Origin of the sequence: Streptomyces sp. ML-6 (assembly GCF_030116705.1) — a bacterium.
Taxonomy (GTDB): domain Bacteria; phylum Actinomycetota; class Actinomycetes; order Streptomycetales; family Streptomycetaceae; genus Streptomyces.
The window spans coordinates 2,075,156-2,132,049 of the sequence record NZ_JAOTIK010000001.1 but is presented as its reverse complement, the minus strand read 5'-3'; the positions used below and the strand labels follow the sequence as shown (position 1 = coordinate 2,132,049).

The 56,894-nt window shown below is 71.6% G+C and carries 52 protein-coding genes and 1 tRNA gene (1 of these 53 cut by a window edge); 24 read left to right on the top strand and 29 right to left on the bottom strand.

The genetic code is table 11. The features are described from left to right. Positions 1–23: 23 nt before the first annotated feature. Both OCT49_RS09415 and OCT49_RS09410 read right to left on the bottom strand, forming a co-directional pair. Positions 24–191, bottom strand: coding sequence for a DUF397 domain-containing protein (locus OCT49_RS09415; protein ID WP_502963349.1), 168 nt, complete (start codon positions 189–191; stop codon positions 24–26). After that, positions 178–1,026 carry a helix-turn-helix domain-containing protein gene (locus OCT49_RS09410; RefSeq protein WP_283851435.1) on the bottom strand — a complete coding sequence of 283 codons (849 nt, stop codon included), beginning with the start codon at positions 1,024–1,026 and terminating at the stop codon, positions 178–180. The genes OCT49_RS09415 and OCT49_RS09410 overlap by 14 nt, the downstream gene beginning before the upstream one ends. Positions 1,027–1,111: 85 nt before the next feature. Between OCT49_RS09410 and OCT49_RS09405 the strand changes: the two genes are divergently transcribed. After that, positions 1,112–1,576 (top strand): ATP-binding protein, encoded by a 465-nt coding sequence (locus tag OCT49_RS09405; protein ID WP_283851434.1) that lies wholly within the window; start codon positions 1,112–1,114, stop codon positions 1,574–1,576. A 15-nt stretch (positions 1,577–1,591) separates the two neighbouring features. Here OCT49_RS09405 and OCT49_RS09400 read toward each other — a convergent pair whose 3' ends face one another. Continuing rightward, positions 1,592–2,413 (bottom strand): serine hydrolase domain-containing protein, encoded by an 822-nt coding sequence (locus OCT49_RS09400; RefSeq protein WP_283851433.1) that lies wholly within the window; start codon positions 2,411–2,413, stop codon positions 1,592–1,594. A gap of 92 nt (positions 2,414–2,505) precedes the next feature. Here OCT49_RS09400 and OCT49_RS09395 point away from each other — a divergent pair, with 92 nt between their 5' ends. Continuing rightward, on the top strand, positions 2,506–2,967 hold the full coding sequence (locus tag OCT49_RS09395; protein ID WP_283851432.1) for a MerR family transcriptional regulator: 462 nt from the start codon (positions 2,506–2,508) through the stop codon (positions 2,965–2,967). Beyond that, positions 2,967–3,983, top strand: a complete 1,017-nt coding sequence (locus OCT49_RS09390; RefSeq protein ID WP_283851431.1) for an aldo/keto reductase — start codon at positions 2,967–2,969, stop codon at positions 3,981–3,983. Before OCT49_RS09395 ends, OCT49_RS09390 begins: the two co-directional genes overlap by 1 nt. Before the next feature lie 66 nt (positions 3,984–4,049). On the opposite strand, the gene OCT49_RS09385 is transcribed toward OCT49_RS09390, so the two are convergent. From OCT49_RS09385 to OCT49_RS09360, 6 genes are all read right to left on the bottom strand, one after another. Then, positions 4,050–5,093: an alpha/beta hydrolase gene (locus tag OCT49_RS09385; RefSeq protein WP_283851430.1), complete on the bottom strand. Its 1,044-nt coding sequence runs from the start codon at positions 5,091–5,093 to the stop codon at positions 4,050–4,052. Between the two features lie 249 nt (positions 5,094–5,342). Then, the gene (locus OCT49_RS09380; protein ID WP_283851429.1) at positions 5,343–6,026 is read right to left on the bottom strand and encodes a response regulator; all 684 of its coding nucleotides are present in this window, start codon (positions 6,024–6,026) and stop codon (positions 5,343–5,345) included. Beyond that, a complete protein-coding gene (locus tag OCT49_RS09375; RefSeq protein ID WP_283851428.1) occupies positions 6,023–7,369 on the bottom strand; it encodes a sensor histidine kinase in 1,347 nt (448 codons plus the stop codon). The genes OCT49_RS09380 and OCT49_RS09375 overlap by 4 nt, the downstream gene beginning before the upstream one ends. A 236-nt stretch (positions 7,370–7,605) precedes the next feature. Next, positions 7,606–8,592 (bottom strand): DUF4429 domain-containing protein, encoded by a 987-nt coding sequence (locus OCT49_RS09370; RefSeq protein ID WP_283851427.1) that lies wholly within the window; start codon positions 8,590–8,592, stop codon positions 7,606–7,608. Positions 8,593–8,678: 86 nt separating this feature from the next. Further along, positions 8,679–9,890, bottom strand: coding sequence for an alpha/beta hydrolase (locus OCT49_RS09365; RefSeq protein ID WP_283851426.1), 1,212 nt, complete (start codon positions 9,888–9,890; stop codon positions 8,679–8,681). Positions 9,891–10,302: 412 nt separating this feature from the next. Beyond that, positions 10,303–11,052: a TetR family transcriptional regulator gene (locus OCT49_RS09360; RefSeq protein WP_283851425.1), complete on the bottom strand. Its 750-nt coding sequence runs from the start codon at positions 11,050–11,052 to the stop codon at positions 10,303–10,305. 117 nt (positions 11,053–11,169) lie between these two features. Between OCT49_RS09360 and OCT49_RS09355 the strand changes: the two genes are divergently transcribed. Beyond that, on the top strand, positions 11,170–12,780 hold the full coding sequence (locus tag OCT49_RS09355) for an MFS transporter (protein WP_283851424.1): 1,611 nt from the start codon (positions 11,170–11,172) through the stop codon (positions 12,778–12,780). Between the two features lie 214 nt (positions 12,781–12,994). Beyond that, positions 12,995–13,411: a peptidase inhibitor family I36 protein gene (locus OCT49_RS09350; protein ID WP_283851423.1), complete on the top strand. Its 417-nt coding sequence runs from the start codon at positions 12,995–12,997 to the stop codon at positions 13,409–13,411. A 126-nt stretch (positions 13,412–13,537) separates the two neighbouring features. Here the strand turns inward: OCT49_RS09350 and aceE are convergent, their stop codons facing one another. Continuing rightward, entirely contained in the window at positions 13,538–16,279 is a 2,742-nt protein-coding gene (gene aceE / locus OCT49_RS09345) for a pyruvate dehydrogenase (acetyl-transferring), homodimeric type (protein WP_283851422.1), read from the bottom strand. A gap of 472 nt (positions 16,280–16,751) precedes the next feature. On the opposite strand from aceE, the gene OCT49_RS09340 reads away from it, so the two are divergent. From OCT49_RS09340 to OCT49_RS09315, 6 genes are all read left to right on the top strand, one after another. After that, complete coding sequence (locus tag OCT49_RS09340) at positions 16,752–17,189, top strand: DUF3052 domain-containing protein (RefSeq protein ID WP_148834892.1); 438 nt, start codon at positions 16,752–16,754, stop codon at positions 17,187–17,189. A 241-nt stretch (positions 17,190–17,430) separates the two neighbouring features. Then, the gene (locus tag OCT49_RS09335; protein ID WP_189541777.1) at positions 17,431–17,889 is read left to right on the top strand and encodes a peroxiredoxin; all 459 of its coding nucleotides are present in this window, start codon (positions 17,431–17,433) and stop codon (positions 17,887–17,889) included. A 277-nt stretch (positions 17,890–18,166) separates the two neighbouring features. Continuing rightward, positions 18,167–18,742, top strand: a complete 576-nt coding sequence (locus OCT49_RS09330; RefSeq protein ID WP_283855731.1) for a TerD family protein — start codon at positions 18,167–18,169, stop codon at positions 18,740–18,742. A 132-nt stretch (positions 18,743–18,874) separates the two neighbouring features. Continuing rightward, entirely contained in the window at positions 18,875–19,450 is a 576-nt protein-coding gene (locus tag OCT49_RS09325) for a TerD family protein (RefSeq protein ID WP_148834890.1), read from the top strand. Positions 19,451–19,520: 70 nt separating this feature from the next. Beyond that, positions 19,521–20,657 carry a DUF475 domain-containing protein gene (locus tag OCT49_RS09320; RefSeq protein ID WP_283851421.1) on the top strand — a complete coding sequence of 379 codons (1,137 nt, stop codon included), beginning with the start codon at positions 19,521–19,523 and terminating at the stop codon, positions 20,655–20,657. 175 nt (positions 20,658–20,832) lie between these two features. Beyond that, positions 20,833–21,570: a TerD family protein gene (locus OCT49_RS09315; RefSeq protein WP_283851420.1), complete on the top strand. Its 738-nt coding sequence runs from the start codon at positions 20,833–20,835 to the stop codon at positions 21,568–21,570. Between the two features lie 162 nt (positions 21,571–21,732). Here OCT49_RS09315 and OCT49_RS09310 read toward each other — a convergent pair whose 3' ends face one another. Further along, positions 21,733–22,656 (bottom strand): TerD family protein, encoded by a 924-nt coding sequence (locus OCT49_RS09310; protein ID WP_283851419.1) that lies wholly within the window; start codon positions 22,654–22,656, stop codon positions 21,733–21,735. Between the two features lie 208 nt (positions 22,657–22,864). On the opposite strand from OCT49_RS09310, the gene OCT49_RS09305 reads away from it, so the two are divergent. The 4 genes from OCT49_RS09305 to OCT49_RS09290 all read left to right on the top strand — a co-directional run bounded on the left by OCT49_RS09305 (position 22,865) and on the right by OCT49_RS09290 (position 28,544). Further along, positions 22,865–24,028, top strand: coding sequence for an HpcH/HpaI aldolase/citrate lyase family protein (locus tag OCT49_RS09305; protein ID WP_283851418.1), 1,164 nt, complete (start codon positions 22,865–22,867; stop codon positions 24,026–24,028). Positions 24,029–24,167: 139 nt separating this feature from the next. Then, positions 24,168–26,828, top strand: a complete 2,661-nt coding sequence (locus OCT49_RS09300) for a phosphoribosyltransferase (protein ID WP_283851417.1) — start codon at positions 24,168–24,170, stop codon at positions 26,826–26,828. A gap of 29 nt (positions 26,829–26,857) precedes the next feature. Then, on the top strand, positions 26,858–27,763 hold the full coding sequence (locus OCT49_RS09295; RefSeq protein ID WP_283851416.1) for an HAD family hydrolase: 906 nt from the start codon (positions 26,858–26,860) through the stop codon (positions 27,761–27,763). Between the two features lie 121 nt (positions 27,764–27,884). Further along, complete coding sequence (locus OCT49_RS09290) at positions 27,885–28,544, top strand: O-methyltransferase (protein ID WP_283851415.1); 660 nt, start codon at positions 27,885–27,887, stop codon at positions 28,542–28,544. A 69-nt stretch (positions 28,545–28,613) separates the two neighbouring features. Here the strand turns inward: OCT49_RS09290 and OCT49_RS09285 are convergent, their stop codons facing one another. From OCT49_RS09285 to OCT49_RS09270, 4 genes are all read right to left on the bottom strand, one after another. Continuing rightward, a complete protein-coding gene (locus tag OCT49_RS09285) occupies positions 28,614–28,841 on the bottom strand; it encodes an FmdB family zinc ribbon protein (protein WP_283851414.1) in 228 nt (75 codons plus the stop codon). Positions 28,842–28,850: 9 nt separating this feature from the next. Beyond that, complete coding sequence (locus OCT49_RS09280; protein ID WP_283851413.1) at positions 28,851–29,435, bottom strand: DUF4383 domain-containing protein; 585 nt, start codon at positions 29,433–29,435, stop codon at positions 28,851–28,853. Positions 29,436–29,615: 180 nt separating this feature from the next. Beyond that, positions 29,616–30,995 carry a hypothetical protein gene (locus OCT49_RS09275; protein WP_283851412.1) on the bottom strand — a complete coding sequence of 460 codons (1,380 nt, stop codon included), beginning with the start codon at positions 30,993–30,995 and terminating at the stop codon, positions 29,616–29,618. Between the two features lie 71 nt (positions 30,996–31,066). Then, entirely contained in the window at positions 31,067–31,783 is a 717-nt protein-coding gene (locus OCT49_RS09270) for a DUF4097 family beta strand repeat-containing protein (protein ID WP_283855730.1), read from the bottom strand. 283 nt (positions 31,784–32,066) lie between these two features. Between OCT49_RS09270 and OCT49_RS09265 the strand changes: the two genes are divergently transcribed. Further along, a tRNA-Val gene (locus OCT49_RS09265) sits at positions 32,067–32,138 on the top strand. Positions 32,139–32,240: 102 nt separating this feature from the next. On the opposite strand, the gene OCT49_RS09260 is transcribed toward OCT49_RS09265, so the two are convergent. Both OCT49_RS09260 and OCT49_RS40055 read right to left on the bottom strand, forming a co-directional pair. Beyond that, entirely contained in the window at positions 32,241–33,188 is a 948-nt protein-coding gene (locus tag OCT49_RS09260) for an N-acetylmuramoyl-L-alanine amidase (protein ID WP_283851411.1), read from the bottom strand. Between the two features lie 1,142 nt (positions 33,189–34,330). Further along, entirely contained in the window at positions 34,331–34,405 is a 75-nt protein-coding gene (locus OCT49_RS40055; protein WP_015034725.1) for a 50S ribosomal protein bL37, read from the bottom strand. A 278-nt stretch (positions 34,406–34,683) separates the two neighbouring features. On the opposite strand from OCT49_RS40055, the gene OCT49_RS09255 reads away from it, so the two are divergent. From OCT49_RS09255 to OCT49_RS09245, 3 genes are all read left to right on the top strand, one after another. Beyond that, positions 34,684–35,346 (top strand): hypothetical protein, encoded by a 663-nt coding sequence (locus OCT49_RS09255; protein WP_283851410.1) that lies wholly within the window; start codon positions 34,684–34,686, stop codon positions 35,344–35,346. Positions 35,347–35,560: 214 nt separating this feature from the next. Further along, the gene (locus tag OCT49_RS09250) at positions 35,561–35,995 is read left to right on the top strand and encodes a DUF7144 family membrane protein (RefSeq protein WP_283851409.1); all 435 of its coding nucleotides are present in this window, start codon (positions 35,561–35,563) and stop codon (positions 35,993–35,995) included. 110 nt (positions 35,996–36,105) lie between these two features. Further along, the gene (locus tag OCT49_RS09245) at positions 36,106–36,330 is read left to right on the top strand and encodes a DUF2277 domain-containing protein (protein ID WP_283851408.1); all 225 of its coding nucleotides are present in this window, start codon (positions 36,106–36,108) and stop codon (positions 36,328–36,330) included. Here OCT49_RS09245 and OCT49_RS09240 read toward each other — a convergent pair. The 3 genes from OCT49_RS09240 to OCT49_RS09230 form a co-directional block, all read right to left on the bottom strand. Further along, on the bottom strand, positions 36,317–36,988 hold the full coding sequence (locus OCT49_RS09240) for a DedA family protein (RefSeq protein ID WP_283851407.1): 672 nt from the start codon (positions 36,986–36,988) through the stop codon (positions 36,317–36,319). The two genes, OCT49_RS09245 and OCT49_RS09240, sit on opposite strands and share 14 nt — an antisense overlap. Before the next feature lie 508 nt (positions 36,989–37,496). Further along, a complete protein-coding gene (locus tag OCT49_RS09235) occupies positions 37,497–37,943 on the bottom strand; it encodes a DoxX family protein (RefSeq protein ID WP_283851406.1) in 447 nt (148 codons plus the stop codon). A gap of 934 nt (positions 37,944–38,877) precedes the next feature. Then, entirely contained in the window at positions 38,878–39,522 is a 645-nt protein-coding gene (locus tag OCT49_RS09230; protein WP_283851405.1) for an HNH endonuclease family protein, read from the bottom strand. A gap of 279 nt (positions 39,523–39,801) precedes the next feature. On the opposite strand from OCT49_RS09230, the gene OCT49_RS09225 reads away from it, so the two are divergent. Then, positions 39,802–40,539 carry an ABC transporter permease gene (locus OCT49_RS09225; RefSeq protein WP_283851404.1) on the top strand — a complete coding sequence of 246 codons (738 nt, stop codon included), beginning with the start codon at positions 39,802–39,804 and terminating at the stop codon, positions 40,537–40,539. Positions 40,540–40,655: 116 nt separating this feature from the next. On the opposite strand, the gene OCT49_RS09220 is transcribed toward OCT49_RS09225, so the two are convergent. Continuing rightward, complete coding sequence (locus OCT49_RS09220) at positions 40,656–41,318, bottom strand: HAD-IA family hydrolase (protein ID WP_283851403.1); 663 nt, start codon at positions 41,316–41,318, stop codon at positions 40,656–40,658. 234 nt (positions 41,319–41,552) lie between these two features. Next, entirely contained in the window at positions 41,553–42,794 is a 1,242-nt protein-coding gene (locus OCT49_RS09215) for a peptidoglycan-binding protein (protein WP_283851402.1), read from the bottom strand. A gap of 197 nt (positions 42,795–42,991) precedes the next feature. Here OCT49_RS09215 and OCT49_RS09210 point away from each other — a divergent pair, with 197 nt between their 5' ends. After that, complete coding sequence (locus OCT49_RS09210) at positions 42,992–45,079, top strand: MFS transporter (RefSeq protein ID WP_283851401.1); 2,088 nt, start codon at positions 42,992–42,994, stop codon at positions 45,077–45,079. Positions 45,080–45,159: 80 nt separating this feature from the next. Here OCT49_RS09210 and OCT49_RS09205 read toward each other — a convergent pair whose 3' ends face one another. Further along, positions 45,160–45,708: a GNAT family N-acetyltransferase gene (locus tag OCT49_RS09205; protein ID WP_283851400.1), complete on the bottom strand. Its 549-nt coding sequence runs from the start codon at positions 45,706–45,708 to the stop codon at positions 45,160–45,162. A 68-nt stretch (positions 45,709–45,776) separates the two neighbouring features. Further along, positions 45,777–46,841, bottom strand: coding sequence for a DUF2330 domain-containing protein (locus OCT49_RS09200; protein ID WP_283855729.1), 1,065 nt, complete (start codon positions 46,839–46,841; stop codon positions 45,777–45,779). A 465-nt stretch (positions 46,842–47,306) separates the two neighbouring features. On the opposite strand from OCT49_RS09200, the gene OCT49_RS09195 reads away from it, so the two are divergent. Next, a complete protein-coding gene (locus OCT49_RS09195; protein ID WP_283855728.1) occupies positions 47,307–49,325 on the top strand; it encodes a bifunctional glycosyltransferase 87/phosphatase PAP2 family protein in 2,019 nt (672 codons plus the stop codon). A gap of 120 nt (positions 49,326–49,445) precedes the next feature. Here OCT49_RS09195 and OCT49_RS09190 read toward each other — a convergent pair whose 3' ends face one another. Beyond that, positions 49,446–50,537 (bottom strand): AEC family transporter, encoded by a 1,092-nt coding sequence (locus OCT49_RS09190; protein WP_283851399.1) that lies wholly within the window; start codon positions 50,535–50,537, stop codon positions 49,446–49,448. 150 nt (positions 50,538–50,687) lie between these two features. Further along, a complete protein-coding gene (locus OCT49_RS09185) occupies positions 50,688–52,007 on the bottom strand; it encodes a cytochrome P450 (protein ID WP_283851398.1) in 1,320 nt (439 codons plus the stop codon). Positions 52,008–52,289: 282 nt separating this feature from the next. Between OCT49_RS09185 and OCT49_RS09180 the strand changes: the two genes are divergently transcribed. Together OCT49_RS09180 and OCT49_RS09175 are read left to right on the top strand one after the other, a co-directional pair. Next, positions 52,290–53,468, top strand: a complete 1,179-nt coding sequence (locus OCT49_RS09180) for a steroid 3-ketoacyl-CoA thiolase (protein ID WP_283851397.1) — start codon at positions 52,290–52,292, stop codon at positions 53,466–53,468. A 146-nt stretch (positions 53,469–53,614) separates the two neighbouring features. Further along, positions 53,615–54,904 (top strand): alpha/beta hydrolase, encoded by a 1,290-nt coding sequence (locus OCT49_RS09175; protein ID WP_283851396.1) that lies wholly within the window; start codon positions 53,615–53,617, stop codon positions 54,902–54,904. Positions 54,905–55,113: 209 nt separating this feature from the next. Here the strand turns inward: OCT49_RS09175 and OCT49_RS09170 are convergent, their stop codons facing one another. From OCT49_RS09170 to OCT49_RS09160, 3 genes are all read right to left on the bottom strand, one after another. Next, positions 55,114–55,530 carry an aggregation-promoting factor C-terminal-like domain-containing protein gene (locus OCT49_RS09170; RefSeq protein ID WP_283851395.1) on the bottom strand — a complete coding sequence of 139 codons (417 nt, stop codon included), beginning with the start codon at positions 55,528–55,530 and terminating at the stop codon, positions 55,114–55,116. A gap of 319 nt (positions 55,531–55,849) precedes the next feature. Further along, entirely contained in the window at positions 55,850–56,740 is an 891-nt protein-coding gene (locus OCT49_RS09165) for an ECF transporter S component (RefSeq protein ID WP_283851394.1), read from the bottom strand. 71 nt (positions 56,741–56,811) lie between these two features. Further along, positions 56,812–56,894, bottom strand: the end of a protein-coding gene (locus OCT49_RS09160; RefSeq protein ID WP_283851393.1) for an ABC transporter ATP-binding protein. It continues 1,636 nt past the right edge of the window; the window shows 83 of its 1,719 coding nt (coding positions 1,637–1,719); the start codon falls outside the window, past its right edge; it ends in the stop codon at positions 56,812–56,814.

Below are 56,894 nucleotides of genomic sequence, written 5' to 3'. Positions count from 1 at the left end.
TACGGAGGTGCGTGCGGGCGGCCTCAGCGCAGCCCGTCCACGAAGGACTGCCAGGCATCGGCCCCGACGATCAGGACGGGCCCGTCCGGATTCTTGCTGTCGCGCACGGGCACGGCACAGGGGAGGCCGTCGACCACCTCGACGCAGTCGCCGCCAGTGTTTCCGCTGTAACTGGACTTACGCCACCGCACGTTCCTCAGATCGTGACCGGTCTCCATAACGCTCCTCCATCACGCGGGTGATCAGTGCCGCGGACTCCTCGACGGAGAGGGCTGCGGCCTGCAGATGAGCGTAACGGAGCGAGGCTTCCCTGACAGTGTCAGGGCTGGCGGTCATATGACCGGAGATGACGTCCTCCGTGTAGACGATGTCGGGGTCCTTCTCGAAGCGTAGGAAGTTGAACGACCCGGCGAGGCTGGAGTGTTCACCGGCAGCGAAGGGCAGTACCTGAATCCGCGTCCAGCGCTGGTCGGAGAACTCCAACAACTGAAGGAGTTGCCTCCGCATGACCTCGTGGCTGCCGATCGGTCGGTGCAGTGTGGCCTCGTCGAGGACGACCCAGGTGAGTGGGGGACACTCCTTCTTCAGGACGCGCTGGCGCTCGATCCGGGCCGCAACCTGGTTCTCCAGGTCGTCCGGCATGCCGGTGGCCAGCAGCGCCCGCGCGTAGTCCTCCGTCTGCAACAGCCCGTATACCACCTGCGCCTGGTACGTGGAGATGTACGTCGCCTTGGCCTCCATGTCCGCGTACGGCTGGAACCAGGCGGGCAGTTGACTGTGCAGAACCAGGCCGATCAGCCGCGAGAACACCCCGCCCGTGCCGAGTGCCGCGTCCACCCGCTCGGAGAAGTCGCGGGTGGGGAGCTTCCTCGATGTCTCGACCTGGCCGATCAGGGAGCCGGTGCAGAAGATGATGTCGCCGAGCTGCGACTGCTTGAGGTTGTGGGCCTCTCGCTGGCGGCGTAACTCCCAGCCGTAGTAGCTCAACGGGGAAGCGTTGGGGTCGAGGGTCTGGATGTTGGCCACGGCGGGGTACCTCCGGCGTTCAACACCTTGCGGCGTTCATTTCGGTGCGTAGCCGAGCGTAACCGTGTCGCTGCACTCTGGTGACATGAATCACGTAACTGATCCATGGGCCGGAGGCGTGGTGGAGCCGACCTACCACGCCGACTTCGCGCTGGGGGAGCACTCGGCCCGGCACCTGCGCCGCATCCTGCGTCTGTACCTCACCGGTTGGGGTCTGCTCGAGGTGGCCGGGGCGGCCGAACTCGCGCTCACCGAGCTGATCGCCAACGTCGTGCGGCACGTTCCGGGGCGGCGCGCCCAGACGCTGATCTTCCTGCTCCCGACCGGGGGAGTGCGGGTCGAGGTCACGGACGGCTGTCCGGAGCTGCCGCGCCTGGCCGAGGGCGCGAGCGCCCTCGACGAGGGTGGGCGGGGACTGCTCCTGGTCGACGCGATCACCGACAAGTGGGGCGTGGAGCCGCGTCGCGACGGCACCGGCAAGGCGGTGTGGTTCGAATGCCTGGCCGCCGGGAAACCGGCCGACGACGACGTGGTTTCCCGCCCCCGCTGACGGCATCCGCCGACGTCAGCGGCCGGAGTTCAGCTCCGCGAGCACCGCGTCCGTGAACGGGGGCCACACCTCCACCGCCCACGGGCCGAAGGCCCGGTCGGTCAGTGCGACGCAGGCCGCGCCCGCGACCGGGTCGATCCACAGGAAGGTGCCGGACTGGCCGAAGTGGCCGAAGGTCGCGGGGGACGACGAACTGCCGGTCCAGTGCGGTGACTTGGAGCCCCGGATCTCGAAGCCGAGGCCCCAGTCGTTGGGGTTCTGGTGGCCGTAGCCGGGCAGTACGCCCTTCAGGCCGGGGTGTACGACGCTCTGCGCGGCCAGTACCGTGCGCGGGTCGAGCAGTTGCGGGGTCTGCACCTCCGCCGCGAACCGCACGAGGTCGTCGACGGTCGAGACGCCGTCCCTGGCGGGCGAGCCGTCCACCGTGGTCGCCGTCATCCCGAGCGGTTCCAGCACGGCCTGGCGCACGTACTCCGGGAACGGGATGTCGGTGGCCTTGGCGATGTGGTCGCCGAGCACCTCGAAGCCCGCGTTGGAGTAGAGCCGCCGGGTGCCCGGCGCGGCCGTCGTCCGGTGCTCGTCGAAGGCGAGCCCGCTGGTGTGCGCGAGCAGATGCCGCACGGTGGACCCCTCGGGCCCGGCCGGCTCGTCCAGCTCGACCGCCCCCTCCTCGTACGCCACCAGCGCCGCGTAGGCCGCGATCGGCTTGGTGACGGAGGCGAGCGGGAAACGGTGCGCGGTCGGGCCGTGCGTACCGACGACGGTGCCGTCCGCTCGTACGACGGCAGCCGCCGCGGTGGGGACGGGCCAGTTGTCGATCATCGCCAGGCTCTGCATGCGTACGAGCGTAACGGGCGGGGACGGGCACGGAGCCCGGCCCCGGTTTCGCGCTTGCTTCGAGTGCACTCCAAGGTTCTAGCGTGGAGGGCATGACGGTGATGGAGAGCACTTCCACGAGGACGGACGCATGCGCATCGGCCCCCCGGGCGCATCCGCGGCCCGACGGCCAGGACCGCTACACCATCAGTGAGGTCGCCGCCTTCACCGGGCTCACCGCGCACACCCTGCGCTGGTACGAGCGGATCGGGCTGATGCCGCACGTCGACCGGTCCCACACCGGCCAGCGCCGCTTCACCAACCGCGATCTGGACTGGCTGACCTTCGTCGGCAAGCTGCGGCTGACCGGGATGCCGGTCGCCGACATGGTCCGGTACGCGGAACTGCTGCGCGAGGGGGAGCACACCTTCGAGCAACGGCAGGAGCTGCTGGAGGCGACCCGCCGCGACGTGAGGACGCGGATCGCGGAGCTCCAGGACACCCTCGCCGTGCTCGACTACAAGATCGACTTCTATGCGAGCGCCCGGCGGGCGTCGGAAAGGCCCTGCGTCTGATGACTGACGACAAGATCACCACCGTGGAGCTCGGCAACGGCGGCCCGCAGGTCGGCGTGCAGGGGCTCGGCTGCATGGGCATGAGCGAGTTCTACGGCGCCACGGACGAGCGGGCCGCCCGCGAGACGCTGGAGACGGCGCTGGCGGCGGGTGTCACCCTCTTCGACACCGCCGACACCTACGGCAACGGCGCCAACGAGACCTTCCTCGCCCCGTTCGTCGGGGCGCACCGGGACGAGATCACCCTCGCCACGAAGTTCGCCATCGAGCGGAAGCCCGAGGACCCGCACTACCGGGGCGTGCGCAACGACCCCGCGTACATCCGCCGGGCCGTGGAGGACAGCCTGCGCCGACTGGACACCGACGTCATCGACCTCTACTACATGCACCGCCGCGACCCGGCCGTCCCGCTGGCCGAGTCCGTCGGAGCGATGGCCGAGCTGGTGCGGCAGGGCAAGGTCAAGCAGCTCGGGCTGAGCGAGGTCACCGGGGCGGAGCTGCGCGAGGCGTACGCCGTGCACCCGATCGCTGCGGTCCAGTCCGAATGGTCGCTCTTCAGCCGGGACGTCGAGATCAGCGTCGTGTCCGCCGCGGCCGAGCTCGGGGTGACCTTCGTGCCGTACTCGCCGCTCGGCCGGGGCTTCCTCACCGGGGCGTTCACGGACGCGGCCGAGGAGCTGTCGGCCGGGGACTTCCGTACGTACCAGCCGCGCTTCACCGGCGACAACGCGAGGAGGAACGCCGCCCTGCTGGAGCCCGTCCACGAGATCGCGGCGGCGCGCGGCACGTCGGCCGCGCAGGTGGCACTCGCCTGGGTGCAGCAGCGGGACCGGGTGCACGGCCTGACCGTGGTGCCGATCCCGGGCACCCGCAGGAGCAGCCGGCTGCTGGAGAACGTGGCGGCCACCCGGCTCACGCTGACGGACGAGGAGCTGACGCTGCTGGAGCCGATCGCGGGCCGGGTGGCGGGGGCCCGCTACCCGGACATGAGCTCGACGGCCGCCGCGCGCGAGTAGCCGAGAGGTCGGGCCGGGAGCGGTGCCGGGCGCTCCGGCCCTGTCGTCCGTGCCGCCGCCCCGGGCTCACCGCGCCTTCTCCTCGGTGATCGCGGCGAAGGCGCGGAGCGAGTCCGTGCCCGGGGCGAAGTAGCCGGTGTGCCCGCGGGCGTCGTCGGCCGGGACGTGCCGCGCGCCGAACTCCGGGGCGGCCGGGTCGGGCCCGTGGCCGACCCCCGCCACCTCGACGTTCGGCACGTCGTCGATCCAGTCCGTGGCGTCCTTCGCGGCCCAGACCCGGGCGTCGGTGTGCAGGGCGGCGACATCGTCCGCGCGCATCCCGGGCGAGCCGAGCACGACCAGGTCCCTGGCCCGCAGCCGGGAGGCGGCGAGCCCGCACACGACGGAGCCGTAGCTGTGGCAGAACACGGCGGGCTCGGACACCCCCTCGGCCGCGAGGCCGTCCGTGAATCGGGTCAGCCGGTCGGCCCCCGCCTCGGCGAGCGAGCCCGTCGCGGCGTCGATGCCGAGCCCCACCGGGGTGGTGTACCCGGCCCAGGCGACGACGGCGCTGCCGGGCCCGGTCCGGGCGTGCAGCGACTTCGCCATGCCGGCCGGGGTGCCGTACACGTCGTTCGTACGGTCGAAGGTCCCGGCGTCGATGTCCGAGCCCGGCACCACGACCGCGACATGGCGCGCGGTGCCCAGGTCCCCGAACACCTCGGCGACCTGGCCGCGGCCGCGCGGGTCGAAGGCCAGGATCTGCCGGCCCGGCGCGGCGAGTCGCGCGTACCGGGGATCGTGATCGGCGCGCAGGGAAAGGGCGTTGGCCCGGTAGCGCAGCCGTACCGGAACCCCGTCCAGATTGCCCACGACGAGCGGATGCCGCGTCACCAGGGTCTGCTGCTGATCCGCAGTCAACCGCCGGAAGAAATCGCTCACTTCGGCCGGTGTGGCCCGTTCCGGGTCGGGCAGCAGGAGGCCCGGCAGCCGGTCCGCACGCCAGGCGGCGGTGCCGGGCGGCGGCCCGGTCACGGCCTGCTGCACGTTCCCGGACGCCCAGCCGGCCGTACCTGTCACGATGGTGATCGCCAGCGCGATCGTGATCAGGGTCCTCGCGTAACGGCGCATCCCGTTCTCCCCCTCCGGCCCACCCGGACTCCCGCACGCCGCACTGGCGTGACGGAGAGAAAACTAGGAGGCCGGCGGGGTCGGAGGCGTCACACCGGGGAGCCAAGTGCGAAGTGCTACCTGGGTGTTACAAGGCCGACCCGGAGGGCACGGGAGCACAGGACCGGGACGGACCAGGAGGCGTCCGGGCGTCCGGGGTCCGCGCCCCGCCCGGAACGACCCGTACCGGTATGTCCCGGGCGAAAGGCCCTACGCCTCGCCCGGCACCACCACTCCCGACTCGTACGCGAAGATCACCGCCTGCGCCCGGTCCCGCAGGTCCAGCTTGGCCAGCACCCGTCCGATGTGGGTCTTCACGGTCTGCTCGGCCAGCACCAGCTTCCCCGCTATCTCCTGGTTGGACAGGCCCCGCGCGATCAGCTCCAGCACCTCCGACTCGCGCGGGGTCAGCCCGTTCAGCCGCAGCGCGTGCCCGCTCCGGGTGACGCCGGTGGGCCCCTGCCGGGCGAAGTCCGCGATCAGACGACGGGTCACGGACGGGGCGAGCAGCGCCTCGCCCGCCGCGACCACCCGCACCGCCGAGATCAGGTCCGCGGGCGGCGCGTCCTTCAGCAGGAAGCCGGACGCCCCGGCGCGCAGCGCCTCGTACACGTAGTCGTCCACGTCGAACGTGGTCAGCATCAGGACCTTCGGCCGGTGCGTCACCCCCGCCGGCGGGTTCAGCAGCTCGCGGGCCGCCGCCAGACCGTCCATCTCGGGCATCCGGACGTCCATCAGGACCACGTCCGGCAGGGCGGTCCGGCTGACGTCGATGCCCCGGCGGCCGTCCGGGGCCTCACCGACCACGTCGATGTCGCTCTGTGCCGAGAGCAGCGCCGCGAACCCCGCCCGCACCATGGCCTGGTCGTCGACGATGATCACGCGAATGGTCAAGAGTCCTCCGGGGCCTGGGACGTCACAGGGGTCAGGGGCAGCCTTGCCGCCACCCGGAAGCCGCCGTCGGGCAGCGGTCCGGTGTCCAGCGTGCCGCCCGTCAACCGTACGCGTTCCCGCATGCCGACCAGACCGTGCCCCGTCCCGGTCGTCTCCAGCGGCGAAACCGGGCCCACCGCCCGGTCGTTGACCACCAGGACGGTCAGATGCGCGCCGTCGGACGCGACCGACACCCGGGTCAGCGCGCCGGGCGCGTGCCGGACCACGTTGGCCAGCGCCTCCTGCACGATCCGGTACGCCGACACGTCCACCGTCTGCGGTACGTCCGGCAGCCGGGCGGGCAGCGACAGTTCGGCCGGCAGCCCGGCCCGTACCGTCGCCTCCACCAACTGCTGGAGCCGGTCGAGCCCCGGCTGCGGCGCCCGCTCGCCCTCCGTGCCGTCGTTGCGCAGCACCGTCAGCAGCCGCCGCATCTCCGTGAGCGACTCCCGCGCGCTCGCCGCGATCGCCTCGAACTCCTCGCGCGCCTTCTCGGGCAGCCCGTCGATCCGGTAGGGCGCGGAGTCGGCCTGGACCGTGATCACGGACATGTGGTGCGCGACCACGTCGTGCAGCTCACGGGCGATCCTGGCGCGTTCCTCCAGCAGCGTGCGCTGCGCCCGCTCGGCCTCGCTGATGGTCTCCTGCTCGGCGAGCCGGCGCTGGGCGTCGCCCCGCTCCCGGATCACCGCGCCGATCACCATGAGCAGTGCGCCGATCGCCGGGAGCAGCGCCGAGGTGCCGTTGCTGCGGGTCGTGGCGGCCAGGTGCAGGACCAGGCTCGTCGTGGCGGTCAGCGCCCAGACGGAGACCGCGGTCCGCCGGGTCTCGCGCAGGGCCACCGCCAGCATCACGAAGCAGTAGGAGATCAGCGTGGGCGGGGGCCACGGCCAGATGCCCTGCGGCGGGTCCGGGTACTCGAGCAGCACCAGGGCCCCCAGGACGTCGGCGGGGAAGACGATCCACCACGCCTGCAACGGGCGGTGCGCCAGCATCAGCAGCGGCGCCGCCTGGGCGACGGCCAGCAGGCCCGCCAGCGTGTCGTTCATCCCGTACTCGTTGGTCAGCACGTTGAGCGTGACCGGCAGGAAGAGCGCCGTGAGGGCGATGACGACCACGTACGGCAGCAGCCTCCGCCACCGTTTGGCCGCGTTCGCGAGCGGCGGGACCGGGGGGTGGGACGGGTGGCACAGGCCGTGGGCGATCTCGCGCAGATTGCGGCGGGCGGCGCTCACCAGGCCGTCGGCGGCGGGCTGCGGGCGCGGCGACGCCTCGGCCGGGGCGGGGGAGGGGGAAGTGGTCATGGCCGCAGCAGCCTAGGCAGCGGACCGGCCCGGTGGCGTCATACCAGGGTTCCGGTTCGCCGCGGCTTCTCGTACGGGGGTACTACCGGCCGACCGGCCGGGCCGGGACCTTCCGGTGCTGGGGGCATGACCTCCCGTCGGGGACCGGTGACCTCCTGGGGCCGGGGGCGTGACCTCCCGTCGGGCACCCGTGACCTCCCGGCACCGGAAGCCCTCGGTGCGGGAAGCCCTCGGTCCTACAGCTCGGCGAGCAGCTGGGCCTTCTTGGCGCTGAACTCGTCGTCCGTCACCAGACCCGCCCGGTGCAGCTCCCCGAGGTGCCGGATGCGGTCCGCGATGTCCGAGGGGTCGCGCCGTACCGCACCTGCCAGGACGGTGGCCGGGGCGGCGGCCGAATGGTTTCTGCGCACGGCTTCCAGCACGGCCGCGGCGAACGGCAGCGACTCGTGCACCGGGCCGTAGCCGAGGCCGAAGACCACCGCGGCCGGGTCCTGGTCCGGCCGCGTGGGGCGGGGCGACATCGACTGCGGGCCCCGCAGCCCCGGACCCGCGCCGTCCGGTCCCGGCGCCGCGCCCAGGCCGGCCGTGTCCGGTTCCAGGCCCATGCCGGTACTGGCGCGGCCCTCCGGCGGCAGGCACTCCGAGCCCCTCGGGATCAGACGCAGATAGCCCTCGAGCCCCTCGGGCGAGCGCCACTCGACCCCGCTCAGCTCCGTCACGCCGAACGTCTGGTCGCCGGCCTTCCACTTCGCCGTGGAAGCACCCGTCCAGAACCAGCGGAAGGAGACCCGCTGCCCGTCGAAGCCGGCCCGTCCGTCGTACGCCTTGAACTGCATCGGTGCCTCGGGGGCCGCGACCAGGAACCGTTCGGCGGGCTCCGCCGCGTCCGCGCCCAGTACGGAGCGCAACGCGTCCGCGTAGTACTCCGCCGGCGTCTCGCGCTCGGCGGGAAGCACCAGCCGGTACGGATCGCAGCTGTCCTTGAGCTGCCCGGCGGCGGCCTCCATCAGCGGATCGGCACCGGGCCTCGGCACGGCGCGCAGGATCACCGTGCCCCGCTTGCCGGGGGTCAGCGTCACCGATGACAGCGCCGCGTGCGGAACACGACGTTCACGCAGGCTCTGGAAGAGCTTCGGCGTGCGGATCCCCCGTTCGAAGCGGATGAGCACGGAGTCGGCGTCGAACTCCCAGGTGGCCTGAATTCCGGCCAGCACATCACCCATGTGCCTCATCGTAGGCGGCACTTGTTCACTCGTCCCCTTTCGGAGCAGACCATGATGTGCAGGACGGTTGCGGTACACCGCGACCGTCAGATGTCCTGGGATCCGGCGATTCGTTCCCGGCAGTTGTCGTCGGACTCCGCGCAGCTCACCGATTCGTAGGCCCCCACACCGATCGCGGCGAAGTTGTCGAGACTCTCGGTTCCCGGCTCGAAATAGCCGCTGTGCCCGATCGCGTCGCCCGCCGAGACGACGCGCGCGCCGAAGCCCGGGTCGACCGGGTCGGCGCCGTGCCCCAGGATGCCGAGCCGCAGGTTCGGCACGTCCTCGATCCAGTCGCCGCGGTCCCGCATCGCCCACACCCGGGCGTCGGTGCGCAGCTCACGGGCGTTCTCCACCCGCATGCCGGGGCTGCCCGCCACCGCTATGTCGCCGACCCTGGAGGGCAGTTCGCGCGCGGCGACCCCGCACACCACCGAGCCGTAGCTGTGGCAGAACAGCGAGACCGGGGCGTTGCCGGGCAGGGCGTCCATCAGCGCGTTCAACCGCACCGCCCCGCGCGCGGCGAGGTTGCCCAGGGCCGCGTCCACCCCGATGCCGGCGGGGGTGGTGTAGTCGGCCCAGGCGATCACGGCGGTACGGACGCCGGGGCGCTCGGCGCGCTCGGCCGCGTACAGCGACTTCGCCATGCCGACCGGCGCGGCGTGCGTCCTCGGCGCGGACCGTTCCAGCGTGAGCAGGCCGGTGTCGACGCCGGGGACGATCACGGAGACCCGCTCGGCCCGGTCGAGATCGCCGAACACCTCGGCGGCACGGCCCCTTCCGGACGGGTCGAAGGCGAGGAAGTGCCGGCCCCGGGAGAGCATCGAGGCGAAGCGGTGCGCCCGGCGGAGTGCCTCCGCGCGTCCCTCGGGGGAGAGTCGGACGTCGTGCGTGCGCCGCTGTTCGACCTTCCGCGCCTGCATCAGCGCCAGCCGGTTGGCCCGGTAGCGCAGCGTGACCGGGGCACCGTTCAGGTTTCCCACGACCAAGGGGTATCTGTCGGCCAGTCCGGTGCGTTGCGCGGCCGTGAGCGAGGCGAAGAAGCGGGCCAGCCGGTGCGGCGGGGCATCGACGCCCGGCAGCGCGCGACCCGCCACCTTGCCCCGCGCCCAGGAGGCGAGCGCGATCTCGCGCGGCTCGTCGGAGCGTTGATGACGTACGGCGGTCCAGCCGGTGGTCGCCAGCATCACGAATACGACCGCGACGGCGAGCAGCGCGCGCCAGGCGGTGAGCGTGGGGGAGGAGTCGAAGGAAGTCACTCAGGCCCACATTAGGAGACGCGCGTCAGCAGTCGTGGGCAGGGTGACGCACATCACTCGGGTGCGGGGAATTCGGGGGCGATGATCTCACGCTGGGTGGTCGTCACGGGCACGCTGGGGCGCGCGGAGGGCGTCCCGGGCGCCGCATGTGGCCGCCGGGGAGCGGCTGTTGTGAGCTCGGTCATGGCGCGGCGGTGAGGCGTACGGCACATCAGGCGTACGGCGCATCGGGGCGCATGGCCCCTCGGGCGGGCGGCGCGGGGTGGCGGGCCGGGGGCTGTCGCCCGCCCCCGGCTCTGCCCCGATGGCTGAGCCACCGGCCACTGATTGCCGACGGCTGGGCGCGCACGGCTGATCACCGAAGGCTGATCACTGGCCGCCGGACGCCCGCCGGGCGCCCGTCCGTCGTCCGCTACCGGTCGTGGGCCGCCGGACGGTCGGCGACCGCGCACTGCCCGGTCGCCGTCGGCTGCCCGCCGTCCCGGGCCCCCGGAACGGCGCCGGCCCCGGCCCCGGTCCGCCAGTCCCCCGCCAGGGCCGGGCCGAGCTGGTCCAGGTGCGTCTCGGTCAGCGCGCGCAGCGAGTCCAGGCCGGCGTCCCCGCCCTGCCCCCAGAGCTGCCCGGCCACCCGCAGCACCCCGCAGAACGCGGCCACGGCGACCCGCGGGCGGGGGTCCTCGTCCACGTCGAGGCCCTCGCGCCGGGCGATCAGCCTCGCCACCTGGTTCTCCATGTGGCAGCTCCGCCGCAGATGGGCGGCGAGCAGCGAGGGCGTCGACTCGATCATCCGGTGCGTGCGCATGTGGAGTTCGACCGGGACGATCGCCTCGATCGCCTCACCGATACTGCTCCAGGTGCACAGGACGGCGCCGCGCAACGCCTCGAACGGGGTCTCCTCGGCGGGGCGCCGGTGCAGCTCCTCGAGGAAGCGCGACTCGACCATCTCCTGGATGGCGAGGGCGGCCTCCTCCTTGCTGGCGAAGTAGCGGAAGAAGGTGCGCTGGGAGACCTCCACCGCGTCGACGATCTCGTCGACGGTGGTCTCCTCGTATCCCTGGGTGGTGAAAAGATCGAGGGCGGTGTGCAGCAGGGCGTCCCGGGTGCGGCGCTTCTTCCGTTCGCGCAGCCCGGTCGAGCGTGCGGCCTGCTGCCCAGCGATCACTTGAAGGGTCCTCTTTCTCCTGCTCTGTCCTGCTCAGCGTATCTGTGAGCCACGTGACAGTTACTTGCTTGTGAATTGGTTTGTCAACTGTCAGCGACTGACACTAATGTCCCTGGCATGACTAGTCAGACCACCGTCGAAAAGGCGTCGCGGGAGCCGAACGGCTCCGTCGATCCCGCACCTGCCAAGGGGCTGCGCGGCCACCCCTGGCTGACGCTCTTCTCCGTGGCCATCGGCGTGATGATGGTCGCGCTCGACGGCACGATCGTCGCGATCGCCAATCCCGCCATCCAACAGGACCTGAAGGCCTCGCTCGCCGACGTCCAGTGGATCACCAACGGGTACATGCTCGCCCTCGCGGTCTCCCTGATCACCGCGGGCAAGCTCGGTGACCGGTTCGGCCACCGCCAGACCTTCCTCATAGGCGTCGTGGGCTTCGCCGTGGCGTCGGGGGCCATCGGCCTCTCCGACAGCGTTGCCTTCGTGATCGTCTTCCGGGTGCTCCAGGGCCTCTTCGGCGCCCTGCTGATGCCCGCCGCGCTGGGCCTGCTGCGCGCCACCTTCCCGGCCGAGAAGCTGAACATGGCGATCGGCATCTGGGGCATGGTGATCGGCGCCTCCACCGCGGGCGGCCCGATCCTCGGCGGTGTGCTCGTCGAGCACGTCAACTGGCAGTCCGTCTTCTTCATCAACGTGCCGGTCGGCGTGATCGCACTCGCGCTGGGCCTGGTGATCCTCCGCGACCACCGCGCCGAGAACGCGCCGCGCTCCTTCGACATCGGCGGCATCGTGCTGCTGTCCCAGGCGATGTTCTGCCTGATCTGGGCGCTCATCAAGGGCGCCGAGTGGGGCTGGGGCGACTACAAGACGATCGGCTTCCTGGGCGGCGCGCTGGTCCTGTTCGTGGTCTTCGCGCTCTCTCAGAAGAACGTCAGGGAGCCGCTGATCCCGCTCGCGATGTTCCGTTCCGTGCCGCTGTCCGCGGGCACGGTCCTGATGGTGCTGATGGCCTTCGCCTTCATGGGCGGGCTGTTCTTCGTCACCTTCTACCTCCAGAACGTGCACGGGCTGAGCCCCGTCGACAGCGGCCTGCACCTGCTGCCGCTGACCGGCATGATGATCGTCGCCTCGCCGCTCGCGGGCGCCATGATCACCAAGTTCGGCCCGCGGGTCCCGCTGGTCGGCGGCATGGTGTGCACGGCGGTCGCCATGTTCGGGATGTCCCAGCTGGAGATCGGCACCGGCACCGTGACCATGTCGATCTGGTTCGGTCTGCTCGGCCTCGGCCTCGCCCCGGTGATGGTCGGCGCCACCGAGGTCATCGTCGGCAACGCCCCGATGGAGCTCTCCGGTGTCGCGGGCGGTCTCCAGCAGGCCGCCATGCAGGTCGGCGGCAGCCTCGGTACGGCGGTGCTGGGTGCGGTCATGGCCTCCCAGGTCGACTCGAAGCTGGAGGGCAACTGGAAGGACGCGGAGCTCCCGCCGCTGAGCCCGGAGCAGCTGGACCAGGCGTCCTCGGCCGTCGAGGTCGGCATCCCGCCGGTGGGCGGCGAGGTCCCGCCGGAGATCGCGCAGAAGATCGCGGGCGTCGCCCATGACACCTTCGTGTCGGGCATGAGCACCGCGTTCACGGTCGCCGGCATCGTCGCGGTGGGTGCCGCGGTGGTCGCCACCCTCACCAAGCGCGGCGAGAACGCCGCCGCGGGAGCGGGCGCCGGCCACATCTGACCGGTCCTGCCGCGCCCCGGGACTCGGAGTCCGTACCCCGACGCCGGGTTCCCGTACGTCAACACAGCGTGCACGACAGCCCCGCCGGAATGTTCCGGCGGGGCTGTCGCCTATCAGGGTGGTGTGGTCCGCGACCCCTTTTCCGGGCGCCGCGTCGCAGGTCAGGGTGCATACGACCGATCCACTGATCCACAAGCCACGGGGGCTGATGATCATGCGTACGACCTTCCTCGCCGCGGCCCTGGCCGCCACCGCCCTGATCCCGCCGGCCGCCGGCCACCTCGCGGGCCCGCAGGCCGCCCCGCGCCCCGCGAGCGCCCGCACCGCGCCCGGCGCGGCGGCCGTCGGGCTCGGGAGCTGCGGGAGCGGCCAGCTCTGCCTCTGGGCGAAGCCGGACTTCACCGGGGCCCGGCAGACCCACGAACTGTCCACCGTCGACATCGAGAGCTGCGTCCCGCTGCCGAAGGGCGGCAACGCCCAGTCGCTCGCCAACCGCACCGGGCGCCCCGTCACCACCTACCAGTCGGCGGAGTGCGCCGAGACCGGCGAGTTCGAGACCTATCCCGGCGGCGGCACCTGGACGCCCCGGTCCCCGTACCAGGTCAGGGCCTTCAAGATCTGGGAGAACTGACCGGAAGCGGGACCGGGGAGGAGTCCGGGGCCGGGGCACCGGGAAGTCGGCGAACCGGAGCACCGGCCCCGGACACCGAAGGGCGGCGGGACCAGGAGGTCCCGCCGCCCTTCACGCGTCGGATGCCTACGCGTCGCCGCCGGCCGCGCCCGGCTCGGCCGCCGTGACGTCCAGCAGCTCGTACCGGTCGATGGCCTGCTTCAGCAGCGAACGGTCGATCCGGTTCTCCTTCGCGAGCTCGGTGAGCACCGCCAGGACGATCGACTGCGCGTCGATGTGGAAGAACCGGCGGGCCGCGCCCCTGGTGTCCGCGAAGCCGAAGCCGTCCGCGCCCAGCGACTGGTACGCACCGGGCACCCAGCGCGCGATCTGGTCCGGCACCGAACGCATCCAGTCCGAGACCGCCACGAACGGGCCCTCGGAGCCGGAGAGCTTCCGCGTGACGTACGGCACGCGCTGCTCCTCCTCCGGGTGCAGCAGGTTGTACCGCTCCACCTCGACGGCCTCGCGGCGCAGCTCGTTCCAGGAGGTCGCCGACCAGACGTCCGCGCGGACGTTCCACTCGTCGGCGAGGATGCGCTGCGCCTCGACCGCCCACGGGACCGCCACGCCGGACGCCATGATCTGGGCCGGGATCTCGCCCCGCTCGGCGGCCTTGAAGCGGTACACGCCCTTGAGGATGCCCTCGACGTCCACGTTCTCGGGCTCGGCCGGGTGCTGGATCGGCTCGTTGTAGACCGTGAGGTAGTAGAAGACGTCCTCGTTCTCCTCGGGGGTCCCGCCGTACATCCGGCGCAGACCGTCCTTGACGATGTGCGCGATCTCGTAGCCGAACGCCGGGTCGTAGGCGACACAGCCCGGGTTGGTCGAGGCGAGCAGCTGCGAGTGGCCGTCCGCGTGCTGGAGGCCCTCACCGGTCAGCGTCGTACGACCGGCGGTCGCACCCAGCACGAAGCCGCGCGCGAGCTGGTCGGACATCTGCCAGAACTGGTCACCGGTGCGCTGGAACCCGAACATCGAGTAGAAGACGTACACCGGGATCAGCGGCTCGCCGTGCGTGGCGTACGCCGAACCGGCGGCGATCAGCGACGCCGTGCAGCCGGCCTCCGAGATGCCGTCGTGCAGCATCTGACCGGTCGGCGACTCCTTGTACGCCAGCAGCAGATCGCGGTCCACCGCCTCGTACTGCTGACCCAGCGGGTTGTAGATCTTCGCGCTCGGGAAGAAGGCGTCCATGCCGAAGGTGCGGTACTCGTCCGGCGCGATCAGCACGAAGCGCTTGCCGATCTCCTTGTCCCGCATGAGGTCCTTCAGGATGCGGACGAACGCCATGGTGGTGGCGATCGACTGCTGGCCCGAGCCCTTCTTCGCGGCCGCGTACGTCTTGTCCCCGGGCAGGGCCAGCGGCTTCGCGCGCACCACACGGGTCGGGACGTAACCGCCCAGGCCCTTGCGGCGGTCGTGCATGTACTGGATCTCCTCCGAGTCACGGCCCGGGTGGTAGTACGGCGGCAGGCCGCCCTCCAGCTCCTTGTCCGTGATCGGGATGTGCAGCCGGTCGCGGAACCGCTTGAGGTCCTCGACCGTGAGCTTCTTCATCTGGTGGGTCGCGTTGCGGCCCTCGAAGTTCGGCCCCAGGGTCCAGCCCTTGACCGTCTGCGCCAGGATCACCGTCGGCTGGCCCTTGTGGGCCTTGGCCGCCGCGTAGGCCGCGTAGACCTTCCGGTGGTCGTGACCGCCGCGGCCCAGGTGCAGGATCTGGTCGTCGGTCATGTCCTTGACCATGTCGCGCAGCCGCGGGTCGTCCCCGAAGAAGTGCTCGCGGATGTACGCGCCCGACTCGGTGGCGTACGTCTGGAACTGGCCGTCCGGCGTGGTGTTCAGCTTGTTCACCAGAATGCCCGTGCGGTCCTGCGCGAGCAGCGGGTCCCAGGAACGGTCCCAGACCAGCTTGATGACGTTCCATCCGGCACCGCGGAACTGCGACTCCAGCTCCTGGATGATCTTGCCGTTGCCGCGCACCGGGCCGTCGAGCCGCTGCAGGTTGCAGTTGACCACGAAGGTGAGGTTGTCCAGGCCCTCGCGGGCGGCGATGGAGAGCTGGCCGAGCGACTCGGGCTCGTCCATCTCGCCGTCGCCCAGGTACGCCCAGACGTGCGAGTCGGAGGTGTCGGCGATGCCGCGCGCCTCCATGTAGCGGTTCATCCGGGCCTGGTAGATCGCGGCGAGCGGGCCGAGACCCATCGAGACGGTCGGGAACTCCCAGAAGTCCGGCATCAGCCGCGGGTGCGGGTAGCTGGACAGGCCGTCGGGCGCCTTCGACTTCTCCTGGCGGAAGGCGTCGAGCTGCGCCTCGCTCAGCCGGTCGAGCAGGAAGGCGCGGGCGTAGATGCCCGGGGAGGCGTGCCCCTGGAAGAAGATCTGGTCCCCGCCGCGGCCGTCGTCCTTGCCCCGGAAGAAGTGGTTGAAGCCCACGTCGTACAGCGAGGCGGAGGAGGCGAAGGTGGCGATGTGGCCGCCGACGCCGATGCCCGGACGCTGGGCGCGCGACACCATCACGGCCGCGTTCCAGCGGGTCGCGTTGAGGACCTTGCGCTCGATCTCCTCGTCGCCGGGGAAGAACGGCTCGTCCTTCGTGGCGATCGTGTTCACATAGTCCGTGCTGCGCATCTCCGGCACGGCGACGCGCTTCTCTCGCGCGCGCTCGATGAGCCGGAGCATCAGGTAACGGGCCCGCTCGCGGCCGCGCTCGTCGACCGCGGCGTCGAGCGAGTCGAGCCATTCCTGGGTCTCTTCGGGATCGAAGTCCGGGACCTGGCTCGGCAGGCCGCCAATGATGATCGGGTTGCGATCGGATCCGGAAGCCACGCTGTTCCTTCGCTGTTCGGTGGTGCTCTACGGGGCCTGATTGAGGGAGAACACGCCCCCGGGATGTATGCATGTACGCCATCACCATCGTGTACCGCAGGGGCGTAAACGTCATCTCTACCGCGGGGTAACCGCCGTGTTGCGAGACATCGCGACCGCCGTACGGGGATGGCCTGGTCCAAACCGCAACCATACGCCCAAGGCGTCCAAGCGTTCCCAAAGGATGTTCGACTCCGAATGGGGGACCGAAACGGCATAAGCTGTGGAAGGACGTAAATGGGGGTGGACGGCAGCGCCGGACCCCGCGGAGGGATCCGCCGACAGTGCGGCGACGTGGCAGGGAACGTCACCGTTTAGGCGGTCTCGCACGCTGGGTACTTGCGCGATCCGCCACTCCCGTGTGGACTACGGCCAATGCCCCGCGCACGCGCGTGGCTGAAGCATTTTCCGAAACATGATCAGGAGGCAACCCGTGAGCGCGACCGCGGACCACGCGGAGGAGCGGACCAACCCGGCGGCACGCCTGGGGTTCGAGCCCGGACAGGTGGTCCAGGAGATCGGCTACGACGACGACGTCGAGCAGGAGCTCCGTGAGGGCATTGAGGCCACGATCGGCCAGGATCTCGTGGACGAGGACTACGACGACGTCGCCGACGTCGTGCTGCTGTGGTTCCGGGACGAGGACGGCGACCTTACGGACGCGCTGGTGGATGCCATTGGTCTGATCGAGGACGGTGGCACGGTCTGGCTGATGACGCCGAAGACCGGCCGTGACGGATACGTCGAACCGAGCGACATCAACGAGGCCGCGCAGACGGCCGGTCTCTCCCAGACCAAGAGCATCAGTGCGGGCAAGGACTGGACGGGCAGCCGTCTGGTCACGCCGAAGGCGGCCAAGTCCAAGCGCTGAGCCACGCTCGCCGGGCGTTTCGCCCCGAAGGCCCCCGACGGCACCGAGCCGGCCGGGGGCCTTCGTACGGGCTCTCCGGGGCTTCGTGCGGGCTTTCGCCTTCGTACGGACTCCAGGGCCTTTGTACGGGCTCTGCGGGGCCGGTCGGCCGTGGGCTCCGTGTGGCTCGGCACGGGCTCTGCGTAGGGTGGGGACCACCCGGACAGCCCAGCCCGGTCAACGTAGCGAAGGGACGCTTTTCATGGCGATCGAGGTCGGTACCAAGGCCCCGGATTTCGAGCTGAAGGACAACCACGGCCGGACCGTGAAGCTCTCCGACTTCCGTGGCGAGAAGAACGTCGTGCTGCTGTTCTACCCGTTCGCCTTCACCGGCGTCTGCACGGGTGAGCTCTGCGCGCTCCGTGACGAGCTGCCGAAGTTCGAGAACGACGACACCCAGCTGCTCGCCGTCTCCAACGACTCCATCCACACCCTGCGGGTCTTCGCCGAGCAGGAGGGCCTCGAGTACCCGCTGGTCTCGGACTTCTGGCCGCACGGCGAGACCTCGCGGGCCTACGGCGTCTTCGACGAGGAGAAGGGCTGCGCGGTGCGCGGCACCTTCATCATCGACAAGGAGGGCGTGGTGCGCTGGACCGTCGTCAACGGTCTGCCCGACGCACGCGACCTCAACGACTACATCAAGGCGCTCGACGCGCTCTGATCGGCGGTCTCCGGCCGGGCGCCCCGGCCGGGAACCACCGACCCCCCGATCCGCGACTTCCGAACCGGGATTTTCGAACCGGGACTTCCGGCCGGGGCCGGGCTCGCGGTCCGCGCCCGCGATCCGGCGGTCCGGGACCGGCGGATCTGCGGCCGACCCGGCCAAAAGCCTGCTTTGGCCGGGAACCGGTCACTAGGATCCAGTCGTTGATCGGATGCCAACGCAACGTGGAGGCGCCGGCGTCCGCCGGCCCCCAAGGAAACCAATGGGAGGACTCGTGGGAGTCAGCCTCAGCAAGGGCGGCAACGTCTCGCTGACCAAGGCCGCACCCAACCTGACCGCGGTCATCGTCGGTCTGGGCTGGGACGCCCGTACCACCACCGGTGGTGACTTCGACCTCGACGCCAGCGCCCTGCTGACGAACGCCGAGGGCAAGGTCGGCAGCGATGGCAACTTCGTCTTCTTCAACAACCTCAAGAGCCCCGACGGCTCCGTGGAGCACACCGGTGACAACCTCACCGGTGAGGGCGAGGGCGACGACGAGGTCATCAAGGTGAACCTCGCCGGTGTCCCGGCCGATGTCGAGAAGATCGTCTTCCCGGTCTCGATCTACGAGGCCGAGACCCGCCAGCAGAGCTTCGGCCAGGTGCGCAACGCGTACATCCGCGTGGTCAACCAGGCCGACAACAGCGAGCTGGCCCGCTACGACCTCAGCGAGGACGCCTCGACGGAGACCGCCATGGTCTTCGGCGAGCTGTACCGCAACGCGGGTGAGTGGAAGTTCCGCGCCATCGGCCAGGGGTACGCCTCGGGCCTGCGCGGCATCGCGCAGGACTTCGGCGTCAACGTCTGAGAAGACAGCGACGGGGCCCGCCGTCCGGGCGCGGCCCGGTCCACGCCAGCAGACACTCCGTCCGGCGCCGCACTTCCGTGCGGCGCCGGATGCGGCTCAACAGACGGTTCAACAAATCGGGGAGGACACACCATGGGCGTCACGCTCGCCAAGGGAGGCAATGTCTCCCTCTCCAAGGCCGCACCCAACCTCACCCAGGTGCTGATCGGGCTCGGCTGGGACGCCCGGTCCACTACGGGCGCCGATTTCGACCTCGACGCCAGCGCCCTGCTGTGCCAGTCGGGCCGGGTGCTCGGCGACGAATGGTTCGTGTTCTACAACAATCTGACGAGCCCCGACGGCTCCGTGGAGCACACCGGGGACAACCTCACGGGTGAGGGCGACGGCGACGACGAGTCGGTCATCGTGAACCTCACGCAGGTGCCGGCCCATTGCGACAAGATCGTCTTTCCGGTCTCGATCCATGACGCGGACAACCGCGGGCAGACCTTCGGCCAGGTCAGCAATGCGTTCATCCGCGTGGTGAACCAGGCGGACGGTCAGGAACTCGCGCGTTACGACCTCAGCGAGGACGCCTCGACGGAAACGGCGATGATCTTCGGCGAGCTCTACCGGTACAACGGCGAGTGGAAGTTCCGGGCGGTGGGACAGGGGTACGCGTCCGGGCTTCGGGGCATCGCTCTAGACTTCGGGGTCAACGTTTCGTAAAACCGCGCACGGCGCGGGGGAGCCCCGTACACACCGGGGGAGACCCGTTACTTACACGATGGGGTAGCCAGTGCTTCTGAAAACCTTCGGCTGGTCGTTCGCGGTCACCGCGCTAGGCCTTGCCGCAGCCGCGTTCTACGGGGGGTGGGAGGCCTTCGGGGTGGTTGCGATCCTCTCCGTCCTGGAGATCTCGCTGTCCTTCGACAACGCGGTGGTCAACGCCGGGATCCTGAAGAAGATGAATGCCTTCTGGCAGAAGATCTTCTTGACGATCGGTGTGCTCATCGCGGTCTTCGGTATGCGACTGGTGTTCCCCGTCGTAATCGTGGCAGTCACCGCCAAGATCGGTCCGATCGAAGCGGTCGACCTCTCGTTCAACGAGCCCGAGCGCTACCAGGAACTCGTCACCGACGCCCACCCGGCGATCGCCGCATTCGGTGGCATGTTCCTGCTGATGATCTTCCTCGACTTCATTTTCGAGGACCGGGACATCCAGTGGCTGCACTGGATCGAGCGTCCGCTCGCCAAGCTCGGCAAGGTCGACATGCTGTCGGTCTGCATCGCGCTCATCGTGCTGCTGGTCACGGCCATGACCTTCGCCACCAACGCGCACCAGCACGGCGGCGGCCACGCCGACAAGGCGGAAACCGTTCTGCTCTCCGGCGTCGCGGGTCTGATCACCTACCTCATCGTCGGCGGCCTCTCCGGCTTCTTCGAGAACAAGCTGGAGGAGGAGGAAGAGCGCGAGCACGAGGCCGAGGAAGAGGCCAAGCGGAGCGGCAAGAAGGTCTCGGCCGTCGCCCTCGCCGGCAAGGCCGCGTTCTTCATGTTCCTCTACCTGGAAGTGCTCGACGCGTCCTTCTCGTTCGACGGTGTCATCGGCGCCTTCGCCATCACCAACGAGATCGTGCTGATGGCCCTCGGCCTCGGCATCGGCGCCATGTACGTCCGTTCACTCACGGTCTACCTGGTCCGCCAGGGCACGCTCGACGACTACGTCTACCTGGAGCACGGCGCCCACTACGCCATCGGCGCGCTCGCGGTGCTCCTGCTCATCACCATCCAGTACCAGGTCAACGAGCTGATCACCGGCCTCATCGGTGTCGCGCTGATCGGCCTGTCCTTCTGGTCCTCGGTCCGGCGCAACAAGGCGCTGGAGGCCGAGGGCGGCGAAGGTTCCAAGGAGGAAGTCCCGTCCGGGGTGTGACCCGGTAGGGATTGAGGAACGCTCTCAGCGGGGCGGTCCGTACGGCGACGGTTCTCCGGAGACATCCGGACCCGGCCCGGCGGCCGCCCCGCTGTGATGTGGGCGTCCCGCTGTGATGTGCGGGGCGGTCGTGGGACCGGGGCACTTTTCTACCGATTACGTGTGGGGGCTGGGGATGGGGTTCTGGGACAACCTGTGGCCGGGGCGGGAGTCACCGTTCGATTCGGGCGGTGCGATCACCGACTCCATCGTGCTCTCCCGACGGCACGCCACGGTCTCGCTGAACAAACAGGGCACGGTGGCCGGCACGCTGCGGGTCAACCTCTCCTGGCGGATGCGCACGTCCGACATCGAGGGGAGATCGCGGCAGAGCGGCCGGCTGCTGCGCCCCCTGAAGCTCTTCCAGCCGGACGTGGTCCAGGCGCACACCCAGGGCATGGTCAACGTCGACCTCGACCTGGGCTGCATGTACGAGCTGAAGGACGGCACCAAGGGTGTCGTCCAGCCGCTGGGCAACCTCATCGGCGACCTGAACGGACCGCCGTACATCCGGCTCAGCGGCGACGACCGCTTCGGGGCCCCCTCGGGCGAGACCGTCTACGTCAACCTCGACCACCACGAGGAGATCAAGCGGCTGCTGTTCTTCGTCTACATCTACGACCAGACGCCGGCGTTCGACCGCACGCACGCCACGGTGACGCTCTACCCGACGGGCAGCGGACCGCGGATCGAGATCGAACTGGACGAGCGCGCCCCGCAGGCCCGCTCCTGCGCCGTGTTCACGGTGGAGAACGTCAAGGGCGAGCTGATCGTGCGGCGCGAGGTGAAGTTCGTGTACGGCTTCCAGTCGGAGCTGGACCGGATGTACGGCTTCGGCATGCAGTGGGGACGCGGCTACAAGTCCCGGGCCTGAGGCCGGACGCCGCGCCCGCCGCTCCGGGGTGCTCGCACGGGAGAGCCCGGACGCCCGGGGGCTCCGGGCCCTCGCGCGGGCGGGCCCGGGGGCTCGACGGCTTCGGGTCCTCGACGGCTTCGGGCCCTCGTGCGGGCGGGCCCGGGGTCCGGCTCGGACGGCTCAGGACCTCACGAACTGCGGCCCCTGCGGCGGCAGCACGAAATTCGGGTCCGGAGCGGGCGCCGCGCCGGCGGCGGGCTGCGGGTAGCCGTAGGCGGGGGGCTGGGCCGGGGGCTGCTGGGCGGCGGCCGGCTGCGGATACCCGTACCCCGGCTGGTGGGCGGGAGGAGCGACCGGATGGGGCGAATGCGTCGCCGCGGCGGGCTGTGGGTACCCGTAGGCGGGCTGCGGATACCCGTACGCGGGCTGCTGGTGCTGCACCGTGGCCTGCGAGTCGGGGTCGGGCGCCGGGGCCGGCGGGAAGTCGGGCGCGGGCGGCGGGAAGCCGGGGGCGGGGGCCGGTGCGGACGAGGGGGCCGACGGAGGCTCCGCCGTGGCCTCTCCCTCGTCGACCGAGATGCCGAACGCGGTCGCCAGGCCGATCAGACCGGTCGGATAGCCCTGCCCCACGGCCCGGAATTTCCAGCCATCGCCGCGCCGGTAGAGCTCGCCGCAGATGATCGCGGTCTCCTCGCCGGTCTCCGGCCGCACGTCGAAGACCGCGAGCGGCTCCCCGTCGGCCGCCGCCGCGTCGTACAGCAGGATGCGCAGATCGTGCACCTGGGCGAACGCGGCCCCGTCGGAGGAGGCGGCGACGACCACCTGTTCGACCGAGGGGTCGAGCCCATTCAGATCGGCCTCGATGGTGTCCGTGAGCCCTTCCGGGACACTGCGCTTCGGGAGCCGTCGCACCAGGCCGGAGGGGTGGCGGGGCTGGTTGTAGAAGACGAAGTCCTCGTCCGAGCGCACGCGGCCGCTGCTTCCCAGCAGCAGCGCCGAGGCGTCCACGTCCGGGACGCCGGTCCCCGGGGTCCAGCGCAGCACGGCCCGTACGGCCATGGCGTCCAGAGGGACGTTCGAGCCTTTCACCATCGCGTGCGTCATGCCCGTCATCCTGCCTGCTGGCTGCCCGCGTGGACAACGCGGGGTCGTACCAGATCTTCCGGAGGCATGCCTTCCGGCGCGCTCCGACACGTCGGGAAATGGACGAGTTACCCGGAATTCATGCACGTGGGGAACTGCCGACACCCGTCCGTACGTACTATTACCGGCCATACGTTGTCCGGCCGGTCAGGCAGTTCGGGGGAGTTACATGCGTCATTTCGGGCATATCGCGCCCGCGGTGAGGGAGGCGTTGTTCTTCCGGGAACCGTGCGAATTCGGTGCGGGTTCGCCGCCCCGGATGCTTTCGGCTGCCCTGGGCGCCACTCTGTACAGCCCCGCCACCAGACCGCGGCTCGCCGACGACATCATCAAGCAGGCCGGGCGCGGTGTTGTCTCCATGGTGCTGTGCCTGGAGGATTCCATCGACGACTCCGAGGTCGTCGATGCCGAGGAGAACCTGGTCAGGCAGTTCGCCGAACTGGACGCACGCGGCGTCGAGGGGCCCCTGCTCTTCATCCGGGTCCGGGAGCCGGACCAGATCGTGGACCTGGTGCACCGGCTCGGCCGCACCGTCCGAATGTTGTCCGGTTTTGTACTTCCGAAGTTCACGGAAGAGCGTGGCGTTCCCTTCCTGGAGGCGCTCGTCAAGGCCGAGAAGGCATGCGATCAGCGACTGTTCGCGATGCCCGTCCTCGAGTCGCCCGAGCTGCTGTACCTGGAGACCCGGAGCGAGACCCTCCGGGGGATAGCCCGCACCGTCGACGAGTACCGCGAGCAGGTCCTCGCACTGCGGCTGGGCGTCACCGACTTCTGCTCGGCGTACGGGCTGCGCAGGGCGCCCGACATGACGGCGTACGACGTGCAGATCGTCGGTTCGGTGATCGCCGACGTGGTCAACGTGCTGGGCCGGGCGGACGGCACGGGCTTCACGATCACCGGCCCGGTGTGGGAGTACTTCCGGCTCCAGGAACGCATGTTCAAACCGCAGCTGCGCCGCAGCCCCTTCCTGGAGGGCCGGGCCGAGGAGCTGCGCACGACGCTGATCGAGCACGACCTGGACGGGCTGCTGCGCGAGATCGAGCTGGACCGGGCGAACGGCCTGCTCGGCAAGACCTGCATCCACCCGTCGCACGTGGCGCCCGTGCACGCGCTGTCCGTGGTCAGCCACGAGGAGTACAGCGACGCCCAGGACATCCTGCGGCCGGAGCGGGACGGCGGCGGAGTGATGCGCTCCGCCTACACGAACAAGATGAACGAGGTGAAGCCGCACCGCGCCTGGGCTGAGCGGACGCTGCGACGGGCCGAGGTGTTCGGCGTGGCGAAGGCGGACGTCGGTTTCGTGGAGCTGCTGGCCGCGGGCCTCGCGGAATGAGTGCGGGCCGCGCGGCGGGGACACGACGGGGGCCGGAGAGACGGCTGGGGACGGGCGTACGGCGAACAGCGGCAGGTACACGGCCGGGTGCGGTGGTGCGCCGCGGGACGGACCTCCGGCGGCGAACGGGCGTGTCTCGATGAGCGAGCGCGCGGCGAGGAAAGAGACGGCGAACGTGGTGTGGTCGGGCAGCTGGGTGACGGAGCGACTGGGCGTGGAGCTCGTCGGCGACGGAAGGCCCGACGGCGACGGCGAGCTGAGAGAGCTGCTGGGCCTCGCCCTGCGCCGCAACCCCAAGCGGGCCCACCTCCTGGTGTCGAACGTGCTCGGCAAGCACGTGCCGCAGAAGCCCTCCGTCGTGTACGGCGCCGGATTCGAGCTCGGCCGACGGGTGCGCGAACTCCTCGGTGACGCCGAGGCGGGCCGGGCGGTCGTGCTCGGTTACGCGGAGACGGCCACCGGCCTCGGCCACGCGGTCGCCGACGGCCTGGGCGTGGCGCCGTACCTCCACTCCACGCGCCGCCCCGTCGAGGGCGTGGCGCAGGCGGGCGGCTTCGAGGAGTCCCACTCGCACGCCACCTCGCACCTGCTGCTCCCGGAGGACCCGGAGCTGCTGGCGGGCCCGTCGGCCGCCGGAGCCCCCGACGGACCGCTGGTGCTGGTGGACGACGAGTTCTCCACCGGCAACACCGTGCTCAACACCATCCGCGCACTGCACGAGCGCTACCCGCGGAGCCGCTACGTCATCGTCGCGCTCGTGGACATGAGGTCGCCGGCCGACCGGGAAAGGCTGACCGGGTTCGCCGAGGAGACGGGCGCGCGCATCGACCTGGTGGCACGGAGCGCGGGCACGGTCCTCCTCCCGGAGGGCGTCCTGGAGAAGGGCCGGGCCCTGGTCGCCGCCCACGAATCGGAGCAGGAGCAGGAGCCGGGAACGCGAGCGGAGCGGAGGCCGGAGCAGGAACCGGGAACGGGGCCGGAACCGGAATCGGAATCGGCGGACGGCGCCGGGCGCGCGCGGGGCGCCGGACCTGCCGCTGCCGCGCCCGCCGTCCGGCCCTGCACCCGGGTGGACCTCCAGTGGCCCGCGGGCGTCCCCGACGGCGGACGGCACGGCTTCACCCCCGCCCACCGGACGGTGCTGGAACCGGCGCTGCCCGCCATGGCCGACCGCGTCGCCGAGGCACTGGGCGACGCCCGCCGCGTACTGGTCCTCGGCTTCGAAGAGCTGATGTACGCCCCCCTGCGCCTGGGCACGGCGCTGGAGGACCGCCTCGACGCCGAGGTGCGCTACTCCACCACGACGCGTTCCCCCGTCCTCGCCGTGGACGACCCCGGCTACGCGATACGCAGCCGGCTGGTCTTCCCGGCGCACGACAACCCGGCCGACGGACCCGGCGACCGGTACGCGTACAACGTCGCGGGCGCCGGGTTCGACGCCGTCGTACTGACCGTCGACTCCGCCGCCGACACCCCCGAACTGCACGCTTCCGACGGCCTGCTGGCGCAGCTTGCCGCGCACACCGACCACGTCCTGCTGGCAGTCGTCCCCTCGTACGTGCCCCCGCACGCGGCGTCGGCCCTCCGGAAGGACCCCACCACCGCCCCCGTCACCTCCTCTTCCTCCTCCGACGGATCCGAACGGCAGGAAACCACCGTGCTGCCCGAGCCCCTTCGCGGCCCCGCCTTCTCCTCCTACGCGCCGGACGAGGTCGGCTGGCTGCTCCAGGACCTCTCGGACGCCGAACTGGAGGCGCCCACCGAAGAACGCGAGGAGGCGATACAGAGCGGCGGCGCGCACTACGCCGAGTCGCTGCCGGTCGAGTACCAGCCCTCCGAGCGCTACCAGGAGCTGTTCAGGGCGGCGCTGGACCTGTCGGCCGCCCGGGTCGCCCGCGCGGTCGGCACCGTCACCGAGACGGTGCTCGCCGAGCGCGGCCCCCGCCCCGTCCTGGTCTCGCTGGCCAGGGCCGGCACGCCCGTCGGCGTACTCATGCGGCGCTGGGCCCGCCACCGGCACGGCATCGAGCTGCCGCACTACGCCGTCTCCATCGTCCGGGGCCGGGGCATCGACGCCAACGCCCTGCGCTGGCTGGCCGCCCACCACGACCCGGCGGACGTCGTCTTCGTCGACGGCTGGACCGGGAAGGGCGCGATCACCCGCGAACTGTCCGAGGCGCTCGCCGGGTTCGAGGGCTTCGACCCCGAGATCGCGGTACTTGCCGATCCGGGCGGCTGCGTCCGCACCTACGGCACGCGCGAGGACTTCCTCATCCCGTCCGCCTGCCTGAACTCCACCGTCTCCGGGCTGATCTCGCGGACCGTGCTCCGCGCCGACCTGGTCGGGCCCGAGGACTTCCACGGTGCGAAGTTCTACCGGGAGCTGGCGGACGCCGATGTGTCCGGCCACTTCCTCGACACCGTCGCCGCCCACTTCGACGAGGTCGTCGACGCCGTGGACACCGGGGTCAAGGAACTGCTCACGGCGGACCGGGCCCCCACCTGGGAGGGCTGGGCCGCCGTGGAACGCATCAGCGAGGAGTACGGCATCCACGACGTGAACCTGGTCAAGCCGGGCGTCGGCGAGACGACCCGGGTACTGCTGCGCCGCGTCCCGTGGAAGATCCTCGCCAAGCGAGGTGCGGGCGCGGACCTCGACCACATCCGGCTGCTGGCCGAGCAGCGGGGCGTACCGGTGGAGGAGGTCGACGAACTGCCGTACTCCTGCGTCGGGTTGATCCACCCGAAGTACACCAGGGGCGCGACGGGCGCGGACGGCCGGGCGGTGGAGTCCAAGTGACCGCCGCCCCGAACGCACGGGGAGCCGCCGTGTCCCCGGCTTCCACCCCGGCCCCCGCCTCCGCTCCCGTGGTGCTCGTCGCCAGCGACCTCGACCGTACGCTGATCTACTCCGCGGGGGCGCTCCAGCTCACCATGCCGGACGCCGAGGCCCCCCGGCTGCTCTGTGTGGAGGTGTACGACCACAAGCCGCTCTCCCACCTCACCGAGACGGCGGCGGCGCTGCTCGACGAGCTGGCCCGCACCACGGTCTTCGTCCCGACGACCACGCGCACCCGCGAACAGTACGGACGCGTCCATCTGCCCGGCCCCGCACCGCGGTTCGCGATCTGCGCCAACGGCGGGCACCTCCTCGTCGACGGCGAGTCCGACCCCGACTGGCAGCGGCGGGTGACCCGCAGGCTCGCCGACGAATGCGCCCCGCTCGCCGAGGTGCGCGCCCATCTCCTGGCCGCGGCCGACCCCGCCTGGCTGCTCAAGGAACGGGTCGCCGAGGACCTTTTCGCCTACCTCGTCGTGGAACGTGCACTGCTGCCCGAGGGCTGGGTCGAGGAGCTGGGGGAGTGGGCGCGGACCCGCGGCTGGACGGTCTCCCTCCAGGGCCGCAAGATCTACGCCGTACCGGGCCCGCTCACCAAGAGCGCCGCGATGGACGAGGTGGCCCGCCGCACCGGCGCCGCGCTCACCCTCGCCGCGGGCGACAGCCTCCTCGACGCCGACCTGCTCCTGGCCGCGCACCGCGCCTGGCGCCCCGCCCACGGCGAACTGGCCGACACCGGCTGGAGCGCCCCGCACGTGGAGGTGACGGCCGGCCGCGGTGTGGCCGCGGGCGAGGAGATCCTGCGGCGCTTCCTCCGGACTTCGGAGGAGTTCCGGGTGGCGGGAGGACTCCGGGCGCCGGAAGAGCTCCAGGAATCGGGAGCGCTCCAGGCATAAACGGCGCTCCGGGCCTCGAAGGGCTCTCCGGGCATAAGCGGCGCTTCGGGCCTCGGGGAGGGAAGATCATCCTGACGCCGGGTATCGGTACACCGGCCGATCGAGGCACGAGGAGCACAGGATGGCCAAGGGCAACGAAACCAAGATCACGGACGAGCTGTACGCCTACATGCTGGCGCACAACCCGCCGCTCGACGCGGTGCAGCGCGAACTGATCGGGACCACGTACGCCCGCCTGCCCGAGCAGGCCGGCATGCAGTCCGCGCAGGAGCAGGGTCCGCTGCTCGCCTTCCTCGTCCGGCTGACCGGGGCCCGGCACATCGTGGAGGTCGGGACGTTCACCGGGTTCTCCGCCCTGTCGATGGCGCAGGCACTGCCCGCCGACGGCCGGCTGATCGCCTGCGACATCTCGGAGGAGTGGACCGCGTACGGCAGGGAGGCATGGGAGAAGGCGGGCGTCGCGGACCGGATCGATCTGCGCCTCGCCCCCGCGCTCGACACGCTGCGGGCGATGCCGGCCGAGCCGCACATCGACCTCGCCTACCTGGACGCGGACAAGGGCAACTACATCCCGTATTGGGAGGAGCTGGTGCCCCGGATGAGGCAGGGCGGTCTGCTCGTCACGGACAACGTGCTCTTCCAGGGCAAGGTGACCGACCCGCAGGCCACCGGCGCAGCGGCGGCGATCAAGGAGTTCAACGAGCACGTGGCCGCGGATCCGCGGATGGACAGTGTGATGCTGACCGTCTCCGACGGCCTGACGCTCTCGCGCAAGAAGTGAGGGGGTGCGCGGCGCACAATGAGGCCCCGGGGCCATCGCATTGCGGAGCGACCCCGGGGTCACCCGTGCTCAGCCGCAGCAACCGCCGCCGCAGCAACCGCCCCCACCACCGCCACCGGCCGACGGAGCGGCGGGCGCGGACTTGGCGGACGACCCGCCCACGGCGACCGTGGACAGCAGCTTCACCGTGTCGTCGTGCCCGGCGGGGCAGGGGGCGGGGTCCGAGGACTGCGCCATCGGGCGGCTGAGTTCGAACGTGTCTCCGCAGGAGCGGCAGCGGTATTCGTAACGAGGCATGGTCCCAGGCTAACGGCGACGGACCACCGGCATCGAGGCCGCCGTCCTCCCTTCCAGCCGCATCTCCCGCTCGGCCTCCTCGGGGTGACGGGCCCGCCAGTACGGGTTGTCGTGCGGAAGGCCGCCGCTGACCCGCCCGTACATGCCAAAGACCATCAGCATCAGCCCGACCACGAAGCTGAACAGCACGTTCTGGATGCGGAAGGCGAGGAAGTTGTAGTCGGTCTCCAGCAGGGCGAGGTTGACGAAGCCGCTCAGGATGAAGGCGATGCCCAGCACCATGTTGAGCGTCGAGGCGAAGTTGCCGCCGATCACCATCCCGATGAACAGGAGCAGGCCGACGCAGATGGACAGGACACTGAGGGCGCCGTTGGTGTTGAGGCCCGCGACGGTGGCCCCACCGGTGCTGAAGAAGCCGATCCTGTCGATCAGCCCCAGGACCCCGAAGACGAACAGCACCAGCCCCATCAGCCCCGCTCCGACCCGGTAGACCCGGCTGAGCCGGTGGTCGACCGGCAGATGTTTGTCGAGCGCGGTGACCTTGCGACGACGAGGCGCCCGCCGCCCAGGGACGCGCAGTACATGGGTGGCCATGTCGGCCTCCTTCGGGCGTACTACCACCAGGATCCGCCCGCGCCCCGGCCGCCGCACATCAGAAACCCGGGCCCGCGCCCAACACACCGCCCCCGAAACACCGAACCCCAAAGCCCCGGCCTCCGAAACACCGTCCCCCGAAACACCGGCCCCAGAAATCCGGGGAATCCGGCCCCGGTATCAGCCCCCGGTCCCGGCCCCGGCCCCGCGCTCCTCACGGATCTCGGAGACCACCCGCGCGGCGGTCCGCCGTACCGCCTCCGTCTCGGTCAGGAAGTGCCAGTAGTCGGGGTGCCGCCCCTCCAGCCCGGTGACGGCACGGTCCAGCCGGGCCACCGCGTCGTCCAGGGGGCGGGCATGGCGCGGATCGGGTGTGCTGCGCCCCTCCATGGCGAGGCGCTGGGCGTCGCGGACCGCGAACCGGGTCCGCTGGATCTCCTGCTGCGGGTCCTTGGCCACCCCGTCCAGCCGCTGCAGCCGGTCCCCGGCCGCCGACACCGCCTCGTCCGTGGCGTTCAGCAGGGCGCGGACCGTGCTCAGCCGGGAGGTCGCGTCGGCCCACCGCTGCTCGTCCCTGGCCCGAGCGGCCTCCTCCAGCTTCTCCTCGGCCCGCCGCACATTGACGACCGCCTGCTCGGGAACGGGCTGGAGGTCCTGCCAGCAGGCCGCGGAGAACCGCCGTCGCAGCTCGCTCAGCACCGGCTCCACCGAGTCCGCCCGGTTCGTCAGCGCCTGGGCGCGGGTGCGCAGCGAGACTAGCCGGTGATCGATCTCGGCTGCCCGCGCGGGCAGCTCGTCCGCCTCGGCCCGTACGGCCTCGGCATCGCGCAGGACGCGGTCGGCGCGCTGCAGGGTCTCCTGGACGCCGTGCCGGCCCGCGCCCTCGTTGAGCCTGGTCAGCTCGGGGGCGAGGGCCGCCAGCCGGGCGGCGAGATGGTCCGCCCGCAGCCCGGAGGCCCGCACCGCGTCGAGTGCGTTGCTCGCACCGAGCAGTGCCTGCCGGGCCCGCTCCACGGCGGGCGCGAGCCGGGCGAGCTGCGTCTCCGCACTGCCCAGCAGCGGACCGAGCCCCTGGGCGAACCGGTCCAGCTCGCCCTTGACCCGTATCAGCTCGTCCCTGGCCGTGGTCAGCTCGGTCCTGGCGCGGGCCGCGACCGAGGGTTCGAGATCGTCCCGGTCGAGGTCGTACGCGTCGACCGCGGTGATGTACAGGTGGCTGACCGCGTCGATCCGCTGCCCGAGAGCGGCGAAGTCGTCCACGGCCTTGCGGGCACGGGGAGAGCTGTCGACCGCGGTGATCGTCTCGATGGAGATCCGCAGGTCGCGCTGGGCCGTGTCCAGCTCGTAGAAGGCCGAGGCGGCGGCGTCCTTCGCGGCCTGCGCGTCGGCGCGCTGGCCCTCCCCGCGCCCGCCGAACCACCGTCTCGTACCGCCACCGGCGAAGGCGGCGGGCAGCGCGGCCACGAGCAGCGGCACCGGCAACAGCATCAGCCCGAGGACATCCCTGACGGCGGAATTCCCACCCGCTCTCGCCCGCGGCTGCGCGTGTGTCGCCGTCACATCCCTCTCCCGTGCCGTCTCGCCCTGCCCGGTACATTCTCCCACCAGGTAAGGACGAACACACAGGCCGGTTAGTTCGCGCCGCGGACGTCGATTTTGCCGTTGCTGCTCCGGGCCCTCACCACATGACGGCTGCTCCCGTCGCGGGGCACGTCCACCGAAACGCGCCCGTTGTCGGCGGAGGCGTCCACGGCGTACTTCGTGGCACCGCCCGGCAGAACGACGTCGATCCCCCCGTTGTCGCTCACGGTGTCCACCCGGTCCGGCACGGAGGCGAACTCCAGCCGGACCCTGCCGTTGTCGGACTGCGCCGAAACGGACGGGGCCGAGACCCGCTCGGCGACGATGCTCCCGTTGTCGCTCTTCAGCTCCAGCGGACCACTGGAGTCCCGGACCGTCACCCTGCCGTTGTCGGAGGTCAGCGAGAGCGGGGTGTCGAAGCCGGACGCGGTGATCCCCCCGTTGTCCCCCTCGACGACCACCCGCACCCCGCGCGGCACCTTCACCCGGTGCTCCGAGGCACAGTCGCTGATCAGGGCGTCGCACTTCACCGCGAGGGTGAGCGTGTCGTCCTCCATGCCCCACCGGGCTTCGGGCCCGTTCCCGAGCATCACCCACCCGTCGACGCGCCGGGTGACCTCGACCTTCCGCACATCGGCCGGGACGAGTTCCACCGACGAGTCGTCGGCACGGATGGTCAACGTCTTCCCGCTCAGTGCGAAGGACTTGTGCTCGGCGGGCGCGTCAGCGACATCCGTACTGCCGCAGCCGGTGAGCACGAGAGCCATGAGCACGGCCCCACCGGACGCGATGAGAGTGCGGGTACGGACTGCCACGATGATCTTCCCCCCAGGGTCGGACGGCCAGGTGCCGCGTGCGCTCCGCCGCGGCAGTTCCACCGTACGAAGCCGCCCGCCCCGGACAGAATGCGGACGGCTACCGTACGAGGGGTGGGGATAACCCCCGCACGGCCCGCCCGCCCGTGCCGCGCCCGGTGCCGCACCCCCCGCCGCCGACGGAAACCGTTTGTGACCGGGGGCCTCGGGCCATGTACGCTGTTCCTTCATCCACGGGTGCGTAGCTCAGGGGTAGAGCGCTGCTCTTACAAAGCAGATGTCGGCGGTTCGAAACCGTCCGCGCCCACCGATGCGAAGGTCCCCGGCCGATCATGGCCGGGGACCTTCCGTGCATGTGCGAGGGGCGTACCGCCTGCACGGGCCGGAACCCGGAGGAATCCCGGTGCCGTCAGGCCCCCTTGGTGTCGGCCGCGGCGTTGTCGTCGACCACGGCCTGCTCGATCGCGGTCCGGACCGCGGTGACGATGGTCGCGGTGTCGGCGCCCTTGCCGAGCTGGCCGGCGAGGGCGGTGATCGCGGCGGTCTGGGCGGCCATCCGCTTGTCCATGGAGCGGATGCGGGCCTGCATGTCCTTCAGGATGGACTGCGGCTGCCACGTGGGGTTGGTCTTGTGGTCCGCCGCGTCCGTCGGGCCGCCGATCGCGTCGGTCTTCCAGACGGCGTCGAAGATGTCGCGCTTGGTGATGCCTGCCATGGGGTCCTCCTCGTTCGGGTTCCAGCTCGCGGGGTGCTTGAGGCGCTCGGCCACGTCGGAACGCAGCTTCGGCATGGTGAAGCCACGGGGGTCGACCTTGTCGTTCGACCACTCCAGGTGGCCGATCACCGACTTCGCCGACCAGCCGTGCGCCCGGCACAACGCGGCCTGCACCCGGACGATCGCGTCGTACTGCGCCTTGGGCCAGGGGTCCTTGCCGTCGCCGAGGTTCTCGCACTCCCAGCCGTAGAACCGGGCGTTGCCGTCGACCCCGTTGGCGTTGCCCTTCGTCGGCGAGGTCGGGCGCGTGCCGTAGGACTCGGCGATGACCTGGTCCAGGACCCGCGGGTCGCCGCCGCCGGCGTGGTTGGCGCGGCCCCAGCCGACCATGTGCACCCGGCCGTCCTTCGCGATCATCCCGTGGCACAGCGGTCCGGGCAGGGACGCGTACCCGTCCCGGACCATGGCCACGGTCGCCGCCGTCCCCTTGGTGACCGTGTGGTGCACGATGCTGCCGTTGACCGGGCCCCAGGGGCCCTTCGAATTCCGGTTGTGCGTGCGCCAGTTGCCGACCTCCACCACGCGGACACCCTCAGCGCGCAGTGCGGACAGCACCCGCGCGGCAGTCATGGGCTGTGCCATGTGTTCCTCCCCTTCAGCCCGAGGTGTACGTGACGTTGCGAACCCCGTCCGCGGGGCGCGTTCGCCGTGCTGTCGATCCGCTCCATCTTCTCCACCCGTGAGTACGGGGCCGCGCCGGTGGTGATCCGCCGCCGTGACCGCGTACTTCATGCCGTTCGTCGGTGTCCGCGCGAACGCGGGCTGCTCCGCGATGACGACCGACCCGTACGGGTTCCATACCCCGGTGAAGGCGGTCGGACTCGGCCGCGGGGTCGAAAACGTGTACAAACCGTCAGCTGCACGAGCACCGGGCCGGGTTCGGCCGTCCCCCGGTCCGGTCCGCGGTCCGGGTTCCCGTCCGGCGGCCGTCCGGTCGGGGTGCGCCGGTCCGCGTACGGCCGTTCATCGGCTTCCGCATAGCCGGGTTGGCTGTTGCCGCAGCCCCAGCACTGCCACCAGCCGCCGGCGGTCTGGCTCATCTGGGCGCCGCATTTGCTGCATCGCATGGTGCCGTCCTCCTCTCCGATGGATGGGTGGTGCTCCGGCCCGGCCGTCGTCCCGTCGGGGGAGGAACGGCCGGGGAGGGGGTCATCAGGGGGTGTCAGGGTGGTGCGGCTCGGGCCGGACCCCGGCGCTGCCCCCGGTGGTGACCCCGGGGCCGATGTCGGGTGCGGTCACGGCTGTTCGGCCCGGTACCGGCGGTGGTGTGCACGGTCCGGGCGTGCGGCGGACGGGTCCACGGGCCGGAAGGACGGCCCCGGTCCCCGGCCGTGGGGCGCGTACGAGGTCCTGCCGGTCGACCTCGTACGCCTTGGTTGTCATCGTCACGGGTAACCCCCCGTTGCGGTCGTCGAGCAATACCGCTGACAGTAGGAACCCTGTGAGCACGCGGCCCACCGATGTACGGAAGTGATCCCACACCGCACTCGCGCGGGTGGACGCGAGGTTCGCACCCTTGACCCCCCGGTCCGATTACAGGACGGCGACGGGGTGTTGTACGTAGGGAAAAGTAGGGGTTTGATCGGGCCGGACCGGGACATCCGTACCGGTGCGCGCGGAAGCCGCGCCCCTCCCGCACGGTGCGGGAGGGGCGCAGAGCGATTCGGGGGCTCGGGGGTTCGAGGGCTCGGTGGTTCGGGAGTTCGGGGGCTCAGGGGTTCGGCTCAGGCGTTGGGACGCTTGCCGTGGTTGGCGTTCTTCTTCTTGCGGGCGCGTCGCTTGTTTCCGCGCTTGGCCATGACGTGTCTCCCTTGTCCGGGATCTTCGTGTTCACGCCAGTTTAGGTTCGGCCTGTGTCCACCGCATCAGCGGTGACGGCAACGGTGACGGCGACGACGGTGACGGTGAGGGTGAGGGCGATGTGACTGCGGGGCGGGTGCGGGGCGGGTGCGGGTGTCGGCTCCCTCTCTCTTTACCCCGCACTCTCTTGTTTCTCCCCCTGCTCGAAGGGCGGGCCGGGCCTGGCCGTAACGTATCTCCGTTCGAACAGGCCCTGTCCCAGGGGGGGGGATCATCCATGTCGTACGGCTACCCGCCGCCACAGCCGGGGCAGCAGCCGCCCTCGCCGCCGTTCCCGTCCGCCCCGGACCCTTCGCAGGGGGCGCCGTATCAGCACTGGCCGCAGCCCGGCCCCGGCGGGTACGGCTACCCGCAGCCGCCGAAGAAGTCCCGGACCGGGCTGATCGTCACGCTCTCCGTGGTGGGCGGTACGGCCGCCCTGCTGGCGCTCGGTGTGCTGATCGCGGTCCTGGGCAGCGACGACTCGCCGTCGGGCGACTCGAAGCGGCCGGTGGCCGAGGCGTCGGACGGCAGGACGCCGGCGAAGGAGGGGGAGGGCACGCCCGCGCCGGACGACGCGTCCGACGCCTCCGCGGAGCCGCCCGCCCGGGAAGGTACGGACGGCACGGGCGACGTGCGGATCACCAGGTGCGCGATCGACTCGTTGACCGAGTGGCCCGACGCGGACGTGGAGATCGTGAACCGCTCCGAGGACCAGGCGTCCTACATCGTGTCCGTGGAGTTCGTGGACGGGGAGGGCACCCGCCGGGCCTCGGGGCTGGCGGCCGCGACCGATCTGGCGGCCGGGCAGAAGGCGGTGGAGAAGGCCCAGGGGCTGGGGAAGGTCCCGGGCAGGATGACCTGCCGGGTCTCGAAGGTGACGCGACTGCCGTCGTCGTAGGGCACGTTCCGGGAGGGGCGGTCGCGCTGGGAGGGCTGAGCTCCGGGGCGGGCGCGCGGCGGCGTCGGCGGGGGCGGTGTTCGAGGGCGGGCGCGGGAGGGCGGTGCCGGGCGTTCGGGGGCTCACCCGCATGGGGGTGCCCGGGTGGTCGCGGGGGAGGGAGCCGCGCAGGGTCGGTTCTGTTCGCCGTCCCGTCACGGCCAAGGAGGTTCCCATGGCTCACTCGGCGCCCACGCCCGGTCAGGTCGGTCCCGCAGCCCCGGAGGACAGCAACCCCTGGGCGGCCGGAGGCACCATGTTCGCCGGTGTCCTGCTCCTCGTGGACGGTGCCTTCGGGGTGATCAAGGGCATCGCCGGTATCGCCTCCGACGAGGTCTACACGCGCATCGGGAGTTACACGTTCGAATTCAGCGTGGCCGCCTGGGGATGGATCCATCTCGTGGTCGGCATCGTGCTCGGATTCGTCGGCTGGGGCATTCTCAGGGGTGCCCTCTGGGCCCGCGCCACGGGTGTGGTGATCGCCGCCATCAACCTGATCGTCAACTTCGTCTGGCTGCCGTACCACCCGGTCTGGGCGGTCATCTCGATCGCCATCGACACGTTCGTGATCTGGGCCCTGTGCACGGACCGTTCGAAGGTGATCGTCTGAGGACGGAGGCTGATCGGGCGGCTGGATCGGGCGGGTGGATCGGTGGGCGGGCCGGGGGTGGATCGGTGGGACGGCGGGGCGTTGTCAGTGGTCCGGTTCACACTGGGGGCATGTGCCGAAGCATCAAGACCCTTCGCCCGCCCGCCCTCCCCGAGGAAGCCACCGAGGAGGAGATCCGCGCCGCCGCCCTGCAGTTCGTGCGCAAGGTGTCCGGCTTCCGCGCCCCGGCCGCGCACAACCAGGAGGTCTTCGACCGGGCCGTCGACGAGATCGCCAGGGCGACCGCCGGACTCCTGGACGGATTGGAGATACGGGGCGGCGTCAGGGCGTCGTAGTGGTCGCCGGGGCGGCCGCGGCGGCTTCCGTGACCGGTCGGCGCATGAGGTACGCGGCCAGGGCGCCCGCCATGAACAGGGCGAGGACGGATATGCCCGTGGCCACCCAGGTCGCGCCGAGCCACTGGCCGCCGAAGTAGCCGAGGCCCACGCTGTAACCAGCCCAGGCCACCCCGGCCAGGGCCGACCAGGGCAGGAATTCCTTGACGTCGCGATGCGCGGCGCCCGCGCCCAGGGAGACCACCGAGCGTCCGGCCGGGGCGAAGCGGGCGATGATGACGAGGATGCCGCCGCGGGAGAGGGCCGTGCCGAGGCGTTCCTGCGCGGACGTGAGACGGCGGGAGCGGGCGATGGCCCGGTCCAGGCGCGCCCCGCCGCGCCAGGCCAGCCGGTACGCGACGAGGTCGCCGAGCACCGAGGCACTGGCCGCGCAGAGGATCAGGGCGAGGAGCGAGGGCACCTGGGGCACCTGCTCGGCCGCGCCCGCCGCGGAGGCGGCGCCCGCGACCGTCGTCGAACCGGCGGCGGCGGCCGTGGCGGCGGTGATCACCAGCACGCCGCTGGGCAGTACGGGCAGAAAGACGTCCAGGAGCACCGAGAGGGCCACCACGACGTAGATCCATGGGCTGCCGGTCAGCGCACCCACACTCTCAAGCACCTACTACTCCCCGATTCGGAACAACGCCGCGACGTCGCGGGGGAGCGGCAGGAGCGGCAGGGTCGGCTGCACAGCGTACGCCTGCCGTTTATCCGGTGATCGATAAAATACGGATGATGTTGGGAACCTCACGTACACCCGTAAATGGGAAGCCTCGGTTCCGGGCGCATATCCGGATGTACGTGAGGAACGGGTCCTTCTGCCGAGTCTTCGGCCAGTCCTTCTGCCGGGCCTTCGGTCAATCCTTCCGCCGGGCCCTCGGCGGGTTCTGAGGCGACCCCGGGGCGGGTCCTGCGGCGGTCCCGGTGACGGGGTCCGACGGGGGTGGCGGTCGCAGGGAAGGGGAGCGGCCTGCGACGGGCCGGTCAGCCGCGGGTGGAGCCGGTTCACGAGGGGCGGCGACTGGCTTGCCCGTCGGTCCCGGGGCGGGCCCCGGTCCCTGTGGGCGGGGGCCCGGTCCCTGTGGGCGGGGGCCCGGTCCCTGTGGGCGGGAGGGGCCCCGGGCGGATCAGACCGTGACGGCCGAGGTCTTTTCGCGGGCCTCGGCGTTGCCGCTCTCCGCACCGCGCCGGCTGAACAGCTGGTCCAGGGCCAGGGCGCCGGGGCCGGTGAAGATCAGCAGGAAGAACGCCCAGCAGAAGATGGCGGCGGGCTCGCCGTTGTTCTCGATCGGGAGCAGCGCCTCGGGCTGGTGGACCTTGAAATAGGCGTACGCCATGGAGCCGGAGGCGATCAGGGCCGCGACGCGGGTGCCGAGGCCGAGCATCACCAGGATGCCGCCGACGAGCTGGATGACCGCCGCGTACCAGCCGGGCCAGGTGCCGACGGACACCGAGTGGGTGCCGCCGAAGAGGCCGAAGAGCGACGAGGCGCCGTGGCAGGCGAAGAGCAGGCCGATGACTATTCGGAACAGGCAGAGGACATAGGGCTGAGCCTGGTTCAGGCGTGCGTTCATGGGGGGCGTGCTCCTTCGGTCTGGTGGGGACGTGAACCGATTGAGTGGCACAGATTAGGGAAACCTCACCAATGCTTGCAACTTCAACATCCTGCAAGTGGCCGAAAATCGTCATGTGCTCGTCGGCCAGCCCGTGAGGTGCTACCGCCTTCATCTGCGGTCCTTGGTGTGACGGCTTGGCCTGAACCAATGGCGGCGTAACTTTCCGGCCACCGGTGAGGAATGTCATGGTCCGGCGGCCGGGGCGCGGGGCGGGTGCGGCCGGGGTGCGATCGGGGTGCGGCGGACCGGCTTCGGGGCGTCGGATCGCCGATGTGCCGGGGCGGGGCGAAGCGGAATCCGGTCCGGGGTGCGCCGGGGGCGGTTCGCGGGCGGGCGGGGGCAGGTCAGCCGCGCGATGGGGGACGCGGAGCGCGGCCGGGCGTCGCGAAAGGGGGCCGTCGGCGCCGGGACGGCCGCGGGGGAGCACATCGCCCGCCGGTGCACATACCGCCGCCGGGGTGCGTGGGGGCCGGGGCGCTCCGGTGCGGGGGTGCCGGCGGGGCCGGGCGTCACCGACCGGTCGGGCTCGGGGTGCGGCGGGGCCCGCGCGTGGTTCCGGGCCGTGTTTCCGGCGTCGGGCGCCGACCGCGGCCGGGCGACGGGGTGCCGGCGCCTCGCGTGTCCACCACGCGTCGCCGTACTCGGCCGAAAACACTCCGTGTTCTCGGGGGTCGTATCCGGCGCCGCCGGGCGTCATGGGAGCGCTCCGCGTCCCGCGCGCATGCATGCGTGTACGGAGTCACAGAGGCGCGTACGGGGTTCTGCGCGCACGCGCGTACGGAGCCGCGCGGGGTGCGCGGCTCCGTACGGGTGGGGCCGGGGCGGCGGCCTCCCGCCGGTGCGGCGAGGGCGGTGAGGACGACGGCGTGTGTCCTCGTCTCCGTCGCCCGGGTCAGCAGTTGTTGAGGATGCCCTGCAGGGCGCTCTTCTCCGCCGAGTCGACCTTCAGGTCGTAGTAGTGCTTCACGTGCACCCAGGCCCGCGCGTACGTGCACAGGTACGAGGTGCGCGGGGGCAGCCAGTCGGCCGGGTCCTTGTCGCCCTTGGACTGGTTGACGTTGTCCGTGACCGCGATGAGCTGCGGACGCGTCAGGTCGTTGGCGAACGCCTGCCGTCGGGCGGTGGTCCAGCTGCTGGCGCCCGACCGCCAGGCCTCGGCGAGCGGGACCATGTGGTCGATGTCCAGGTCGGACGCGGCGGTCCAGGTGGCACCGTCGTACTCCGAGTACCAGTTGCCGCTGACGGCCGCGCAGCTGGAACTCTGCTCCACGTTCGTGCCGTCGCGTTCGAGCACGACCTCACGGGTGTTGCAGGTGCCCGACTGGGTGATCCAGTGGGGGAACTTGTCGCGGCTGTAGCCGGAGGACGAACCCTCGGGGGAGACGGTCAGGTCGCCGAGGTACGAGCGGGCGGTCGAGGCGGAGACCGGAGTGGGCATGGCCGCCTGGGCGGTGGGGGCGGTGAGCAGTGCGGAGGTTGCGGCGAAGGCGGCGGATGCGGCGACGACGGCGAGACGACGCGCGTAGACACCTGACATGCGAACTCCCTTGATGTGGGGGGAACTTGGACGGGTGACCGGTGGGGCCCGGTCATCGTGACGGCGCCAGGTTTCCGTGGGGTGGGCACCAGGTAACAGGGTGGCGACATGGGCACGTCACATCAAGGGTTCTGGCCAACCTGGTTGGAGCAGAGGGGCGTACGTCCACATCTGCGCGGGCGCACGTACCGTCCGGCGGGCTGACGCGACGCCAGGCGGACGGTTGTGAAGGCCGGTTCGCGACGGCGGTCCGGCGCGGGCCGGCCGTAGGGTTGTGGGGTGCTGCTACCGGTCGATGTCACGCTCGGGGTGGTTCTCGCCCTGCTGCTCGCGGCGGCTGCCGGGGTCGCGGCCCTGGCCTCGCTCGGCCGGTCGCGCGAGATCCTGCTGGCCGGGCTGCGGGCGGCGGTCCAACTCGCCGCGGTCTCCCTGCTGATCGGCTGGGTGGTCCACGCGCTGCCGCCGCTGCTCGCGTTCGTGGCACTGATGTACGCCGTGGCGGTACGGACCGCGGGGCGCCGGATCACCCGCAACCGCACCTGGTGGTGGGCGGCCCTGCCGATCGCGGTGGGGGTCGTGCCCGTGGTCGCCCTGCTGCTGCTCACCGGACTGCTCCCGGTCCGGGGCATCGCCCTGATCCCGGTGACCGGCATCCTGATCGGCGGCGCGCTGACCGCGACCGTGCTCGGTGGGAGGCGGGCGCTGGACGAGCTGACGGGCCGGCGCGGCGAGGTGGAGGCGGGCATGGCGCTCGGGCTGCTCGACCGGGACGCGCGGCTGGAGATCGCCCGGCCCGCGGCGTCGGACGCGCTGCTGCCGGGGCTCGATCAGACCCGGACGGTGGGGCTCGTCACCCTGCCAGGAGCCTTCGTGGGCATGCTGCTCGGCGGCGCCTCACCGGTGCAGGCGGGGGCGGTGCAGCTGTTCGTACTGGTGGCGTTGATGGCCGTGCAGGCGGCGGCCGTCGCGACGGTGCTCGAACTGGTGGCGCGGGGGCGGCTGCACCGGGAGGAGTGAGCCCGCCGGGGCGGGGTGGAGCGGGGCGCGGTGGAGGGTCGGGCACCGGGGCGGAAGTCGGCGCGGCCGACGGGCCCGGCCCGCGGTGGTGGTGCGCGGGCGCGGTCCGGGGCGGGTTATCGCGCGTCGATGTGCAGGCGGATCGATCCGTCGGCCGCCGCCTCCACCCGTATCTGCGTCAGGTCCTCGACATGGACGTCGGGGGAGAGGGTCGCGGCGCGCGGGCCGACGCCGAGGACGCGCATGCCCGCCGCACGGCCGGCCGCGATGCCCGCCTCCGAGTCCTCGAGGACGACGCAGTCCGCCGGGGCGAAGCCCAGTTCGGCCGCTCCCTTGAGGAAGCCCTCGGGGTCCGGCTTGCTGGCGCCCACGTTCTCGGCGGTGACGCGGACGGCCGGGATGCGCAGGCCGGCCGCGTTCATCCGGGTCCGGGCCAGGGCCGCGTCGGCCGAGGTGACCAGGGCGTGCGGGAGCGCGGCGATCGCGTCCATGAAGGCGGGCGCACCGCCGACCGGGACGACGCCGTCGGTGTCGGCGGTCTCCTCGGCGAGCATGGCGCGGTTGTCCGCGTGGTTCTGCTCCATCGGGCGGTCCGGGAGGAGCACCGCCATCGTGGCGTAGCCCTGCCGCCCGTGGACCACCTTCAGTACCGCCTCCGGGTCCAGCCCCTCGCGCAGCGCCCAGCGCCGCCAGCAGCGCTCCACCACGGCGTCGGAGTTCACCAGGGTGCCGTCCATGTCGAGGAGGAGGGCGCGGGCGGTGAGGACGGTGGCCGGCATGGGCGGGCTCCAGGGTGCGGGGATGCGCGAACGCGGAAACGAGGTGCGGAAACGCGGAGAAGCTGGGAGGGAAGAAGGGGCAAGCAGCCTCGCCCGCCGGTCAGGGGTGGCGGGCGGAGGCTACTTTGTTCCATCACGATACAAAAACCTGTCGGGGAAAGCCAATCCCTCCCGGACCGGGATGCCGGGACCGGGGCCGGGGCCGGGACCAGGGCCGGAGTCAGGGTCGAGGCGTCAGGAGTTCCCCCGGCCCGTCGTGTCCGCCTCCAGGGCGCGGCGCGTGTGGGGGCCGTACACCCCCGGAGGGTCGCCCTTGACCGGCTTGTGCCGCTGGTAGATGTTCACGGCGTACTCGACCCGGTCCGTGTAGGTGCCGTCGGCCGCATCGGCGTAGAGCCGGAGCTCGGCCAGGCGGTGTTGCAGCTCGGTCACCGCGGGCCCCTGGTCGCCGCGGCGCAGCGTGGCTCCGGTCAGTGAGGGGGGCGGGGTGTCCGTGGCCGTGGGGTTCGCGGACTTCGAGGGCGTGGTGGACGGGGCGGTGGGCGGCCGGGAGGCGGTGGTGGACGCGGAAGGGGACGGCGAGGCGCTCGACGGGGCCGGGGCGGACGGCGTCGCGGGGGCCGGTGCGGAGGAGGGCGGGGCCGGCGCGGGGGCCGGTGCCGACTCCTCCGGCGGGAGGGTCGCCTCGGGAAGGCTCGCCACCGTGCTCGGCAGGGCCTGTTCGCGGTCGGTGTCCCCGCTGCCGCCGCCGAGGAGCCCGCTCGCGAAGGTCGCCGTGCCCACCACGGCGATCGCGACCGCGCCCATCGCGGCCACCGCGAAGGGGCTGCGCCGCCGGCCGGCCTCCTCGGAGTGCGCGCCGGTGGTGACCGGGGCGGTGGGGGCGGACGCGGAAAGCGCGGAAGGGGGTACGAAGGGCGAGTCGAGGGCCGTGGTGTCGGACATCCCGGACGAACCGGCGGCGGCCGATGACGGACCTGCCATGGGGCCCGTCGCCGGACCCGCCCCCGGACCTGTCACCGGACCCGTCGTCGCACCCGCCCCTGGACCTGTCACCGGCCCCGCCACCGGGCCCAGCCGGAGCGGCATCGTCGCGTCCGCTTCCTCGCAGGGTCCGGGTCCATGCGGCTCGCGCGGGCCCCGGGGCTCCTCGGGGGCGGCCGGCGACGGGTCGTTCCCCAGTGTCACGTACGGCCGTATGCGCAGCGGGTCGAAGTCCTCCGCCGCCGCCCTCTCCGCCTCCTCGGCCGCCGACCGCTCGGCCCGCTGCCGCTCGGCGGCCCGGTACTGCGCCTCGTACCGCTCGGACGTCGTCCCGGGGGTTGCTCCAGAGGTTGCTCCGGGCGTCGGCCCGTACCGCTCGGGCGTCCGCCGTCCGCAGATGCAGCCGGTGCCCGGGGCGGCCCCCCGGCCGGCCTCGGGGCTTCCGCCCGGTCCGTCGTCCGTACCGCACTCCGGGCATATGTGTCCGGTCATCGTGGTGGGCCCCTCCCCGTCGAATGCCCTGCGATTATGCAATCCGCAGCCGGGATGCCCAATGCCGTACCGAAATGCGACACCTGGCACCAGGGCGAAACACGACACCGTCCGGAGAGCGGTCGTCACCGCTTCGGCAGGCCATAACGGGGCGGAACGTCCAGGATGGGGATGTAGCGGACCCGAGGAGACGTTCCATGGCCCAGCAATCGAGCCCCCCGACCCCGGCCCCCGCCCCGATACCCGGTGAGGGCCGCTCCACGCGGTCGGTCCTCGTGGCCATCGGCGCGCTGCTCCTCGGCATGCTGCTGGCCGCACTCGACCAGACCATCGTCTCGACCGCGCTGCCGACCATCGTCAGCGATCTCGGCGGACTGGAGCACCTCTCCTGGGTGGTCACCGCCTACCTGCTGGCCTCGACCGCCGCGACCCCGCTCTGGGGCAAGCTCGGCGACCAGTACGGGCGCAAGAAGCTCTTCCAGACCGCGATCGTCATCTTCCTCATCGGCTCGGCGCTCTGCGGCGTCGCCCAGAACATGCCGCAGCTCATCGGCTTCCGGGCCCTTCAGGGCCTCGGCGGCGGCGGACTCATGGTGCTCTCGATGGCGATCGTCGGCGACCTCGTCGCCCCCCGCGAGCGGGGCAAGTACCAGGGGCTGTTCGGTGCGGTCTTCGGCACCACGAGCGTCCTGGGACCGCTCCTCGGCGGGTTCTTCACCGAGCACCTCAGCTGGCGGTGGGTCTTCTACATCAACCTGCCGATCGGTGTCGTGGCGCTCCTGGTGATCGCCGCCGCGCTGCACATCCCGGTCCACCGCACGAAGCACACCATCGACTACCTCGGCACCTTCCTCATCGCCTCCGTCGCCACCTGCCTCGTCCTCGTCGCCTCGCTCGGCGGCACCACCTGGGCCTGGGGCTCTGCGCAGATCATCGGCCTCACCGTCCTGAGCGTGCTGCTGCTGGTCGCCTTCGTGGGCGTGGAGCGCCGCGCGGCCGAACCGGTCCTCCCGCCGAAGCTCTTCCGGATCAGGACCTTCTCGCTCGTCGCCGTCATCAGCTTCGTCGTCGGGTTCGCGATGTTCGGCGCGATGACCTACCTGCCGACCTTCCTCCAGGTGGTGCACGGGATCACGCCGACGATGTCCGGCGTGCACATGCTCCCGATGGTGTTCGGTCTGCTCCTCACCTCCACCGCCTCCGGGCAGGTCGTCAGCCGCACCGGCCGCTGGAAGGTCTTCCCGATCGCGGGCACCGGCATCACCGTGATCGGGCTCCTGCTCCTGCACCGGCTCACCGAGACCAGCGGCACCTGGCAGATGAGCGCCTACTTCTTCGTCTTCGGTGCCGGGCTCGGCCTGGTGATGCAGGTCCTGGTGCTGGTCGCGCAGAACGCCGTCACGTACCAGGACCTCGGCGTCGCCACCTCCGGGGCCACCTTCTTCCGTTCCATCGGCGCCTCGTTCGGCGTCGCCGTCTTCGGCACGGTCTTCACCAACCGGCTCACCGACGAACTGACCGCCGCGCTCGCCGGCCGGCCGCTGCCACCCGGGGCCGACGCGGAAGGGCTGGCCGCCGACCCGCGCGCCATCGGACAGCTGCCGCCCGCCCTGCGGCCGGAGGTGCTCCACGCGTACTCGACCTCGATCACGGACGTGTTCCTGTACGCGGCCCCCGTCGTGCTGATCGCCTTCGTCTTCGCCTGGTTCCTCAAGGAGGACAAGCTGCGCGGCTCGGTGACCGCCCCCGACTCCACCGAGACCCTGGCGTCGAACCCGGTCGAGCGGTCCTCCTACGACGAATGCGCCCGCGCCCTGTCGGTGCTCGCCACCCGCGAGGGCCGCCGCGAGATCTACGTGAAGATCACCGAGCGGGCGGGTTACGACCTGCTGCCCGCGGCGAGCTGGATGCTGCTGCGCGTCAAACGGCACGGCACGGTCGAACCCGCCGTGCTCGCCGACACCACCCCCGTGCCGCTACGGGCGATCAACGAGGCCGTGCGCCAGCTGGAGGAACGCGGACTGGTCCGGCGCGAGGGCGTGCAACTGGTGCTCACCGAGGCCGGCGAGGAGGTGGTGGTGAGGCTCGCGGAGGCCCGGGAGGCGTCGATGGCCGAGCTGCTGGGCGACTGGTGGGGGCCGGACTGCCCGTCCGACCTGGTCGATCTCGTGGCGGAACTGACCTCCGAGATGAGCGGGTCGAGCAGGGAACGGCCGCACGGCCCCGAACCGCAACGGGACCACGCGGCTCGAACGGGACCGGGCCGTACATCGGACCGCACATAGGACCGTCCGCCGGCCCGCGCACTGGATCACCCGGGGGACCGCGCGTCGAAGCCGTACGTCGGACCGTACGGCCGGGGCTCCTACAGCTCCGGCAGGTCCTTCGAGAACCAGTGCTCCGCGTACTGCCGCCGGTGGAACGCCGGGACCTCCCGGTAGCCGTGCTTGGCGTAGAGCCCCCGGGCCTCGACCAGGTCGCTGCGGGTGTCGAGCCTGAGCGTGCGTACGCCGAGGGCGCGCGCCGCGTCCTCGACCGCCGCCATGAGCAGCGCGCCGCCGCCCGTGCCGCGGTACTCGGGGCGCACGAACACCCGGGTCAGTTCCGCGACGCCGGCGTCCACCACCAGCAGACCGGCGCAGGCGGCGGGCCTGCCCCCGAACCGGCCGACGACGAACTCGCCGGTGGGCGGTACGAGCAGTTCGGCACCGTCGTCGGTGAGCCCCTCGTCGATCTCCTCGGCGGTCGCGGGCCGCCCCCAGTAGCGGCTGGCGACCTCGTCGTAGTAGTCGCGCCGCAGCAGCGCGGAGTCCGGCGAGTCGAACGCCTCGGGGGCCGAGGTCCAGGTCGGGCCGGCTGGGTCGGTCGTGCTGGTCGGGCCAGTTGTGCCGGTCGTACCGGTGGTGCCAGTCATGCCGGTCATTCTGGGCGCGCGCGATCAAGCGGGCGAACGAATTCCCGGTTCGCCCGGCCGGCCCGTCCTCACCCCAGTGGCGCCACCGGCCGCCGCCCCCGGGACCGTCGCACCAGCAGCACCGCCACGACGACCGCCGCCAGTACGACCCCGAGCAGCGCCAGCACCCAGGCGGGGATGCCGGCCACGGTCAGCAGCCGGTCCGTGTACACCACGGTCCGGTACGGGGTGTCGGCGTCGGCCGCGCGCAGCTCGTGGTCGCCGTCGATCCGCTCCGGGCGCGGGAACGACTGCTCGATCGCGGTGAGGAACACCGGCTTCCCGCCGGTCATCGCGGCCAGCGCGTCCGCGCCGCCGGGCTCCGACGCGGGGTCGATCCGGCCCGCGTACGTGACCTCCGGCGCGTCGCCGCCGATCGGGCCGATCGGCTCCATCCGGTGCGCGGCGAGGACGTACAGGTCCAGTTCCTGCGGCGTCGGGGCGAGCTTCGACAAGCGCATCGGGTAGACCAGCCGATCGCTGGCGAAGCGCAGTCGCAGCGGTTCGAGGCTGCCGGTGAGCGGCTTTCCCTTCTCGCGGGGAGCGAGCCGCACCGCGACGTACTCCCACTTCTGCTCGACATAGGGCTCCAGCGCCGTCGCCAGCCGGTCGGGGAGCTCGAACCCGTTGTCCTCCAGCCAGTTCTGGAGCGCCTCGGGGTCGGTCGCCGCCAGTCGTGCCACGTCGAACGGGCCGAGCCGCTCCCGGCCGACCACCGAGACCGCCGGGGCCCCGGCGGCGGGCGCCCCGGCCCTGTCACCGGTCGAGGAGTCGAACGGCCAGTCGTCGGAGCGCGGCCAGAAGTAGTGCCGATCCTCGTACACCGGGGCGGTGAGGGCGGAGAGTTCGGAGAAGAGGTCCGGGTCGCCGAGCTCCACGCTCGCACGGTGCGGCACCGGCATGATCCAGGCGGCCTCGGGGGAGTCGCCCCGGACCGTGAGACGCATGACGATCTGCTCGGTACGGCCGTCCCAGGCCACCACCGACGTCTCCCGGTCGACCGAGACCCGGCTCTCGTCCCTCGGGACCATCGCCCCGCAGCCGCACGCGTACGCCGGGTCGATCAGCGAGCCGAGCTGCAGCGACACCAGCAACAACAGCAACGACAGTGCCCGCACCGCCCATGCGCGCCGTCCGCCCCGCGGACGCGGCTTCCCCTCCGAGCCCCGCACCTGCATGCGCCGCTTTCCTCCCCCGTACGCCGACGAACACGGGTGAGGACGTGCGAGAGGTGATTCCGGTTCCGGTACCGGTGCCGGTGCGGGTGCCGGTTCCCGTTCAGATTCCGGTTCCGGGCCCGGTGTTGATATCGGTCGCATGTCCAAGCATGTGGAAGTTATTTCGAATAAAAGCGGCATGGCGGGCAGATGAAGAGAAGGCGGATTGGGTCTATCTCATGCGGTAATGCGAAGGTTTCACAGCGCGCCCGGGTCGAGCGGCGGGCACAGGACCGGCGGGAGGATCGGCGCAGCGTGGCGAATGCGGAGCAGGGTGTGCGCACAGGCGCGGCGACGGCGACGGGTACGGGAACGGCGGCGGGTACCGGGGCGGTTCGAGCCCTGCTCTGGCTGGTCGTGGCGGCACTGGCTGTACGGCAGATGGCGGGGGTGCTGAGACGGCCGCCGGGCGAACGGCTCACCGGCCTGGAGATCTGGATCGGGGAGAACGGCGTCCTGCGCCTGCCGGGATCGCTCTACGACAGCGACCGGTTCACCGGCACCCCGTTCGCCGGGCTGGTTCTGAAGCCCCTGGCCAGAACCGCGGAACAGAGCCTGGGCGTCGTCTGGACCTTCGGTTCGCTGCTGCTCGTCGCGGTCCTGGGCGTCGTCGTGGCCCGTGCCCTGCCGGGGCCGGTCTCCCGCCGCACCGCCCTGCTGGCCGCCCCCGTCGCGATCAGTCTGCTGATGCTCTCCCTGCCGGTCCGCAACGCGCTGCACCTGGGGCAGACCAGCATCCTGCCGGTCCTGCTGGTGCTGCTGGGTTTCTTCGTGGTCCGCGGGGAACGCGCCCCGGGTGTGCTGATCGGTCTGGCGGCGGCGCTCCAGCCGACCGTGCTGCTCTTCGCCGCCCTGCTGTGGTTCACCGGGCGCCGCCGGGCGGCGAGGGCCGGCGGCGGCACGTTCGTCGTCTGCACGGCGCTGACCTGGGCCGTGCTGCCGGGCGATTCGTGGACGTACTGGGTGCACCACGTCGCGGGGGCCGGGCTCGGCGACGACGCGGCCGACCTGGCCAACCAGTCCATGCACGGCGCGCTGCTCCGGTTCGGGCTCACGGGCCCGCTCGAAATCGCGCTGCTCGTGGTGCTGGCGGGCGCCGTCTGCCGGGTCGGGCTGCGCCGCGCCGTGCGGTACGCGCGGGACGGGCAGCTGCTGCTCGCCGTCGCCGTGACCGGCTGCGTCGCCGTCGCCGTCTCACCGACCGCCTGGCAGCACCAGCTGCTGTGGGTGCTGCTCGCCGCGGTCGGACGGGTCGGCGGGCGGGCCGCCGACCGGCCGGTCTGGCCCGTGGTCGTGGTCCTCGTCATCACCTTGCCGGGAAAGACGCTGCTGCCGAACATGGCGGCCCTCTTCCCCCTGCGCGACAACGTACTGCTGCTCGCCGCGATCGCCGCGGCCTGCGCGGTGCCGTTCCTGCCGCGCGCCTCGGAGCACTGGCAGCACCCGGTCCCCACCCGGTACGCGGCCCCCGCCCCCGCCCGGTGGAGCCGGATTCCGCTGCTGCCGTTCCGGCGGCGGGTGTCCAGCCGGCCCAACCTGCTGCTGGAACTGCTCCTGATCAGGGTCGTGTACTCCGCGTACTCGCACGTCAGGCTCGCGGCGACGGCCGGTCGCGGCACCGCCGAACGCCACGGCCGCCGGATCCACGCCCTCGAGCAGTGGCTGCACATCGACATCGAACACGGGATCAACCACGCGGTCGTGAAGATCGGCTGGCTGAGGGACTTCTTCGACCACTACTACACGACGTTCCACTTCATCGTGCCGCTGACGATCCTCGGTGTGCTCCACGTGCGGCGCCCCGCGGACTATCGCTGGGCCCGCAGCGCGATCGGTTTCGCCACCGTTCTCGCCCTGCTCGGCTTCTGGCTCTACCCGCTCGCCCCGCCGCGCCTGATGCCGGGTCTCGGCTTCATCGACACGGTGAACGGTGTCCAGGACTTCGCGAAGCCGGACTACGGAACGCTGACCTCGATGACCAACCAGTACGCGGCGATGCCCTCGCTGCACTTCGGCTGGTCGCTCTGGTGCGGCGTGATCGTCGTCGTGCTGGCCCCGAAGGCGTGGATGAAGGCGTTGGGGCTGCTGCACCCGCTGTTCACGGTCTCCGCGATCGTCGCCACGGCCAACCACTGGGTGCTGGACGCGGTGGGAGGCGCGGTCGTGGTCTCGCTCGGCTTCGGGCTGACCCACGTCCTGTCGGGGCCGCGGGCAGCGGCGGAAGCGGGGCAGGACGCACCGCGGAACGAACTGGAGGAGCGGGGTGCACCGGGCGCGACGGGTCGGACGGCATCGGTCCCGGCACCGGGACCGGCGACGGCGGACGCGACAGCCGACGCGGGGGCAGGCAGACGGAGCTGAGTGGAATCCACGAAGGGCCGAAGGGGTGTCAGGACGAACGCATCGTTCTGACACCCCTTCGGCGTGGATCGCCGCCTGACCAGGATCCGCCCATTTGTGCCGGTCCGCCACTCGAACAGCTCAGGAGGGGGCCGCGCCCAGGGCCCAGGTGGCGAGGGAGAGCGTGGCCATGGAGACCACCGTCGAGGCCACCACGGCGTTTCGGGCCGGGCGGATGTCCAGGCCGTACTGCTGGGAGTAGATGAAGGCGTTCTGGGCGGTCGGCAGCGCGGAGCAGAGGACGACGGCCAGCAGTTGGTGTTCCGGCAGGTGCAGCAGCGGGCCGCCGACGGCGAAGGCGATCAGGGGCTGGGCCAGTGTCTTGAGCGCCACCGTCACGACGACCTCGGCCCGCTCGACGCGCTTCGTGCGCGTCGGGTGTCCCGGGGCTGCCCGGTGTTCAGCGCGCGTCGGGCGTTCCGTGTCCTTCGCGAGCGCGGGGTGCCGCGCGGGGTCCGTCGAACCGGCCTCGGGCGGGCGGGAGTTCAGGGAAAGGCCCAGGGTGATCAGGGCCGTCGGCACGGCGGCGGCGCCGAGCAGGTCGCAGGAGTGGGCGAGGGCGTACGGCAGCCGCAGCCCGAGCGCGGAGACGGCCACGCCGAGCAACGAGGCCATGATGATGGGGTTGCGGACCGGCATCGCCAGCATCCGCCGCAGCACGACGGCCCTCCCGGACCTCGCGCCGCCCCCGGTACCGGCCTCCTTCCTCGCGCCCGTACCCGTACCCGCTTTCGTCCCCGAGTCCAGCAGCGTCAGGATCACGGGCGAGACCAACAGCACCTGGAACAGGATGATCTGGGCGACGAACGAGGCGTCGCCGAGGACCTGGACCGCCACCGGGATGCCGAGGTTGGCGGAGTTGACGTAGCCCGACGTCATGCTGCCGATCGCCCGGTCCGCGGTGCCCCGGCCGAAGAGCCGGCCGGCCACCAGGAAGCCGAGCCCGCAGACCAGCGCGGTGCCCGCCGCGAAGGCCACCATCGAGGGGTTGGCGAAGGAGTCGAGCCGTGCCCCGGAGACCATGGTGAACAGGGCCGCGGGCATGGCCACGTGGAAGACGAACCGGCCGAGCACGGCCTCCGCCTGCCCGCCCAGCAGGCCGCTGCGGCCGACCGCGTAACCGATGGCGGTCAGCGTCCAGATGGGGGCGAAGGCGGAGAGCAGGGCGGGCATGCCCGCCATGATCCTCGCGTCGTCGTGCGGCTCCCGTACGGGGGTTCGGCCGAGGGGCGGGCGGTGTCACGACGGACGGTGGGGTGCGGGCGGTGTGCACGACGGGCGGCGGGGGCCGGGCATGGGAGAAGCGGCCCCCGCCGCCCGAAGTCACCCGGAGCGCTCAGCTCCGTTCCCGTTCCCGTTCCCGTTCCCGGCACCGGCACCGGCACCAGTACCGGCACCGGAACCGACGCCGACCTGGAGTTGCTTGATCCCGTTGAGCCATGCCGAGCGCAGCCGCCGCGGATCGTCGAGCAGCCGCAGGTCCGGCAGCGTGTCGGCGATCGCGTTGAAGATCAGGTCGATCTCCAGCACGGCCAGGGACTTGCCCAGGCAGAAGTGCGGCCCGCCACCGCCGAACCCGAGATGGGGGTTGGGGTCGCGGAGGATGTCGAAGGTCTCCGGGTTCTCGAAGACCTCGGGGTCGTTGTTGGCCGAGGAGTAGAAGAGCCCGACCCGCTGCCCCTTTCTGATCAACTGCCCGCCCAGTTCGACGTCCTGGGTGGCGGTCCGTTGGAAGGAGACCACGGGAGTGGCCCAGCGGACGATCTCCTCGGCGGTCGTGGCCGGCCGTTCGCGCTTGTAGAGCTCCCACTGGTCGGGGTGGGTGAGGAAGGCGTGCATGCCGTGGCTGATGGCGTTGCGGGTGGTCTCGTTGCCGGCCACGGCGAGCAGGATCACGAAGAAGCCGAACTCGTCGGAGGAGAGGTTCCCCTTGCCCTCCGCGGCGACCAGCTGGGAGACGATGTCACCGGCCGGGCACTCCTTGCGGGCTGCCGCCAGGTTCATCGAGTACGAGACGAGCTCCATGGCCGCCTCGGTGCCGACCTCCTCGGTGATCGCGTACTCGGGATCGTCGTACGCGGCCATCTTGTTGGACCAGTCGAAGATCTTGGACCGGTCCTCCTGCGGTACGCCGATGAGTTCCGCGATGGCCTGGAGCGGCAGTTCGACGGCGACGCGGGTGACGAAGTCGAACGAGCCCTCGGCGTCGGCGGCGGCGCGCGCGGCCGTCACGATCGAACGGGCCCGGTCGTGCAGGGTCTGCTGCAGGCTGCGCACCGCCCGCGGCGTGAAGCCCCGCTGGATGATCTGGCGGACCCGGGTGTGCTCGGGCGGGTCCATGTTCAGCATGATCAGCTTCTGGACCTCGATCTGGTCGCGGGTGATCGATTCGTTGAAGCGGATGACCGCGGTGTTGGTGTTCGAGGAGAACAGCTCGGGGTGGGTGGAGACGTACTTGACGTCGGCGTGCCGGGTGACGGCCCAGTAGCCCTCGTCGTCGAAACCGGAGACACCGGCAGGCTGGGCGCACCACCAGACCGGTGCGGTCTGCCGCATCTGTGCGAACTCCGGGTGCGGGACGCGGGATTGGAGCAGGTCGGGGTCGGTGAAGTCGAACCCTTCGGGCAGATGGGGGCAGGGCATCGGCAACTCCAGGTCGGTCCGAGAGCCGCCCGAGCACTGTCTGACGACCCATCAGAAGTTGTCCGAAAGGTAGTAACGAGTTCTACAACTGGCAAGAGGGAGTGGCCGATTCGTGGCGTGAAGACCCCATGGGGCGGGTGTGGAACGGGCGTTGGTGATGTGCAAGACCCTTGCACACCCGGGGTGACCTTCGTGAGACTGCCCGTAGAACTAGAACGCGTACTAGTTTCACTCCGCGGGTGCCGGGACGCCTCTGCGGACGTGTGAGGAGAGGACGAGCTCATGGCCGCGGAACCCGTCATCGTCGAAGCCGTACGCACCCCCATCGGCAAGCGCCAGGGGGCGCTCGCCAATCTGCATCCCGGCTATCTGCTGGGCGAGACCTACCGAGAACTCCTCGGCCGCACCGGCATCCAGGCCGACTGCGTCGAGCAGATCGTCGGCGGCACCGTCACCCACGCCGGCGAACAGTCCATGAACCCGGCCCGCAACGCCTGGCTCGCCGTGGGGCTTCCGTACGAGACCGCCGCCACCACCGTGGACTGCCAGTGCGGTTCCTCGCAGCAGGCCTCGCACATGGTCGCCAACATGGTCGCGGCCGGTGTCATCGACGTCGGCATCAGCTGCGGCGTCGAGGCCATGTCGCGGGTGCCGCTGGGCAGCGGTTCCAAGCACGGGCCGGGCAAGCCCTGGCCCGACGAGTGGAACGTGGACCTGCCCAACCAGTTCGAGGCCGCCGAGCGCATCGCCCGCCGGCGCGGGCTGACCCGGCAGGACGTCGACGAGTTCGGCCTGCTCTCGCAGGAGCGGGCCGCCGTCGCCTGGGCCGAGGAACGCTTCAAGCGGGAGACGTACGCGGTCCAGGTGCCGACCACCGAGGAGGAACAGGCGGCCGGGCAGGGCATGTGGCGCCTGGTCGACCGGGACGAGGGCCTGCGCGACACCACGATGGAGGGGCTCGGCCGGCTCAAACCGGTCATGCCCACCGCGATCCACACCGCGGGCAACTCCTCGCAGATATCCGACGGCGCCTGCGCGATCATGTGGGCGTCCAAACGGATGGCGCGCGCGCTCAAGCTCAAACCGCGCGCCCGCATCGTCGCCCAGGCGTTGGTCGGCGCGGACCCGCACTTCCACCTCGACGGGCCGATCGACGCGACCCGCGCGGTGCTGGGCAGGGCCGGGATGTCGCTCAAGGACATCGACGTCGTCGAGATCAATGAGGCCTTCGCCTCGGTGGTGCTGAGCTGGGCCCGGGTGTTCGAGCGGGACCTCGACGGGCTCGCGAAGGTCAACGTCAACGGCGGGGCCATCGCGCTCGGCCACCCGGTGGGGGCCACCGGGGCCCGGCTGATCACCACGGCGCTGCACGAACTGGAGCGCCGCGACAAGGAGTTCGCGCTGGTCACGATGTGCGCCGGCGGTGCGCTCGCGACGGGAACGATCATCCAGCGGCTGTGACCTCGTGGCCGTACAGCGGCTGCGAACCCGACGACCGTACTGCGACGCACCTGGCAACACCACCGGCCCGGGGTGTACTTGGCGACACCCCGGGCCGGGGCCCACGCCGATGTCCGCGACGAACGCGGCCCCATAGCGTCGTCGTCATGGACAACGAGACCAGCCCCACGAACCGTCGGACCCGGCAGGGGCGGCGCCGCGTCGCACGACGGGCGACGGCCGCCGCCGCCGCGATGGTCCTCGCGACGCTCGGCACCGCCCCGGCCCTCGCCCAGCAGCCCTCCGGCGCACCGGACCCGACGCGTCCGCACGCCGCGGCGCACGGCAGGGGAACCCTCCTGGGCGTGACCCCCGTGGCCGCCCTCGACCGGGCCGCCGTCACCGGTTTCCTCGCCTCGGCCGGCCTGGACACCGGCACCGTCCGCCACGGCCTGCGGGCCTACCGCCTCACCTACCGCACCGTCACCCCGCAGGGCGCGCCCACCACCGCCACCGGGCTCCTGGTCCTCCCCGAGGGCGGCCCCCGCAGGCTGGACCTGGTCTCCGACACCCACGGAACGATGGCCCACCGCGACTACGCGCCCTCCGTCGGCGAGGGCTTCGGCCGCTTCGCCCCCTACCTCCACGCCTCGGCGGGCCGGGCCGTCGCCGCCCCCGACTACCTGGGCCTCGGCAAGGGGCCGGGCCGTCACCCGTACATGGACACCAGGTCCGCCGTCACCGCCTCGGTCGACATGCTGCGGGCCTCCCGCACCGTCGCGCGCCAACTGCACCGCCCGCTCACCGGCGACGTGTACGCCAGCGGCTTCTCCCAGGGCGGCCAGGTGGCGATGGCCCTGGGCCGGGCCCTCGACAGGGGCGTGGACCGGCACTTCAGGCTCCGGGCCCTCGCCCCGGTCTCCGGCCCCTACGACATCGAGCACGCGGAGACGCCCGCCCTGTTCGACGGCCGGGTCAACGACACCAGTGCCGTCTTCTACATGACGTACTACCTCACCGCGCAGAGCCGGCTGCACCCGCTCTACAAGGGCACCTCAGAGGCGTTCCGGAAGCCGTACGCGGACATCGTCGACCGGCTCTTCGACACCCACCACACCGAGGAGGAGATCATCCCGGCGCTCCCCGCGACCCTGAAGGAGCTGCTCACCGACGACTACTACCGCCAGGTGCGGCATCCCACCGGCGGGCTGCTGGCCGCGGCGCGCGCCCAGGACGGCAACTGCGACTGGAAGCCGGACGTCCCGGTACGGCTGCACTCCTCGTCCGGCGACACCGACGTCCCGATCGCCAACGCCCGCAACTGCGCCGCCGATCTGGCCTCGCACGGCGTCCGGGCCCCGGTCGTGGACCAGGGCGAGGTCGACCACAACGGCACGTACATGAAGGCGGGCCCGCAGATCGTCCGCTGGTTCGACGAACTCGCCGGGCGGCACTGACGGAACGGGCCGCACCGACGAGGTGGGGCGGCATCGCCCGCATCGACGGTACCGACGAGGTGGGGGCGGTACCGCCGAGGAGGGGGGCGGTACCCACGATGCGTCGATGCGGGGTGGCCCCGGCCGGGGCCACCCCGCATCGACGGTGGGTGCTCAGTGTGGGTGTTCAGTGCGGCGAAGGCGGACGGCGTCCTGCTCCGCCGCCGGGATCAGTACCAGCCGTTGGACTGCCAGAAGGCCCAGGCGTCGCACGGGCTGCCGTAACGGGACTTCATGTAGTCCACGCCCCACTTGATCTGGGTCGTGGGGTTGGTCCGCCAGTCGGAGCCGGCCGAGGCCATCTTCGAGCCGGGCAGGGCCTGGACGAGACCGTAGGCGCCGGAGGAGGCGTTGGTCGCGGTGTGGTTCCAGTTGCTCTCGTGCTGGACGATGTTGCTGAAGCACTGGAACTGCGCGGCGTCACCGATCAGCGCCCGCGCCGTGGCCTGCGCACCTGTCGGGGCGGCTGTGGCCGGGGAGACGCCGAGGGCGACACCGGTGGCACCCAGGAGTACGGCGGCGCCGGCGACGGCGGACGTGCGACGGGCGGTGCGGGGCAGGGCGAGGATGTTGCGGGCGAACGACACGGGAGTCCTGACGTCGGGTACGGGGGAAGTCGCGCGCCGGTCCGGAGCACGTGGCCGTGCGGGTGGACCGGGGTTCGTCGACCGGGGTCCGATGCGAGGGACCCGGCGGTCTTCGGCGACTGGTCCAGTGTTAGCGGCGGCTTTCAACCACCGCAACGACCCCGGATACGAGCCCGCCTCGCAGCCGGCCCCGAAGGTCCCGGTCGATCCCAGCCACCCCGAAGGTGGCATAGCAGGTCAAAGCGGACGTTCGGTGGGTGTCGGTCCGCCGGGTCGCTACTAACCCGGTTAGGGGAGGACCAAGGGCCTGTGGGAGCCCTCACTCGCGGGGGGCGTCGAATGTGACCCGGGCCTCGAAGGCGGCGCGGCGGGTGGCCCGGCGCAGCGCCTTCAGCAGCGCCGGACCGACGGTCAGGACCAGCACCACGGTGAGCGAGGCCCGGCCCAGGTCCCAGCCGAGCGAAGTGGCCGCGCAGTAGGCGAGGAAGCGGACCAGGTTGTCCGCCAGCGGATCGCCCGGGTGGAACGAGATGCCCGAGCCGGACGGGGGCACCACCGTCCAGCCGGCCAGGTTCATCACCGTGCCGTACGCGAACGCCGCCACGAACCCGTAGCCCGCGAGCATCAGCAGCTCGGCGCGCCCGCGCAGCCGTTCCGGCCCCGGCAGCAGGCCCGCGCCCATCGCGAACCAGCCCATCGACAGCATCTGGAACGGCATCCACGGCCCCACCCCGCCGGTGAGCAGCGCGGACGCGAACATCGTCACCGCGCCCAGCACGAAGCCGAACCCCGGCCCGAGCACCCGGCCGCTCAGCACCATCAGGAAGAACATCGGCTCCAGCCCCGCCGTGCCCGCCCCCAACGGGCGCAGGGCGGCACCGACCGCGGCCAGCACCCCCAGCATGGCGATCGCCTTCGCGTCGAGACCGCCGTCCGCGATCGTCGCGACGGCCACGCCGACCAGCAGCGGCAGCAGCGCGGCGAAGAGCCACGGCGCGTTCCCGGAGTGCGCCAGGCCGGAGCCGCCGTCGGCCAGCAGGGGCCAGCCGAACGCGAACACCCCGATCACGCCGACGAGGACCAGCGCGACGACCGCCCGGGGCCCGAGCCGCACCGCCCGCACCTGCCGCCCGGCACCGGCCGTACCCGTGTCCGTGCCTGTTTCTGTCCTCGTGGCCGTACCCGTACCCGTCCTCGCTTCCGCGACCATGTCCGCTTCCGTCCGCGCACTCGCTTCCGTACCCGTGCCCGTACCCGCTGCCGGGTCCGTACGCCGCCCGCTCATGCGCCCGCCTCCAGCGCGGTGCGCACCTGGGTCACGGTCAGCCACTCCTGCGGAGCGAGGATCTTCGCGGTCTGCGGGG

Coding starts and splice junctions, on each gene's coding strand:
- OCT49_RS09405 (WP_283851434.1), top strand. CDS start 1,112: ATGAATCACGTAACTGATCCATGGGCCGGAGGCGTGGTGGAGCCGACC.
- OCT49_RS09400 (WP_283851433.1), bottom strand. CDS start 2,413: ATGCAGAGCCTGGCGATGATCGACAACTGGCCCGTCCCCACCGCGGCG.
- OCT49_RS09395 (WP_283851432.1), top strand. CDS start 2,506: ATGACGGTGATGGAGAGCACTTCCACGAGGACGGACGCATGCGCATCG.
- OCT49_RS09390 (WP_283851431.1), top strand. CDS start 2,967: ATGACTGACGACAAGATCACCACCGTGGAGCTCGGCAACGGCGGCCCG.
- OCT49_RS09385 (WP_283851430.1), bottom strand. CDS start 5,093: ATGCGCCGTTACGCGAGGACCCTGATCACGATCGCGCTGGCGATCACC.
- OCT49_RS09375 (WP_283851428.1), bottom strand. CDS start 7,369: ATGACCACTTCCCCCTCCCCCGCCCCGGCCGAGGCGTCGCCGCGCCCG.
- OCT49_RS09370 (WP_283851427.1), bottom strand. CDS start 8,592: ATGGGTGATGTGCTGGCCGGAATTCAGGCCACCTGGGAGTTCGACGCC.
- OCT49_RS09355 (WP_283851424.1), top strand. CDS start 11,170: ATGACTAGTCAGACCACCGTCGAAAAGGCGTCGCGGGAGCCGAACGGC.
- OCT49_RS09350 (WP_283851423.1), top strand. CDS start 12,995: ATGCGTACGACCTTCCTCGCCGCGGCCCTGGCCGCCACCGCCCTGATC.
- OCT49_RS09335 (WP_189541777.1), top strand. CDS start 17,431: ATGGCGATCGAGGTCGGTACCAAGGCCCCGGATTTCGAGCTGAAGGAC.
- OCT49_RS09325 (WP_148834890.1), top strand. CDS start 18,875: ATGGGCGTCACGCTCGCCAAGGGAGGCAATGTCTCCCTCTCCAAGGCC.
- OCT49_RS09315 (WP_283851420.1), top strand. CDS start 20,833: ATGGGGTTCTGGGACAACCTGTGGCCGGGGCGGGAGTCACCGTTCGAT.
- OCT49_RS09310 (WP_283851419.1), bottom strand. CDS start 22,656: ATGACGCACGCGATGGTGAAAGGCTCGAACGTCCCTCTGGACGCCATG.
- OCT49_RS09305 (WP_283851418.1), top strand. CDS start 22,865: ATGCGTCATTTCGGGCATATCGCGCCCGCGGTGAGGGAGGCGTTGTTC.
- OCT49_RS09300 (WP_283851417.1), top strand. CDS start 24,168: ATGAGCGAGCGCGCGGCGAGGAAAGAGACGGCGAACGTGGTGTGGTCG.
- OCT49_RS09290 (WP_283851415.1), top strand. CDS start 27,885: ATGGCCAAGGGCAACGAAACCAAGATCACGGACGAGCTGTACGCCTAC.
- OCT49_RS09285 (WP_283851414.1), bottom strand. CDS start 28,841: ATGCCTCGTTACGAATACCGCTGCCGCTCCTGCGGAGACACGTTCGAA.
- OCT49_RS09280 (WP_283851413.1), bottom strand. CDS start 29,435: ATGGCCACCCATGTACTGCGCGTCCCTGGGCGGCGGGCGCCTCGTCGT.
- OCT49_RS09270 (WP_283855730.1), bottom strand. CDS start 31,783: ATGGCTCTCGTGCTCACCGGCTGCGGCAGTACGGATGTCGCTGACGCG.
- OCT49_RS09260 (WP_283851411.1), bottom strand. CDS start 33,188: ATGGCACAGCCCATGACTGCCGCGCGGGTGCTGTCCGCACTGCGCGCT.
- OCT49_RS09255 (WP_283851410.1), top strand. CDS start 34,684: ATGTCGTACGGCTACCCGCCGCCACAGCCGGGGCAGCAGCCGCCCTCG.
- OCT49_RS09250 (WP_283851409.1), top strand. CDS start 35,561: ATGGCTCACTCGGCGCCCACGCCCGGTCAGGTCGGTCCCGCAGCCCCG.
- OCT49_RS09245 (WP_283851408.1), top strand. CDS start 36,106: ATGTGCCGAAGCATCAAGACCCTTCGCCCGCCCGCCCTCCCCGAGGAA.
- OCT49_RS09235 (WP_283851406.1), bottom strand. CDS start 37,943: ATGAACGCACGCCTGAACCAGGCTCAGCCCTATGTCCTCTGCCTGTTC.
- OCT49_RS09230 (WP_283851405.1), bottom strand. CDS start 39,522: ATGTCAGGTGTCTACGCGCGTCGTCTCGCCGTCGTCGCCGCATCCGCC.
- OCT49_RS09220 (WP_283851403.1), bottom strand. CDS start 41,318: ATGCCGGCCACCGTCCTCACCGCCCGCGCCCTCCTCCTCGACATGGAC.
- OCT49_RS09215 (WP_283851402.1), bottom strand. CDS start 42,794: ATGACCGGACACATATGCCCGGAGTGCGGTACGGACGACGGACCGGGC.
- OCT49_RS09210 (WP_283851401.1), top strand. CDS start 42,992: ATGGCCCAGCAATCGAGCCCCCCGACCCCGGCCCCCGCCCCGATACCC.
- OCT49_RS09205 (WP_283851400.1), bottom strand. CDS start 45,708: ATGACTGGCACCACCGGTACGACCGGCACAACTGGCCCGACCAGCACG.
- OCT49_RS09190 (WP_283851399.1), bottom strand. CDS start 50,537: ATGCCCGCCCTGCTCTCCGCCTTCGCCCCCATCTGGACGCTGACCGCC.
- OCT49_RS09185 (WP_283851398.1), bottom strand. CDS start 52,007: ATGCCCTGCCCCCATCTGCCCGAAGGGTTCGACTTCACCGACCCCGAC.
- OCT49_RS09180 (WP_283851397.1), top strand. CDS start 52,290: ATGGCCGCGGAACCCGTCATCGTCGAAGCCGTACGCACCCCCATCGGC.
- OCT49_RS09175 (WP_283851396.1), top strand. CDS start 53,615: ATGGACAACGAGACCAGCCCCACGAACCGTCGGACCCGGCAGGGGCGG.
- OCT49_RS09165 (WP_283851394.1), bottom strand. CDS start 56,740: ATGGTCGCGGAAGCGAGGACGGGTACGGGTACGGCCACGAGGACAGAA.